General features: G+C 70.1%; 42 protein-coding genes and 2 tRNA genes. 23 read left to right on the forward strand and 21 right to left on the reverse strand.

The window, feature by feature from the left end:
• The first annotated feature begins 438 nt into the window (after positions 1–438).
• The 4 genes from gyrB (at position 439) to ACH34T_RS42070 (ending at position 7,271) form a co-directional block, all read left to right on the forward strand.
• Positions 439–2,376 carry a DNA topoisomerase (ATP-hydrolyzing) subunit B gene (gyrB, locus tag ACH34T_RS42055; RefSeq protein WP_396026615.1) on the forward strand — a complete coding sequence of 646 codons (1,938 nt, stop codon included), beginning with the start codon at positions 439–441 and terminating at the stop codon, positions 2,374–2,376.
• A gap of 326 nt (positions 2,377–2,702) precedes the next feature.
• Positions 2,703–5,210 carry a DNA gyrase subunit A gene (gyrA, locus tag ACH34T_RS42060; RefSeq protein WP_396026616.1) on the forward strand — a complete coding sequence of 836 codons (2,508 nt, stop codon included), beginning with the start codon at positions 2,703–2,705 and terminating at the stop codon, positions 5,208–5,210.
• A gap of 1,593 nt (positions 5,211–6,803) precedes the next feature.
• Positions 6,804–7,130 carry a DUF3566 domain-containing protein gene (locus tag ACH34T_RS42065; protein WP_396026617.1) on the forward strand — a complete coding sequence of 109 codons (327 nt, stop codon included), beginning with the start codon at positions 6,804–6,806 and terminating at the stop codon, positions 7,128–7,130.
• A 67-nt stretch (positions 7,131–7,197) separates the two neighbouring features.
• Positions 7,198–7,271: transfer RNA gene (locus ACH34T_RS42070), tRNA-Ile, on the forward strand.
• Positions 7,272–8,277: 1,006 nt separating this feature from the next.
• Here ACH34T_RS42070 and ACH34T_RS42075 read toward each other — a convergent pair.
• Positions 8,278–8,619 carry a hypothetical protein gene (locus tag ACH34T_RS42075; RefSeq protein ID WP_396026618.1) on the reverse strand — a complete coding sequence of 114 codons (342 nt, stop codon included), beginning with the start codon at positions 8,617–8,619 and terminating at the stop codon, positions 8,278–8,280.
• 1,084 nt (positions 8,620–9,703) lie between these two features.
• Positions 9,704–10,054: a VOC family protein gene (locus ACH34T_RS42080; protein ID WP_396026619.1), complete on the reverse strand. Its 351-nt coding sequence runs from the start codon at positions 10,052–10,054 to the stop codon at positions 9,704–9,706.
• Positions 10,055–10,329: 275 nt separating this feature from the next.
• Here ACH34T_RS42080 and ACH34T_RS42085 point away from each other — a divergent pair, with 275 nt between their 5' ends.
• Complete coding sequence (locus tag ACH34T_RS42085; protein ID WP_396026620.1) at positions 10,330–10,563, forward strand: hypothetical protein; 234 nt, start codon at positions 10,330–10,332, stop codon at positions 10,561–10,563.
• A gap of 387 nt (positions 10,564–10,950) precedes the next feature.
• Here the strand turns inward: ACH34T_RS42085 and ACH34T_RS42090 are convergent, their stop codons facing one another.
• The gene (locus ACH34T_RS42090) at positions 10,951–11,409 is read right to left on the reverse strand and encodes a hypothetical protein (RefSeq protein WP_396026621.1); all 459 of its coding nucleotides are present in this window, start codon (positions 11,407–11,409) and stop codon (positions 10,951–10,953) included.
• A 413-nt stretch (positions 11,410–11,822) separates the two neighbouring features.
• On the opposite strand from ACH34T_RS42090, the gene ACH34T_RS42095 reads away from it, so the two are divergent.
• Complete coding sequence (locus ACH34T_RS42095; RefSeq protein WP_396026622.1) at positions 11,823–12,632, forward strand: AraC family transcriptional regulator; 810 nt, start codon at positions 11,823–11,825, stop codon at positions 12,630–12,632.
• Positions 12,633–12,687: 55 nt separating this feature from the next.
• On the forward strand, positions 12,688–13,608 hold the full coding sequence (locus ACH34T_RS42100) for a DMT family transporter (protein ID WP_396026623.1): 921 nt from the start codon (positions 12,688–12,690) through the stop codon (positions 13,606–13,608).
• Between the two features lie 698 nt (positions 13,609–14,306).
• Here ACH34T_RS42100 and ACH34T_RS42105 read toward each other — a convergent pair.
• The 3 genes from ACH34T_RS42105 to ACH34T_RS42115 all read right to left on the reverse strand — a co-directional run bounded on the left by ACH34T_RS42105 (position 14,307) and on the right by ACH34T_RS42115 (position 17,396).
• The gene (locus ACH34T_RS42105) at positions 14,307–16,160 is read right to left on the reverse strand and encodes a M64 family metallopeptidase (protein WP_396026624.1); all 1,854 of its coding nucleotides are present in this window, start codon (positions 16,158–16,160) and stop codon (positions 14,307–14,309) included.
• A gap of 125 nt (positions 16,161–16,285) precedes the next feature.
• Positions 16,286–17,083, reverse strand: coding sequence for an SDR family NAD(P)-dependent oxidoreductase (locus tag ACH34T_RS42110; protein WP_396026625.1), 798 nt, complete (start codon positions 17,081–17,083; stop codon positions 16,286–16,288).
• Positions 17,084–17,186: 103 nt separating this feature from the next.
• Positions 17,187–17,396, reverse strand: coding sequence for a hypothetical protein (locus ACH34T_RS42115; RefSeq protein ID WP_396026626.1), 210 nt, complete (start codon positions 17,394–17,396; stop codon positions 17,187–17,189).
• Positions 17,397–17,627: 231 nt separating this feature from the next.
• On the opposite strand from ACH34T_RS42115, the gene ACH34T_RS42120 reads away from it, so the two are divergent.
• From ACH34T_RS42120 to ACH34T_RS42130, 3 genes are all read left to right on the forward strand, one after another.
• Positions 17,628–17,747 carry a DLW-39 family protein gene (locus tag ACH34T_RS42120; protein ID WP_211342807.1) on the forward strand — a complete coding sequence of 40 codons (120 nt, stop codon included), beginning with the start codon at positions 17,628–17,630 and terminating at the stop codon, positions 17,745–17,747.
• 89 nt (positions 17,748–17,836) lie between these two features.
• On the forward strand, positions 17,837–18,553 hold the full coding sequence (locus tag ACH34T_RS42125) for an HAD-IA family hydrolase (protein ID WP_396026627.1): 717 nt from the start codon (positions 17,837–17,839) through the stop codon (positions 18,551–18,553).
• A 55-nt stretch (positions 18,554–18,608) separates the two neighbouring features.
• A tRNA-Ala gene (locus ACH34T_RS42130) sits at positions 18,609–18,681 on the forward strand.
• A 47-nt stretch (positions 18,682–18,728) separates the two neighbouring features.
• Here ACH34T_RS42130 and ACH34T_RS42135 read toward each other — a convergent pair.
• The 3 genes from ACH34T_RS42135 to ACH34T_RS42145 form a co-directional block, all read right to left on the reverse strand.
• On the reverse strand, positions 18,729–18,992 hold the full coding sequence (locus tag ACH34T_RS42135) for a hypothetical protein (protein ID WP_396026628.1): 264 nt from the start codon (positions 18,990–18,992) through the stop codon (positions 18,729–18,731).
• A gap of 39 nt (positions 18,993–19,031) precedes the next feature.
• A complete protein-coding gene (locus tag ACH34T_RS42140) occupies positions 19,032–19,289 on the reverse strand; it encodes a hypothetical protein (RefSeq protein ID WP_396026629.1) in 258 nt (85 codons plus the stop codon).
• A 415-nt stretch (positions 19,290–19,704) separates the two neighbouring features.
• Positions 19,705–20,484, reverse strand: coding sequence for an SDR family oxidoreductase (locus tag ACH34T_RS42145; RefSeq protein WP_396026630.1), 780 nt, complete (start codon positions 20,482–20,484; stop codon positions 19,705–19,707).
• An 87-nt stretch (positions 20,485–20,571) separates the two neighbouring features.
• Between ACH34T_RS42145 and ACH34T_RS42150 the strand changes: the two genes are divergently transcribed.
• On the forward strand, positions 20,572–21,141 hold the full coding sequence (locus ACH34T_RS42150) for a MerR family transcriptional regulator (RefSeq protein ID WP_396026631.1): 570 nt from the start codon (positions 20,572–20,574) through the stop codon (positions 21,139–21,141).
• Positions 21,142–21,237: 96 nt separating this feature from the next.
• On the opposite strand, the gene ACH34T_RS42155 is transcribed toward ACH34T_RS42150, so the two are convergent.
• Positions 21,238–21,834, reverse strand: coding sequence for a peptidoglycan-binding protein (locus tag ACH34T_RS42155; protein ID WP_396026632.1), 597 nt, complete (start codon positions 21,832–21,834; stop codon positions 21,238–21,240).
• Positions 21,835–22,185: 351 nt separating this feature from the next.
• Between ACH34T_RS42155 and ACH34T_RS42160 the strand changes: the two genes are divergently transcribed.
• The gene (locus ACH34T_RS42160; protein ID WP_396026633.1) at positions 22,186–22,896 is read left to right on the forward strand and encodes a BTAD domain-containing putative transcriptional regulator; all 711 of its coding nucleotides are present in this window, start codon (positions 22,186–22,188) and stop codon (positions 22,894–22,896) included.
• An 84-nt stretch (positions 22,897–22,980) separates the two neighbouring features.
• Here the strand turns inward: ACH34T_RS42160 and ACH34T_RS42165 are convergent, their stop codons facing one another.
• Positions 22,981–23,661: a response regulator gene (locus tag ACH34T_RS42165; protein ID WP_396026634.1), complete on the reverse strand. Its 681-nt coding sequence runs from the start codon at positions 23,659–23,661 to the stop codon at positions 22,981–22,983.
• Positions 23,658–25,607: a sensor histidine kinase gene (locus tag ACH34T_RS42170; protein WP_396026635.1), complete on the reverse strand. Its 1,950-nt coding sequence runs from the start codon at positions 25,605–25,607 to the stop codon at positions 23,658–23,660. Before ACH34T_RS42170 ends, ACH34T_RS42165 begins: the two co-directional genes overlap by 4 nt.
• A gap of 397 nt (positions 25,608–26,004) precedes the next feature.
• Between ACH34T_RS42170 and ACH34T_RS42175 the strand changes: the two genes are divergently transcribed.
• On the forward strand, positions 26,005–26,274 hold the full coding sequence (locus ACH34T_RS42175; RefSeq protein WP_396026636.1) for a hypothetical protein: 270 nt from the start codon (positions 26,005–26,007) through the stop codon (positions 26,272–26,274).
• Between the two features lie 387 nt (positions 26,275–26,661).
• A complete protein-coding gene (locus tag ACH34T_RS42180) occupies positions 26,662–29,565 on the forward strand; it encodes an ATP-binding protein (protein WP_396026637.1) in 2,904 nt (967 codons plus the stop codon).
• Positions 29,566–29,706: 141 nt separating this feature from the next.
• On the opposite strand, the gene cydC is transcribed toward ACH34T_RS42180, so the two are convergent.
• The 4 genes from cydC to ACH34T_RS42200 are packed head-to-tail and all read right to left on the reverse strand — an operon-like array spanning position 29,707 to position 35,553.
• The gene (cydC, locus tag ACH34T_RS42185; protein WP_396026638.1) at positions 29,707–31,464 is read right to left on the reverse strand and encodes a thiol reductant ABC exporter subunit CydC; all 1,758 of its coding nucleotides are present in this window, start codon (positions 31,462–31,464) and stop codon (positions 29,707–29,709) included.
• Complete coding sequence (gene cydD / locus ACH34T_RS42190; protein WP_396026639.1) at positions 31,461–33,122, reverse strand: thiol reductant ABC exporter subunit CydD; 1,662 nt, start codon at positions 33,120–33,122, stop codon at positions 31,461–31,463. The genes cydC and cydD overlap by 4 nt, the downstream gene beginning before the upstream one ends.
• The gene (cydB, locus tag ACH34T_RS42195; protein ID WP_396026640.1) at positions 33,119–34,129 is read right to left on the reverse strand and encodes a cytochrome d ubiquinol oxidase subunit II; all 1,011 of its coding nucleotides are present in this window, start codon (positions 34,127–34,129) and stop codon (positions 33,119–33,121) included. Before cydB ends, cydD begins: the two co-directional genes overlap by 4 nt.
• Before the next feature lie 14 nt (positions 34,130–34,143).
• Entirely contained in the window at positions 34,144–35,553 is a 1,410-nt protein-coding gene (locus tag ACH34T_RS42200) for a cytochrome ubiquinol oxidase subunit I (RefSeq protein ID WP_396026641.1), read from the reverse strand.
• Positions 35,554–35,724: 171 nt separating this feature from the next.
• Here ACH34T_RS42200 and ACH34T_RS42205 point away from each other — a divergent pair, with 171 nt between their 5' ends.
• On the forward strand, positions 35,725–36,309 hold the full coding sequence (locus tag ACH34T_RS42205; RefSeq protein WP_396026642.1) for a Uma2 family endonuclease: 585 nt from the start codon (positions 35,725–35,727) through the stop codon (positions 36,307–36,309).
• A 109-nt stretch (positions 36,310–36,418) separates the two neighbouring features.
• Here ACH34T_RS42205 and ACH34T_RS42210 read toward each other — a convergent pair whose 3' ends face one another.
• Both ACH34T_RS42210 and ACH34T_RS42215 read right to left on the reverse strand, forming a co-directional pair.
• The gene (locus ACH34T_RS42210) at positions 36,419–37,276 is read right to left on the reverse strand and encodes a serine protease (RefSeq protein ID WP_396026643.1); all 858 of its coding nucleotides are present in this window, start codon (positions 37,274–37,276) and stop codon (positions 36,419–36,421) included.
• Between the two features lie 364 nt (positions 37,277–37,640).
• The gene (locus ACH34T_RS42215; protein WP_396026644.1) at positions 37,641–38,522 is read right to left on the reverse strand and encodes a helix-turn-helix domain-containing protein; all 882 of its coding nucleotides are present in this window, start codon (positions 38,520–38,522) and stop codon (positions 37,641–37,643) included.
• Between the two features lie 102 nt (positions 38,523–38,624).
• Here ACH34T_RS42215 and ACH34T_RS42220 point away from each other — a divergent pair, with 102 nt between their 5' ends.
• A complete protein-coding gene (locus ACH34T_RS42220) occupies positions 38,625–39,086 on the forward strand; it encodes a rhodanese-like domain-containing protein (protein ID WP_396026645.1) in 462 nt (153 codons plus the stop codon).
• Positions 39,087–39,263: 177 nt separating this feature from the next.
• Complete coding sequence (locus ACH34T_RS42225; RefSeq protein WP_396026646.1) at positions 39,264–40,772, forward strand: DEAD/DEAH box helicase; 1,509 nt, start codon at positions 39,264–39,266, stop codon at positions 40,770–40,772.
• Positions 40,773–40,877: 105 nt separating this feature from the next.
• On the opposite strand, the gene ACH34T_RS42230 is transcribed toward ACH34T_RS42225, so the two are convergent.
• A complete protein-coding gene (locus ACH34T_RS42230) occupies positions 40,878–41,684 on the reverse strand; it encodes an acyltransferase (RefSeq protein WP_396026647.1) in 807 nt (268 codons plus the stop codon).
• A gap of 180 nt (positions 41,685–41,864) precedes the next feature.
• The gene (locus ACH34T_RS42235) at positions 41,865–42,338 is read right to left on the reverse strand and encodes a hypothetical protein (RefSeq protein ID WP_396026648.1); all 474 of its coding nucleotides are present in this window, start codon (positions 42,336–42,338) and stop codon (positions 41,865–41,867) included.
• A 171-nt stretch (positions 42,339–42,509) separates the two neighbouring features.
• Between ACH34T_RS42235 and ACH34T_RS42240 the strand changes: the two genes are divergently transcribed.
• Positions 42,510–43,034, forward strand: a complete 525-nt coding sequence (locus tag ACH34T_RS42240) for a peptidylprolyl isomerase (RefSeq protein WP_396026649.1) — start codon at positions 42,510–42,512, stop codon at positions 43,032–43,034.
• A gap of 79 nt (positions 43,035–43,113) precedes the next feature.
• Positions 43,114–44,010, forward strand: coding sequence for a rhomboid family intramembrane serine protease (locus ACH34T_RS42245; RefSeq protein ID WP_396026650.1), 897 nt, complete (start codon positions 43,114–43,116; stop codon positions 44,008–44,010).
• Between the two features lie 131 nt (positions 44,011–44,141).
• Here the strand turns inward: ACH34T_RS42245 and ACH34T_RS42250 are convergent, their stop codons facing one another.
• The gene (locus ACH34T_RS42250; protein ID WP_396026651.1) at positions 44,142–44,399 is read right to left on the reverse strand and encodes a cell division protein CrgA; all 258 of its coding nucleotides are present in this window, start codon (positions 44,397–44,399) and stop codon (positions 44,142–44,144) included.
• An 81-nt stretch (positions 44,400–44,480) separates the two neighbouring features.
• Here ACH34T_RS42250 and ACH34T_RS42255 point away from each other — a divergent pair, with 81 nt between their 5' ends.
• The 4 genes from ACH34T_RS42255 to ACH34T_RS42270 form a co-directional block, all read left to right on the forward strand.
• Positions 44,481–45,215: a DUF881 domain-containing protein gene (locus ACH34T_RS42255; RefSeq protein ID WP_396026652.1), complete on the forward strand. Its 735-nt coding sequence runs from the start codon at positions 44,481–44,483 to the stop codon at positions 45,213–45,215.
• A 16-nt stretch (positions 45,216–45,231) separates the two neighbouring features.
• Positions 45,232–45,861, forward strand: coding sequence for a class E sortase (locus tag ACH34T_RS42260; protein ID WP_396026653.1), 630 nt, complete (start codon positions 45,232–45,234; stop codon positions 45,859–45,861).
• A gap of 8 nt (positions 45,862–45,869) precedes the next feature.
• On the forward strand, positions 45,870–46,058 hold the full coding sequence (locus ACH34T_RS42265) for a hypothetical protein (protein WP_396026654.1): 189 nt from the start codon (positions 45,870–45,872) through the stop codon (positions 46,056–46,058).
• Positions 46,059–46,064: 6 nt separating this feature from the next.
• The coding region (locus tag ACH34T_RS42270; RefSeq protein ID WP_396026655.1) for an anthranilate synthase component II at positions 46,065–46,630 on the forward strand (566 nt) is incomplete at its 3' end.

Raw genomic sequence — 46,630 nt, forward strand, 5'->3', positions numbered from 1 at the left:
AGGTGGGGGTTTTTGCGGCATTTTTGGGGGCGGGATTGGTGGGGTTTCGGGTGTGGGGTTGGGGGTGGGGGAGGTTAGGTGGGTGGGGTCGAGTGTGGGCGGGGTGTCGGGGGCGGGTGGGAACATGTGTTCGGGGTGTGTTGTGACGAGTTCAGCAGCGAGCGCCACGTAGGCCAGAGAACACCCCCGGTCCTGTGGGGGGATGCATCTCTAGGCCCGATCGGCCGCCACACGCGCATACAGCGCTCGACAGTGCCACTTTCCGTCCTGTGACCCGGTAGAATGAAATCGGTTCAGGATGCTGCGCCGCCAAGGGGTGCCCAGGGCTCTGACCGAACGTTGAACAGAGCACAAGGGCGCCCTGTCATGTGTGTTACGGGGCACACCGTGCCTCCCTCGGGCGCGGAGCGGCAGACATCCCCGGCAGGAGGATCTCCTTTGGCGTACGACGCTAGTTCGATCACTGTCCTTGAAGGGCTTGAGGCGGTTCGCAAACGCCCGGGCATGTACATCGGCTCGACCGGTGAGCGTGGCCTGCACCATCTCGTCTACGAGATCGTGGACAACGCGGTCGACGAGGCCCTCGCCGGCTACGCCGACGACATCGTGGTGACGCTGATGGCCGACGGAGGGGTGAGCGTCCTCGACAACGGGCGCGGCATCCCCGTGGGCGAGCATCCCGTGGAGAAACGGCCGGCCATCGAGCTGGTGCTGACCACGTTGCACGCGGGCGGCAAGTTCGACGGCAAGTCCTATGCGGTTTCGGGCGGCCTGCACGGGGTGGGCTCGGCGGTTGTGAACGCGCTGTCCACCCGGATGGAGGCCGAGGTCCGCACCAGCGGCCACGTGTGGCGCCAGTCGTACACGTGGCAGGGGCCTGAGACGGAGCTCCGCAAGGGGGAGGAGACCGACGAGACCGGCACCCTCATCAGGTTCTGGCCGGACGACTCGATCTTCGAGACCACCGAGTGGAACTTCGAGACCCTCTCCCGTCGCATGCAGGAGATGGCGTTCTTGAACCGCGGCCTCTCCATCACGTTGCGGGACGAGCGTCCCGATCATGTGAACGGGGAGCCGCACGTCGTCCGCTACCACTATGAGGGCGGCATCGAGGACTTCGTCCGCTACATCAACGCGCGGAAGGACGCCGCCCACGAGTCGGTGGTGTACTTCAGCGACGAAACCACGGGCATGTCGATCGAGATCGCCATGCAGTGGAACTCGTCCTACGCCGAGTCCGTCCACACGTTTGCGAACACGATCAACACGGCGGAGGGCGGCACCCACGAGGAGGGGTTCCGCGCGGCGCTGACGACGATCGTCAACCGGTACGCGCGCGACAAGGGCCTGCTCCGCGACAAGGACGACAACCTCACCGGCGAGGACGTCCGCGAAGGCCTCACCGCGATCATCTCGATCAAGCTGGCCGACCCGCAGTTCGAGGGCCAGACCAAGACCAAGCTCGGCAACACCGAGGCCAAGTCGTTCGTGCAGCGGGCCTGCAACGTGTTCCTGCGCGACTGGTTCGAGGAGAACCCGGGCGAGGCCAAGGAGATCATCAACAAGGCGTCGCAGGCGGCGCGGGCGCGCGTGGCGGCGCGGCAGGCGCGCGACCTGACCCGGCGCAAGAGCCTGCTTGAGTCGACGTCGCTGCCCGGCAAGCTGTCGGACTGCCAGTCCACCGACCCCGGCAAGTCCGAGCTGTACATCGTCGAGGGCGACTCGGCGGGCGGCTCAGCGAAGGGCGGCCGCGACCCGCACTTCCAGGCGATCCTGCCGATCCGCGGCAAGATCCTCAACGTGGAGAAGGCCAGGATCGACAAGATCCTGAAGAACAACGAGGTGCAGGCGATCATCACGGCGCTCGGCACCGGCGTGCACGACGAGTTCGACATCGCCAAGCTCCGCTACCACAAGATCATCCTGATGTCGGACGCGGACGTCGATGGACACCACATCAACACGCTGCTGCTGACGCTGCTGTTCCGGTTCATGAAGCCGCTGATCGAGGCCGGGCACGTCTACCTGTCCCAGCCCCCGCTCTACAAGATCAAGTGGGACGCGCGGGGCTCGGAGGCCGACTACGCCTACTCCGACTCCGAACGGGACGCGATCATCGAGGCCGGGGTCGCCGCCGGGAAGCGCGACCCCCGTCCCCGCGACCTGGTGCAGCGCTTCAAGGGTCTCGGTGAGATGAACGCCAACGAGCTGTGGGACACCACGATGGACCCCGACAACCGAGTGCTGCTGCAGGTGCAGCTCGACGACGCCGCCCAGGCGGACGAGCTGTTCAGCGTGCTCATGGGCGAGGAGGTCGAGCCCCGCCGGGAGTTCATCCAGCGCAACGCCAAGGACGTGCGCTTCCTTGACATCTGAGTACGGCCCGCGCCGAGCTCCCAGCGGTCCGACGGCCCAGCTCCCATCGGCCGGCGGCCAGACTCACCGCTGCGGCCAGGCGGACCGCCGGGGCCAGGTTCAGCGCTGCGGTCAGGTTCAGCGGCGGCGCCAGGCTTACCGCGGCCCGGAGCCGGGTCCCGATGGGCGGCCGGGCTATCAGCGGGGCAGGGCCTGCCACGCGATCGACGGCCAGGCCCGCAGGTCGGCTGGACGGCCGAGATCCCGCGCGGACGGCTGAGGCTACGGCGGCCTGACTCTCGCAGGCGACCGTACTTGCATCCCAACGAGCAGAAGAGGTCTTCAGAGTGACGGACGTGACCACCGAGGGCGGATACCCGGGCGAGCGGATCGAACCGGTCGACATCCAGGTCGAGATGCAGAAGAGCTACCTCGACTACGCGATGTCGGTCATCGTCGCGCGCGCGCTTCCCGAGGTACGCGACGGCCTGAAACCCGTGCACCGCCGCGTCCTGTACGCGATGTACGACGGCGGCTACCGGCCCGACCGCGGTTATTTCAAGTGCGCGCGCGTCGTCGGCGACGTCATGGGGAACTACCACCCGCACGGCGACTCCGCCATCTACGACGCGCTGGTCAGGCTCGCGCAGCCGTGGTCGATGCGGTACCCGCTGGTCGACGGGAACGGCAACTTCGGCTCGCGCGGCAACGACCCCGCCGCGGCGATGCGGTACACCGAGTGCCGCATGGCGCCCCTCGCGATGGAGCTGCTGCGCGACATCGACAAGGAGACCGTCGACTTCTCCCCCAACTACGACGGCCGTTCGCAGGAGCCGGACGTCCTGCCGTCGCGGTACCCGAACCTGCTGGTCAACGGGTCCGCGGGCATCGCGGTGGGGATGGCGACCAACATCCCGCCGCACAACCTGCGGGAGGTCGCCGACGGTGTCCGCTGGTACCTGGACAACTACGGCACGTCCGACGAGGAGCTGCTCGAAGCGCTGATCGAGCGGGTCAAGGGCCCCGACTTCCCGACCGCCGGGCTGATCGTCGGCCGCAAGGGCATCGAGGACGCGTACCGCACCGGCCGCGGGTCCATCACCATGCGCGCCGTCGTGGAGGTCGAGGAGATCCAGGGCCGTACCTGCCTCGTCGTCACCGAACTGCCGTACCAGGTCAACCCGGACAACCTCGCCCTCAAGATTGCCGACGGGGTGAAGGAGGGCAAGCTCGACGGGATCGCCGACGTCCGCGACGAGACGTCCGGCCGGACGGGACAGCGGCTCGTGATCGTCCTCAAGCGGGACGCCGTCGCCAAGGTCGTCCTGAACAACCTGTACAAGCACACGCAGCTGCAGGAGACGTTCGGCGCGAACATGCTCGCGCTGGTCGACGGTGTGCCGCGCACCCTGCGCATCGACCAGTTCGTGCGGTACTGGGTCGCGCACCAGATCGACGTGATCGTCCGCCGCACCCGGTTCTTGCTCCGCAAGGCCGAGGAGCGCGCCCACATCCTGCGCGCCCTGCTGAAGGCCCTCGACCGGATCGACGAGGTCATCGCGCTGATCCGGCGGTCGCCGTCGGCGTCGGAGGCCCAGCAGGGCCTGATGCGGCTGCTGGAGATCGACGAGATCCAGGCGCAGGCCATCCTCGACATGCAGCTGCGCAAGCTCGCCGCCCTGGAGCGCCAGCAGATCACCGACGAGTACGACAAGCTCATGGCGGAGATCGCCGACTACAACGACATCCTGGCCTCGCCGGAGCGGCAGCGTCAGATCGTCGGCGACGAGCTCGCCCCGATCGTCGAGAAGTTCGGCGACGAGCGGCGCACCGAGATCATCCCGTTCGACGGGGACGTGTCGTACGAGGACCTCATCGCCGAAGAGGACGTCGTCGTCACGATCACCCGCGGCGGCTACGCCAAGCGCACTCGCACCGACCTGTACCGGGCGCAGCGGCGCGGCGGCAAGGGCGTCCGCGGCGCGCAGCTCAAGCAGGACGACATCGTCGACCAGTTCTTCGTCACCACGACGCACCACTGGATCCTGTTCTTCACGAACAAGGGCCGGGTGTACCGGGCGAAGGCGTACGAACTGCCCGACTCCGGACGCGACTCGCGCGGCCAGCACGTCGCGAACCTGCTGGCGTTCCAGCCGGACGAGCACATCGCCCAGGTCATGGACCTGCGCGACTACGAGGTCGCGCCGTACCTCGTCCTCGGGACGAAGAAGGGCCGCGTCAAGAAGACCGCCCTCCTCGACTTCGACTCGCCCCGCACCGGCGGCATCATCGCGATCAACCTGGTCGATGACGACGAGGTCATCGCCGCGCGGCTCGTGTCGGCCGACGACGACCTGCTGATGGTGTCCACCGGCGCCCAGGCGATCCGCTTCCGCGCCGACGACGACTCCCTGCGCCCGATGGGACGCGCGACGTCCGGCGTCATCGGCATGCGTTTCGACGAAGACCAGGAAGTTCTGAACATGCTGGTCGTGAAGGACACGTCCCAGGACGTCCTGGTCGCGACCGAGGGCGGCTACGCCAAGCGGACGCCCGTCGACCAGTACCCGCTGCAGGGTCGTGGGGGTAAGGGCGTCCTCACCGCTAAGATCGTGCAATCCCGCGGGATGTTGGTAGGGGCCCTGATGGTGGGCCCGGAAGACGGTGTGTTCGCGATGACGTCCAACGGCGGAGTCATCAGGACCACCGCCGCGGAGATCAAGCAGTCCGGCAGGCAGACCATGGGCGTCCGCCTGATGAACCTCGCGGACGGGGACAGCGTGGTGGCCATCGCGAGGAACGTAGAGTCCATGGAGGACTCAGAGGACGCCGAGGGAGGCGACGAGGGTGAGTGACGTACGGGACATCGTCACGTCCTGCACGTTCATCTTCACCTCCGTCACCGAACCGCTAGGCCAGGAGGACACGTGAGCACCGAGCCCGGCAAGAGCAAGGACGGCCCCGGCGCGGCTGCGCCGGGCGACTCCGGCTCCGGCTCCGGTTCCGGCGAGCCCGCCGGGGCTGAGCCGGGCAGGACCGAGCCCGCCGGGGCTGAAACCGCCGGGGCCGAGCTGGACGGGGCCGAGACCGGTGGGGCCGAGACCGCCACGGTTGGGCCGGGCGGGGTCGAGACCGGTGGGGCTGAGACCGGTGCGGAACCTGCCGGGAAGTCCGATGCCAAGCCGGGCGGGCCCAGCGAATCGGAAAAGGCCAACCAGCCGAACGAGCCGAGCGCGACGAACGAGCCGGGCGTGACGGACGAAGCGGACCGGCCAGGCTCACCAGGCGAAGCGAACCGGCCGGCTCGGTCGGGTCGGACAGGTCGGTCGGCCAGGTCGGCTCGGCCGAGCAGACCGGGTACGTCGGGCAAACCCGATGCCAAGTCGGGAAAGTCGGGTACGCCGGGAAAGGTGGTGTCCGCGGCGGCCGCCAAGCCCGGCCGGGACGAGACGACCGTCGAGATCGACTCTCCCGCGGACGAGACCAGGACCGACCTGTCCCAGGTCGACGACCCGGCGAACAAAGCCGACTCGCCGGAGATCGCCCCCGTCCAGGACACCACCGAACCGCCCAAGGACGACAAGCCCGCCGATCCCTCGCCACAGGGGAACACGCGAAGCGAGCCCGCGCGGAGGCCCACCGGCCCGGCGTCAGACCAGCCCTCCGCAGCGTCCTCAGGTTCAACGTCTGCCGCGCCCGCCGCCTCTGCGTCCGCTGGCCCGACGTCCGCTCGCTCCACGTCCGGCGGCTCCGCGTCCGGCGGCGGCTCCGCGTCTGCGGGCTTCACGTCCGCCTCGCCTTCGGGCCGGGACTCCGGGCCGTCGTCCAGCGCTTCCGGCACTTCCGCCTCTGGACCGGCGTCGCGCCCGTCACCTGGCCGGTCCTCGGCCTCGTCCGCCGGATCTCCCGCCGGCCCGCGACAGGGCTCGGTACCCAGCCCGACCTCGGGATCTTCCCCCGTCCCGCAACCGGGTTCCCCGTCCGGTCCGGCTTCTGGCCCGTCAGCCAGCCCGCAGGGCCCGGCTTCCGGCCGGTCGCCCGCACCCGCGACGGGCTCGGCAACCGGCTCGGCCTCTGGCCGGGCCGCCGGCGGCGCGGCATCGGGTTCGGCCGCCGGCTCGACGGGCTGGGCCAGGCCCACCGAGCCGTCCGGTTCGGTCTCCGCAGGACGTACGGAGAAGCCGAACCCGTCGTTCAACCCGCCGTCGCCTCCGCCACCGCCTCCGCCGTCGTCGGGTAACTCGTCCACTCCGAACTCAGGCCCGTCCGGTACGTCCGGTGCGGCCGCCTCCGGCGGCTCGAAGCGCCCGGGGTTCGCGAGCACCGTCCTCAAGGACCGTCCGTCCACGTCGCCCGCGCCCGGGAAGCGCACGTCCAAGCCCGCCACCGGCGGCAAGCCGGCGCGCAAGGCCCAGCTGCAACTCGCCCGGCTCGAACCGTGGTCGGTGATGAAGTTCAGCTTCGTCATGTCGCTGGTCTGCTTCGTCATCCTCCTCGTCGCCGTGGTCGTTCTCTACGCGATCCTGTCCGGCCTCGGTGTGTTCGACGCCATCAGCGACACGATCAACAGCCTCACGAAGGAGCAGGGCGAGACCACCGGCAGCGTCGACGCCGGCAGCTGGTTCTCCTTCTTCCGCGTCTTCGGCTACACGGTCCTTGTGGGCGCCCTGAACGTCCTGCTCATCACCGCTCTGTCCACGGTCGGCTCCGTGATCTACAACCTCGCCGCAGACCTTGTCGGCGGCGTCGAAGTGACCCTCAAGGAGGCCGAGTAATCGATTTCCGGTTGCCCCGCCAGATGGGGTAACCTCACGGTGCGCCGCCAGCACAGCGGCACAACCCGGGCCTATAGCTCAGTCGGTTAGAGCGCATCCCTGATAAGGATGAGGCCGGAGGTTCAAGTCCTCCTAGGCCCACCCGGGTCAGGCCCCCATCCGGTGCCGAGACCAAAGAAAAGACACCTCCCCTCTGCGGGGAATGCGTGGGACGACCTTCATGTCGTCCCTCTTTCTTTTGCCGCCGCCGTGCTTGGAGCTAGTCGTCCAGCACCGGCACAGGCGACCCCTCCGCCAGTTCCACCTGGTGCGTCGAGGGTGGCCTCCCAGCACTGCGCGTCAGCGCGTCGCGCAGTTCCTCACGCATTGCCGAAGCGACGCGAGAGTAGACGCCCCTGATGCCGCCCAAGCCGTGGGCCGAGGTTCTCGTGCGACAGAACCGCCAGCGTCCGTACCTCCTCCATTCAGGCTCTGGTGGGAATGCCGCTGCGGGTGCGGCGCCAGATCGGCCTGGACGGACAGCCAGTTCACCTCCATTCGCATGGCGGAGCCATGCCCACGCACCCGGACCGGGACTCCAGGCCACGTCTCGGCGAGCAGCGGCACCGGCCGCGACGAGTACGGCCGCTTCGGAACCAACCGGACGCCGCGGGCTTGAAGATCCACGCCTCAAACCCGCTGCACCGCCCGTGCGGCACTGGTGCCAGCGCCGACGTCAGCGCCTCAGGCCCGGTTCCCAAGCGCGCGCATCGCCTCCTCGACGCACCCTCAATACCGAGACGCGCTTCGACGTCGCATCACGGTGACACTGTTCTCGCCGACAGCCCTGCCCACCTTCGGCACGTTGCCGAGACCCGCCGACCTGGGCTCCCGAGCCCCGCGCCCGCGGAATATCGGCAGCGCGAAGCAGGGTGGGGCGGGAGCGGTTCACACCGCGCGAGTTGCATGCACGGCCCCAGCCTCCTCCGCCGTCCACAAGCTTGGACGTCCAGGACGGAACTGGAGAATGCGTCGTCAGGCGGAGCGATGTTGACCGACCCCAAGGTTTCCCGCGCCGCCCCGCCAGCGTTCCTCCAGGAACTATGCCGCTAGCATCCGGACACAACAGGTGCCAGGTCGTCGACCAACTCCAAGCCGTCGACCGGGGTCAGGCGGGCGGCGGGTTCAGGACGGCGGCGGTTCCTGGCGATGCCGTTGGTCGCCATACGGTTTCCAGCATCAAGTGTGAGGACTGATCGACCGAGCTCGTTGTTGCATGCTCAAACGAGAGGCCTTTCTCCACAGGTTGTGGATAACTGGGTTTGCGGTTTGGTGACGTGTCAGGCGGCTCGGCGTGGAATTCGTGGATCAGTTCGATGCGGCCGATGATGTGAGCGTTGAACTGGTCCCGTTCCTCGGCCGCTACTCGTAGTTCGATGATCGTCTGGCCGTTTACCTGGCGGACTGGGCAGCGTTGGCACCTTTCCAGACGCGCCACATGGCGCGACATAGCCCGCGACGTTGGTCGTCCCGGACGCGTTGGTCCTGGTCACGCCCGCCCTAGCAGGGGTCTCCGGGAATTCAGGTCGCCTGTTACCTACATGTTCAGGGCTCGGCTCCTCAGATGCCAGTTGCCGGATGGGGCTGGTGCTGGACGTGGGTGCGCGCTGACCGTCCCCAGTGCGCAACCACGAATGCAGGACGTCGCCGTGCCCATTAGCGAGCGTGACTGTCGGACGGGAGCACAAGCGTTCGTCCGACGCGTGGTTGCCCAATCGACCTCGCGGCCAACGTATGCGCACTACAGATGGCTACAGCACCGGCTTGCAAAGCCGGGCGTCAACGTTCTCATGGGAGAGCGAGGGTCGGGCCGGGCCCGAGCGTTCGGCCGATGTGTGGCTGTCCGGACGGCGGCGGTGGCCGGATGAATGGTATTGAAGCCCGCTACAGCACTCACTCTGACTGGGCTCTCGCCCCGGCCCCCTGGCCTCGACCTCGTCCCTGGGCTGCTTGATCAGCTGGTCGACCGGCGAGTCGACCGGTTGTGAGTCGATTTGCGCTGCATGGTCGTCGCAAGACGCGCTCGCGTCGCGCCGAGATCGGGCGCGGGCGGCGAGGGCGGGCGTGGGTTGTCCTGGTGTGGGGGCCGCCACCTGGGGTGGGGACGCAACTGGGGATTGTCGGTGGGCTCCGTCGTCCACCGGGCGGACTGGGTTGTGGAGGCCGACCGTCCACAGCGTGTGAAAGGGGTGTGGAGGATGACACGATGGCGGTGGCTTATCTGCTGGTCAGCGGGTTGTCCACGACGTGGATAAGTGGTCCCGCGAGTTGGGGACGAGCTGGGGAAGAATGGTGGACGTGATCCCTGCCGGTCGTACCCAGGTTGTGCACGGCAGTTATCCACAGGTTGTGGATTCTGTGCATGGCGCCCTCGCTGCGTGGATGCTGGAGGAACGGCGCTTGGTGCGCCGCACAAACCGTGGAAAGCCTGGCTGTTCTGGGGATCCGCCTGTGGATGTGACCTCCCAGAGCGCCTGCCCGCACGACAAGGGAGGTGTGTGCAAATGCTGTCCCCAGCCTGTGGATAACAGCTTCTAGAGGTCCTTTGCCAGCGGATGCCGGGGCTCGTAGATCGGCAACTCCGCGCCGCTCGGCAGTCTGATCGCGGCGAGCAGCCCCCAGCTCTCCTCGGTAACGGGCACGTCGACCTGGACGCCGCGGGCTCCCAGCCCTTCGAGCGTGGTCCGGATGTCGTCGCACATGAGGTAGAACTCGTGGCGCGGCTCGCTCTGGGTGGGGTGCGCGGCGAGCTCGGCCGGCGGCAGCTTGAAGATCAACCAGCCGTGGCCCGCGTCGACGTCCGGAAACCCCAGGACGTCCCGGATGAACGCGCGGTCCGCCTCGGCGTCGCGGCTGTAGATGATGACGTGTGCCCCGTTGATCATGGCTCCCCCTCGCTCCCTGTCTGGTCCTTTCCCCCGGGTACGGGCCGAATCGGAGGAAAGCCCCGCTGACCGCGGGATGAGAGAGGCGGTGCTCTTCGTTGATCTGTGCATGGTCCGCACGTTCCGGCTGAACGTCCGCATGAAGTCAGGCGCCGCGCCACGCCCGGCGGAGCGGGCGCGCACGTGCGCGCGATGGCCCGAAGCCGGTGCTACGAGGTACGGAAGGAGCGGCCCGACCTGCGAACATTCGTTCGAACGCGTGCTACGCTCGCCCCATGGGGCAGTTGCTGAACGAGCCGGTCCGCGCAGAACACGATCTTGCGGGAAAGCTCACCGCGTACGAATGGCGGGGGACGCGCTACGCCGTGGACGAGGTCCTGAAGACGTACGGAACGGCCCGGGAGGGCCGGGTCTACCGGGTCCGCGTGACGGGCGCCGAAGGTGTGGCGGTCGTGGAGCTCGGCCGTGACGAGGACAGGTGGCGACTCCGCCACGTCTTCTCCGCCTGAGGGTCCCGCCACCACCCCTCGACCCGATCAGCAAACCACCCCCAGTCTGAACCGCCACCCCGTCGCGCAGCCGGAGCAACCCACCGCTTCGCGCGCTGAGCAACCCACCGCTTCGCGCGCAGAGCAACCCGGCGTTTTGCGTGCACAGCAATCCGCTTCGCGCGTGGAGCGATGTACCGCTTCGGGGGCAGGGCAGTCCGGTGTTTTGTGCGCAGAGCAATCCGCTTCGCGCGTGGAGCGATGTACCGCTTCGGGGGCAGGGCAGTCCGGTGTTTTGTGCGCAGAGCGATCCGCTTCGCGCGTGGAGCGGTCTGCTGCTTTGCGCGTGGAGTGGTCTGGCGAGGTGGTTGGTTCGGAGTGGTCTGGCGAGGTGCGTCCTGTATGTCGTCAGCTCGGGCCTCGGTCTGGTCGACGGGCTGCCCATGGGGCCGATGAGGCTGTTGAGGGTGGGGCGGAGTCGTCCGCCGGGGCACGGTCCGCGCGGCGTGCCGTCCCTTGGGGCGGTGAGGCAGGGGTTGAAGTGTCGGAGGCGGCGCGGTTCGGACGGAGTGCTTCTTCTCGGTCTGGTGAGACTGCAGGGCTTGGGGTGGAGGCGTTGGCTGAGGCGCAGTTTGCGATGCCGTGCAGCTCGCCGTGGGCCGGGCGGATGGACGGGTCGGCGGCTTCGAGGAGGTCGATGTCGAGGAGCGAGTCGCCGGCGGCGAGGGTCGTGGACGCGCCCGTCCGGCGGGCGATCTCCGCCGCGGCGGCTGCCTTCGTCAAGCCTGCGGGCAGGCAGTACACCTTGCGGCCCTGCAGGGACGTCCGCCAGCCGCGCTCGGTGCACCAGGCCGTGAGGTCGTCCACCCATCCTGGTGGGAGCGCGGCGCGGTCGACGACAGTGCGCAGTGTGCTGCCTCTGGGGCTGGGTGGCAGGCTGTTGAGGGTGGGGCGGAGCTGGCCGCTGAGGTGTGGTGTGGGTGGAGTGCTGGTCTCTGGTCTTGGGCGTCTGTTGGATGTGGGCAGGGGAGATGGCTGAGGTGAGAGCTGGGGGGTGGTCTGGTTTGCGGTCGCGTGGGTCCGTTAGGGCTGGGGCTGGTGGTCCGTCTGGGCGGGGTGCCGGTCTTCGGGCTGGTGAGGCTGAGGGTGAGGTGTTGGAGGAGGGGTGGGCTGGGGAGGGTGGGGGTGGCGAGCCGCCGGTTGCTTCTCGGGGTGGTGATGGCGGGGGCGCGGGGGGTGGGGATCGGACGGTTTGGACGCGTGTTGACGGGGTTCAGGGGGTGCCGCTTGACCTGTTGACGGCCCGGATCGGGCGTCGGCACTACGCGCCGCATATCCATGACGAGTACGCCATCGGGGTGACCGTCGACGGTCTGGAGACGATGCGTTACCGCGGCGAGAAGGTCTACTCGGGTGCGGGGAGCCTCGTCGTGGTCGAGCCGGGAGAGGCGCACACGGGTGGGCCGGCCCGTCCGGAAGGGTTCGCCTACCTGTGCCTGTATCCGGGGGCCGAGTTGCTGGGCGCCGCGGTGAACTCGGACGAGGAGCCGGCGTGGCCGCACTTCCGGGAGCCGATCATCGACGATCGGCAGCTCGGCGAGGCGTTGCGGCTCGCGCACCGCGCTCTGCGTCGAGGCGAGGACCCGCTGGAGGGCGAGTCCCGGCTGCTCGGGGTGCTGGGCGCGCTCGTCCGGCGGCATGCGGGGCCGGGGCCGGAGGAGGTTCCGGGGCGGCGAGGCGCCGATGCCGGGCGGATCGCCCGCGTCGTCTCGGCGCGTCTGTCGGACGAGATGCTCGCGCCGCCGACGCTCGCCGAGATCGCGGGCGACCTGGAGCTCTCGCGGTACCAGCTGTTGCGCGCGTTCCGTGACGCCATGGGCATGCCGCCGTACGCGTGGCTTGCCCAGCACCGGGTCACCCGGGCCCGTGCGCTGCTGGACGCGGGGCACCGGCCGGCGGAGGCCGCGACGCTCGTCGGGTTCGCCGACCAAGCGCATCTCACGCGGTGGTTCCGGCGCGTGGTGGGCGTCACTCCGGGCGCGTACCGCAACAGCGTTCAAGACAGCGCGATGCGCCGTCCCGCATTCTGAACCTGTCCGTTCGGCCGCTTTGCCTGCACTGGACGGGCGGGAATCGGAGGTCGTGTTGAGTCGTCGTGGCTGGGTGCTGTTCGCGCTGATGGGCGTGCTGTGGGGCATCCCCTATCTGATGATCAAGGTGGCGGTCGAGGACGTCTCGGTGCCGATGGTGGTGTTCACCCGGACCGCGCTCGGCGCCGCCGTCCTGCTGCCGCTGGCGCTCCGGGCGGGCCGGCTCGGTGTGGTGCGTCGGCATTGGCGGCCCCTCCTGGTGTTCACCGCGGTGGAGATCCTCGGCCCGTGGGCGCTGCTGTCGGACGCGGAGAACCGGCTGACCAGCTCCATGACCGGGCTGCTGATCGCCGCCGTCCCGATCGTCGGGGTGGTGCTGGCCAGGCTCACCGGAGACGGGGAGCGGCTCGGCCCGGTGCGGTGGGCGGGGCTGCTGGTCGGGCTGGTGGGCGTCGGCGTGCTGGCCGGACCGCATCTCGGCGGAGGCAGCGCGTGGGCGATCGGCGAGGTCATGCTGGTCGCGGTCGGCTACTCCATCGCCCCGATGATCGCGATGCGGCGAATGCAGGACCTGCCGAGCCTGCAGTTGGCCGCGTTCTCGCTGGCCGTGGCCGCGCTCGTCTACACCGGTCCGGCGGCCGCGACCTGGCCGGAATCGATGCCGAGCGGCCGCGTCCTCGCCGCGCTCGTCGGGCTCGGACTGGTGTGCACGGCGTTGGCCTTCATCGTGTTCTTCGAGCTGATCCGGGAGGTCGGCACGTCCAGGGGGATGGTGTTCACGTATGTGAACCCGGCGGTCGCCGTCGTCGCCGGGGTGGTGTTGCTCGGCGAGCCCCTCACCGGGACGATCATCGCCTCGTTCGCGTTGATTCTCGGCGGCTCCGTCCTTGCGACCGCCCAGCGCAGCCCGTCTCGGAAATCGGCCGAGCCGGTCCGGGATACGGCTGCCGAGCCCGAGGAAGCGTCAGCGTCCTGACGAGTGGGGGCGGCGGCCGCCGGTGCGGGCTGGAGGGGACGCGGCGATCGTCTCCGTGTGAATCCCCGACTCTTCTGACCGCTCCGGCCGTCCTGGGCATCCCGACCGCCCAGTCGTCCTGAGCATCCAGCCGTCCTGACTGTCTCGGCCGTGTTCCTAGATGTCCCGGCCGTGCTGACCGTCCTGGATGTCCCTGGCGTGCTGGCCGTCCTGGACGTCTCGGCCGTCCTGAATGTTCTGGCCGTCTTGATTCTGAACGTCCCGGCCGTGCTGAGCGTTCTGGCCGTCTCGGCTGTTTGGTTGTTCTGGGTGTCCCGGCTGTTCTGGCTGTGCAGGGCTCGGTGGTGCTGGGTTGCGTGTGCGGGGGCGGGACGTTGGCCGGGTCGAGGCCGGGACGCTGGTCGAGCAGGTCGGCGAGGCGGCGGGCCCGGCCACTCGCTTGCCACCACCCGCGCCGTGCTGGACCACCGGGTGGTCATGGACGATTACATGGCGCCGGGTTTGGCGGGGGTGGGTGAGGCGTTGATGACGGTGATGCGAGCGCGATCCAGTACCGGTCCTCGCCGCGGTAAGCGGTTGGTCTGCTTGACCGAATGGGGTGTCAGGGATTCGGTTAGCTGCTCGGGCTGATGTTAGTGAGGTCTCAGCGTCCCCGGTTCACGCGTTTCCACGTAGTGACGGGCTTGGTTGGTGTGGGGTCAGCGGAGCGTGACTATGAATTTGTCGGCCTTGCCGATGTTGCCCGCGGGGTCGATGGCGCGGTATTCGACGGTGTGCCGGCCTTTGCCGAGCTTGCCGTAGGTGAGGCTGTCGATGACGGTGCCGTTCTCGGTGAACAGCCAAGGGGCGGACGAGTCCGTCGGCCAGCCGAAGTAGTTGAACCAGCCGTCGCCGTCCACGCGGAACTCGGAGACGACGACGCCTGGGCGGTCGTCCGCGCCGGTCAGCCGCATGGTGAACGGGCCGTCGAAGACGTATTCGGGCGTGCGGCCTGGACGGGTCCGGCTGTGCGTCGCCTTCGACAGTTCGTACTTCACCGCCGGGCCCTGCGCGTCGATCGTCCACGTCCGGCTCTTGGAGCCGACGCGTGCGACCAGCTGATGCGTGCCCTTGTACATGCGGAACCGTGCGAGATCGATGTCCCGCTCACCGCCGCGTACGCGCCGACCGTCCAATTCCCAGCGGACGGCCGGAACGCTATGCACGGGATGTGTCGTCTCCGCGTACACGACTGATTCGTTGCCCACAGGCTTGTCGGTCGGTGTGGACGAACTGAAGTCGACCGGCACGTTCTCCGGCGGGGTCTTCACGCTGGTGTCGACCGTCCAGGTGCGTACCTGGGTGAGCGCGACCGACGCGCGTAGGGCCGGGTCCCGGACGAACGGAGTGGGGTCGGCGACCGTCGCCTGGACGGTGTGCGTGCCCTTCTTCAGATGCAGCCGGGACAGATCAAGGTTGGCGCCCTTCCGCACAATCTTCCCGTCGACCTTCCAGATGACGGACAACGTGTGACTGGACGGATGCATCGTCTCGACCCACAGAACACGGTCGGCACCCACCGGCGTGGTTGTCGGGGTGTGGGCCTGGACGAGGTTGACCTTGGCTGAGATCCGCTGGGTCATCCGTTCACGGGACACCTGGTCGAAGTAGTAGCCGAGCGTTTTCATCATCGAGTGCTGGCTCGGCCTCCACACGCCCTTGCTGAAATACATCCCGCCTTCGTACCGTCCTATGGTTCCTCCGGACTCGCTTCGTTCGCCGAGCCACCGCCACCACTTCTTCTTCTGCGTCTTCAGCTCTTCCTCGGTCAGCAGCGTGTGGTGGATGGAGTCGGGCTCCGGGCCGGCGTACGTCCCGCCAGGAACACCGCGCTGGTAGTAGTCGTACTCGTCGTCCAGCCCACCCAGTGAGTGGCCGAGCTCGTGCGGCGCGATGAGAGCGGACATCGCGTTGCCGCCGGACGCCGTCGCGTAGGCGCCGCCTGCACCGCCGTAGGTGTCGCTGTTCGCGAGCCCGAGGATCTGACGGTTCGCTGTGGTCGTCCCTGGGACGAGGTCGGCGTACGTCTTGGCGGCCGCGCCGTTCATGACGAGGAGCCGCTGGACGCCGTCCGCCCGGCAGCCGCTCCAGAACGCCATGCTCAGCGGTGTCGTGCGGCGCGGGGACGACAGCGACGGGTCGCAGCTCACCCCCGACTCGCCGGACGGGATCTCGACCGCGTACACGTTGATGTAGCTGCGATACGACTTGAACGGTTCGATCGTCCACAGGTCGTTGAGGTGCTCGGCGTAGTGGGCGCGGAACTTGGGCATGTCCGCCGTCGTGTAGCCGTCGCCGAGGATCACGAGGTTGAAGCGCTTGGCCGGGTCGCCGGTGACCTGCACCGGGACCACCTTCGCGTCCGACGGATCCGCCGCGGGTGCGCGCGCCCCGTACGCGAGAGCCCCGTGCGCGGGAGCCCCGTGCGCGGGAGCCCCGTGCGCGGGAGCCGCCGTCAGGGACAGGACTGTCACGGCCGCCGCCCCGATCGAGGTCGTCATACCCGTCCACATGCGCAGACCTCCTCGCGGCGGCGCACGCGGCAGGCGGGGTGCCGCCCGGGGGGACGCTGCGCCCGGCACATCCCGCTGATCACTCGGGACTGTCCGGATTATCGCCTGAAGATCCGGATTTGTCGCTACCGTTTGCCGCGCTGTCCGTCCGCCAGTCCCCGGGCGACCCGGGCGCCGCCAGCCCGCCGCTGCACGGCCGCCGACAGGACGGGCGCGAACCCGCCGATCATGGCGCCGAGCCGCAGGCCGAGCGGCGCAACGTCGATCTCGGCGACGTTCCGCTCGATGGCCCGGACGGTCGCCCGCGCCACGTCCTCCGGAGACCGGGTTCCGACGCCGCGTGGCAGCGTGACCCCGGCGTCGGCGAACATGCCCGCGTCCCGGATGAACCCCGGGAAGATCGTCGACACGCCGACGCCGTGCGGCCGCAGGTCCTCGCGCAGCGCCAGCGCGAACCCCCGCATCCCGAACTTCGTCGCGTTGTAGAGGGACGCGTTCCCGGACGCCGCCTTCCCCGACAGCGACGAGACGAAAACCAGCTGCCCGCGGCCACGATCGGCCATTCGCGCGCTCGCGAGCTTCGCCATCACGATCGGCGCCCGCAGGTTCACGTCCAGCGCCCGGTCGATCTCGGTGATCGAGTAGTCGGCCAGCGGTCCGGACGCCGGCAGTGCCGCGTTCGCGACCAGCACGTCCACCGGGCCCGCCTCGTCCAGCAGCCGCTCGGCGGCCGCACGGTCCGCCAGGTCGGCGGCGATGGCCCGGGCGCCGCCGCCGAGACGCTCGGCCAGCGGCTCCAGGACGTCCGCCCGGCGGCCCGTCAGGACGAGCCGGGCGCCCCGCCCCGCCAGCGCCGCGGCGAGCGCCCGCCCGATCCCGCCGCTCGCGCCGGTCAGCAGGACATTCGCTCCGCGCAACTCCATGCCGCGATGATGGCGGATCGGTGAGCGCTTCCGCTTCCCGGTCGGCTCACACCGGGCGGGCCGCAGACGGGACGGGGACGGGGACGGGGACGGATGAAGATCGTCACATTCCGATCCGCCACAGCAGCAGGATGATCGACGAGAGCACCAGCCCGGCGGTGCCCAGCGCCACCTCGCCCAGCGCGATCATGGCGGCGCATCCCAGCGCGGTCACCCCGGCGGCCAGCACCAGGCCCCGCGCCCCGGACGGCTCCTCGTCCGGGGCGCCCGAGTCGAACTCGCGTTCCCAGCGCCGGAAGTCGTCCTCTGCCATCGGCACTCCCGAAGGTCGTCCCCCGGATTATGCGGCGGTCCGCGCGTCCGGGCGAGATGGCGCGGGGGTGACGGCATCGACACCAGATTTGGACGCTGGGTCCGATACCGGTGAGCGGGGTGCTGAACGCCTGGGAACGGTTGCTAGGCTGCGGAGAGCCTGGGGGAAGCAAGCGCTGATGTGAAGGTCCCCCGGGATTTGACTGAATAGTCGAGGTGAAGGGGTCCCACCGTGAAGAAGCTGCTCATCCTGGCCGTCGTCGCACTCGGTGGTTTCGCTGTCTGGCGTCGGCTGCAGCAGGACCGCGCCGAGCTGGACCTGTGGACCGAGGCCACGTCGTCCGACAACTGAGCATCCTTCATCCGGCCCGTCCGCTGAGGCGCGGCCTGTGCGGGCCGGGATGAAAGGTGTTCACCGACGCAGGCGATAAGGTCCCCGGCGTGAACGAAGCAGCCCCGATCACCGTCGCCTGCCTCGATCTCGCCGGGACCACTGTCGCGGACGGCGAGACCGTCCACACCGCCTTCGCCGAGGCGATCGCCACCCTGGGGATCGTCTCCGGCACGGCGGCATATGACCGTGCTTTTGCACGGTTCCACGAATCGCGCGGCGGGTCGAAGCTGGCCGTCTTCCGGTCCCTCTTCGCCGAGGACCGCGCCCAGGCGGCGAACCTCGCGTTCGAGCACTCCTACGACGACCTCGTCGACCGCCGCGGCCTGCGCTCCGTGCCCGGCGCCGACGACGCTCTCCTGCACCTCCGCGCCGCCGGGATCCGCGTCTGCCTGATCACCGGCTTCGGCCGCGGCACCCAGGCCCGCATCATCGACACGCTCGGCTGGTGGGACCGCGTCGACCTGACCCTCTGCCCGGCGGACGTCCCCCGCGGCCGCCCGTGGCCCGACCTCGTCCTCAGCGCCGCCCTCCGCCTCGGCGTGGACGACGTCCGCCACATTGCCGTCTGCGGCGACACCGCGAACGACATGCTCACCGGGCGGCGCTCCGGCGCGTCCATCGTGGCGGGCGTCCTCACCGGCGCCCACGACCGCGACCGCCTCCTCACCGCGGGCGCCACCCACATCCTCCCCAGCGTCGCCGCCCTCCCCGGCCTGGTCCTGCCCGCGTCCGTCGATGACGCGCTGGCCGCAGACCACGGGTAGGCTTGTGCCGCCGCGCAGCGGCGCCTGCCGCGAAACGGCGGCCGGGACGCGGCGAGGGGCCTTAGCTCAGTTGGTAGAGCACCGGCTTTGCAAGCCGGGTGTCAGGGGTTCGAATCCCCTAGGCTCCACCCGGAGAACGCCTTCGTCCTGACCACGGACGAGGGCGTTACGTGCTTCACAGGGTGATCGAGTTCGGGAAGTAGATCCGGGCGGAGCCGGAGTGCTCCCGTGAGGTGACGTCCACGCGCCGGTACCGGGACGGATCGACGCCGCGTGCGACCGCCTCGCGGTAGAACCTGTCGCTGAGCGCGACGACCAGGTCGGCTCCCGACAGCTGCTGGGCGGTGCGCAGCTGGGCCGAGTCCAGCAGCCGGTGCACCTCGTACAGGGCGACGCCTGCGTGGCCGTGCTCGTCCGCGATCACCTCGCCCGCGTGCAAGGCGAGGCGTAGCCGCGGCCGGACTTCCCGGCCCAGGTTTTAGTCGTCCAGGCGATCGGCAAGATGCGCCGGGAATCGATCGAGCAGCGTGGTCTTCGATATCGAGCCGGAGACCAGGACGAGGACGCCGTCGCCGCGGTCCTCGATGTGGCGTTCGCCTGGTTCCACCTGCGCGGCGGCGAACGCGTCTTCGAGAGCGCGGTACGTCGCCCGGCGTGCTTCGCGGCCTGCGCGGTGTCCGTCCGCTCGCCGAAGCCCGCGATGTCGAGAGCGAAGATCACCCGGTGGACGGGCCATCGCGACGGTTCCACCCGTCGTGTCTCACCTCTTAACGGTCGGCGCTCTTCGGGAAGCCCAGGTCATCGGGGGCGGCGGCCCTGGTGGCGGCGGGTGTTCTCCGTCCAGGACAGGTCTTCTCCGCTGTGGCCCTGCGAGCCTCTGTCCCATGCGCGCATGTCGCGGCGGTTCTCGCGCGCGTTGGCCGACAGTTCCGCACCGTTTCGGAAGCGGTGGCCTCGGCGGCGGAGACGTCGGTCGTAGGCCGCTCCGAATGCGAGCAGCAGAGCGAAGAATCCGGGGACGAGCCACCACCACATGACGTCATGTTCGGTGGTCAGAGGTGGGGTGGGGTAGGGAAAACTGCACACATCGGGCGTCCGGGAACGGCTCCCTGGGTGGGGGTGTTGGCGGGGCGGACTCTTTTGAGGCGGGGTCAGACTGTTTTGAGCATTCCGCCGTCGATGACGAGATCGGAGCCGCTCATGTTGGCCACGCGGCCGGAGGCGAGGAACACCACGAGGGCCGCGATCTCCTGGGGGTCGGCGAATCTGCCGGTCGGGAGGCCGACGAGCGCCGGGAGCCGATCGGCGATGTGCTCCCGGGGAATGCCCGCGCGCTGGGCGAGTGTGTCGCCGGGGCCGCCCGGGGAGGTCCACAGGTCCGTCCAGACGGGGCCGGGGGAGATCGTGTTCACGCGGAGTCCGCGGCCGCCGAACTCCTCGGCCAGCGCCTTGCCGAGGTTGGACAGTGCGGCCTTGGCCGCCGACTGGGCGACCAGGCGCGGCTGCGGAACCCGGGCGTTGATCGAACCGATGTTGACCACCGCGCCGTGTCGGTCCAGGAGGCTCGGCAGGGCGGCGCGGGTCGCGCGGACGGCCGACATGAACGTCAGGTCGAGGGTGTGGCGCCAGGCGTCGTCGTCGAGTTCGAGGAATCCCCCGGCGGGCGTCGATGTGCCCGCGACGTTGTTGACGAGCAGGTCGACGCCGCCGTGCCGTTCGATCGCGTGCCGCACGAGACGGTCTGGCCCGTCGGGGGTGCCGAGGTCGACCGCGAGCGTGTCGGGGGTCGCGTCCCGCAGGGCGCCGGTAACCGTGCGGCTGCCGGCGACGACTGCGAAACCGCCCTCGGCCAGGGCGCGCACGATCGCCAATCCGATGCCCCGGCCCGCGCCGGTCACCACGGCGATGCGCGTTCTACTCGACGTTGTCATCGCGATGTCCTCCACCCGCCGCCGCGGGGTTGCAGGGTACGAATCCTCACGTCGGTCAGCATCCAGGTTGAACTATGGTTCAAGTCAATGAGTGAGCTGTCGATAGCCCAACTGCGGGCCAGGACCGGGCTGGCGTCGTCCGCCCTGCGGTTCTACGAGCGCAAGGGACTGCTCCACGCCGCCAGGCGCGCGGGCGGCAAACGCGTCTACGACGAGGACGCCGTCGAACAGGTCGCGCTCATCGACCTGCTCAAACGGGCGGGCTTCACGCTGTCGGAGATCGCGGCGCTGGTCGGCCCGAGCGGCCGCAGCGCACCGGACTGGCGGACGATGGCGGCGGCGAAACTGCGCGAGCTCGACGACCGCGTCCAGCAGATCGAGCGGGCGCGTAAGGCGCTGCGGCATGCCATCGACTCCCGGCACGAGCTTCTCGACGATTGTCCTGTGCATCGCCGCATCCTCCGAGCGCACGCCGAAACGCTCGCGGCCGATGCGAAGAGCGCGCCAGCGAAGAGCGCGTCAGCGAAGAGCGCGCCAGCCAACAGCGCGTCTGTGAAGAGCACTTCTGTGAAGAGCGCGCCAGCGAAGAGTGCTTCTGTGAAGAGCGCGTCTGTGGAGGGTGTGTCGGTCAGTGGTCGGGGTGCTGGGTCTGCTTGAGTTGGTATTCAATGCGGGATTTGCGTGGCCATAATGGCGCGCAAAGGTGTGGGGGGCGGCCGCCTGGCGGAGGAACGGCGGCCGCCATTGGGCCTTTTAGCGGCCCGGGGTGCGCTGGGACTCGGCGCCCTGCGCGAACGCGGCGCGGAAGGTGATCTCGCCGAAGATTCCGTCGGCGTCGATCTCCTTGCGCTTCTGGAAGGCCTTGACGGCCGCCGTGGTGGCCGGGCCGTACTGGCCGTCCACGACGAGCGACGAGTTCTGCAGGACCTTCATCGCGTACTGGATGCCCTTGATCTGGGCCTTCCGTCCGTTGCCCGCACCGACCTCGCCGCCGTCGTCACGGAGTGCGCCCCAGGTCTCGACGTCGAGCCTGCCCGTCTGGGGCAGGCCGTGCGACCCCTGGTACTTCTTCAGCGCCGGCCCGAGGTTCGACGGCCAGCCCTCGCCTGCGGACGTCGGGGTGCAGTCGCCGTAGAACTTGAACTGCACCAGGTAGCAGCGCATGGAGGCGATGCGGTAGTCGCTGTCGCCCGGGCCGAGTTCGACCCACGGCTGCGACTCGATGGCCCTGGCCACCGCGGGGTCGGTGTCCTGGCCGTCGGCGTTGGCCGTCCCCATCGCGCCCATGGTGGTGGCGACCGCCAGCGCCGCCATCGCGAGGCCGAGCACTGCGCGTAGCAAGATCTTCATCTGTGGAATCCCCCATTCCGGTTGATTGGATCCTGTACTTCGGTGTGATGCCGACCGCTGGGGAATTGTTCTCGGTAATCTCGTCCAATTTATTTGGACGGTGCCCGACGAATGGGGCCGGGTGCTGGTTTACATGCGTTTGAATAATTTACTTAAATTGGGTTGGGGCGGCGGTGTGCTCGTGGTGCCACAGGGAGTGGTGGGTGCCGGGCAGGGCGTCCGGCCTTGGAATTCTCGTGGCGCGCGCGTGCTTCGAGTGACATTCTCAGGGAGACCGGCGGCAATCGAACAGTGGACGCCGGGGCCCGGTGCCGTGGAGTCCGACCGGCCGCGACGGCAGGAAGGCAGGCCATGCAAGCTCCCGACGAGGACACGATCCAGCTTCTCCCGCACTTCGCCTGCCGCCTGGCCGGGCACGAGATCGGACCCGACGAGACCGCCAGCAGGTTGCTCATCCACCTCGCGCTCGAAGCGGGCAGGCTGTCCCGGTCGGCCATGGCCGCGCGCCTCTGGCCCGACCTGGACCCGATGAGCTCCGCCAAACGCCTGCGCCAGTTACTCTGGCGCATCCGGCCGGAAGCGCGATCCATGGTCGTCATCGGCGCGGACTCGCTCCGGCTCGCCGACGACGTGACCGTCGACTACCACGCGGCCAGGAGCCTCGCCCAGCACATCCTCCACGCCGTCCCGAGCGAACTGCACGAGATCGACCCGCTGATCGTGCGCCTGCTGAGCACCGAACTGCTCCGCGACGGACACGACGAGGAGATCATGAACGAACGGTACCGATGGGACCGGCTCCGCCTGCTCGCCCTCGAAAGGCTGGCCACGACGGCCCTGGAACTCGGCGACACCGAGAGCGCCATCGTCCTGGCCACCCTGGGGAGCCATGTGGACGACCTCGCTGAGATCCCGCCGCGCGTCCTCGTCCAGGCCCACCTGATGCGCGGCGACACGGTCACCGCCTACCGCACCTACCTCGACTACGGCGCAGTGGTGCGGCGGGAGCTGGGCGTGGAGCCGGGCCCCGCCCTCCAGGATCTCGTCGCCCGCCTCCGCTGATCCATCTCCGTTGATCCGTCTCCGGCCTCCGTTGATGCGCGTCCGCCTCCGGTGGCTCGTCGTTGGCCTTCGCTGATGCGTTCGTCAGGGTTGTTCGTCGGGGCGTTCGCGGGGGCCGGTGAGGCCCATGTCGTAGGCGAAGATCGTGGCCTGGACGCGGTCCCGGAGGCCGAGCTTGCCGAAGATCGCGTTGACGTGGGTCTTCACCGTCGCGGTTCCGATGCCCAGCGCGGCGGCGATCTCGGCGTTGTTGAGGCCTTGGGCCACGGTGCGCAGGACGTCGATCTCCCGGTTGGTGAGCAGCCCGAGGCGCTCGTCCGGGCGCGGCCGCGCGCCGATCGAGCCCGCGGCGAACGCGTCGATCAGCTGGCGGGTCACCGCCGGGGCCAGCATCGCCTCGCCGCCCGCCACGGTGCGGATCGCGTCCAGGAGGTCCTGCGGGTCGCAGTCCTTGAGCAGAAAGCCCGAGGCGCCGGCGCGCAGGGCGCCGAACACGTACTCGTCGCGCCGGAACGTCGTGAGCACCAGGACGCGGGTCGAGGGCGCCACCGTGGACAGTTCGCGGGTGGCCTCCAGGCCGTCCATGCCGGGCATCCGGATGTCCATGAGGACGACGTCCGGACGGCAGCCCACGACCGTCCGCAGGACCTCGGCCCCGTCGGCGGCCTGCCCGACGACCGTCAGATCGGGCTCCTCGTCGATGATCGCGGCGAATCCCACCCGGACCACGGGCTGGTCGTCGGCCACGAGCACGCGGATCGTCACGGCCGGGCTCCCGCCGTCGCGTCCGGCGTCGCCTCCAGCGTTTCGAGCAGTTCGCGCATGCCCGCCAGTGCGGCCCGCGCCTCGCCGGCCACGACGGCGAGCGCGGCACTCCGGTCGTGCTCCGGACCGCCGCGCAGCGCCGACTCACCGGCCCGCACCAGCCGGACGGTGTGATCGAGGACCGCCTCCCGCAAACCGGCCGCGACCTGGTACCGCTCGGCCCGGACGACGTGGTCGGTGCGCACCGCCACCGCTTCCGCCATCGATCGCTCCCAATCCCTGCCCCGGCTCCGCCTGGATCGGACGACGGCGCCCCACGCCCAGAATGGCAGCATCGCGAGGGTACCGAGGGTGCCGAAGAACACGAGGCCCGCGACGGCGTCGCCCGCGGTGAGCGGCTCCTCCGCCGGATCGACGGCGAGACCCGTCAGCGCGAGCAGCCCGCCCACCGTCCCGGCCGCGGTCGCGCCCAGCAGGCCCGCGGCCGCCGACGGTCCGTAGACGGCCAGCGAGTACACGGCGATCGCCTCCGCCGTCCACGACAGCGCCAGCGCCTCCAGCCAGCTCGCGGAGATCACCTCGGACAGGGTCAGCCCGGCCCACAGGACGTCGACACCGGCCACGGACGCCAAGGTCACCACCGGGATCGTCCGCCGCCACCACAGCAGGAGCGCATGCGCCGACAGCAGCCCGAGCAGGCTGGCCAGGCCGAGCGGAGAGGCACGCAGGATCGGGTCCGGCGGGGTGACCGCGACCAGTGGCAGGACGACGCACATGCCCATCGCCACCATGTCCACCAGTTCGGGCCAGCCGAATTCGCGGCGTGCACGGCTCGGCGTGGGGAATTCTGCGTGGACCGACCAGCCGCCTTCGTCGATGGGTCCAGCCTGTAGCGTGCCGCCGACCTCGTCCGTCCGGCGCCGCATGCCGTCGACGCCGCGTCCTCCGCCTAGCTCCGCGCCGTCGTTCCAGGCCCCGCCCTTCTCGTTGCGGACGACCACGGTGAGCGTGCCGGCGCCGTACGCGATCCGGACGGTGATGGGCGCTCCCGTTGCGTGACGCATCGCGTTCGTGAGGGACTCCTGGACGACGCCGTAAGCGGCGGCGACCGTCTCGCCAGGTAACACGTGCGGCTCGCCGGACACGGTGACCGACACCGGGATGCCGAGCCGGGCCAGCCCCGTGCACAGCGGCGAGATGACCGCTTGCAGGTCGGCGTCCGGGTCGTTTCCGGACGGCCGGACCACCACGTCCACCAGCCGGTTGAGCGCCGCCAGGACCTCCCGTCCGGTGTCGACGGCGATGGCGAGGGCCTCGGCGACCATCTCGGGCCGCCGGTCCTCCAGGCGGAGCGCGGCGGTCGCGTGCACGGTGACGGCGCTGAGATGGTGACCGGCGACATCGTGCAGATCACGGGCCAGCCTCTCCCGTTCGGCGGCGGCCAGGACTTGCCGTTCCCGCTCTGCCGCGTCCAGCCGGACGGCGAGCCGCCGCCGCAGGTCCACCCGCTGCCGGCGCAGCTGGCCGAAGGCGATGACGGCGGCGAAGCAGGCGGCCGTCATCAGGGCGGTGGCCAGCGCCTCCGTCGGCGAGCTCGACGTCACCGCGCCGACCAGGCATCCGGCCGCGGCGGCCGCCGCGCCGCCGGTCACGGCGGTCCGGGCCGGACGGTGCACAGCCAGCGAGTACAGCGCGATCAGATCGGCCGCCCAGAGCACGGGGGCGCCCGCGGAAGCGGGGAGCGTCAACTCGGCCGCGCCCCCGATCACCACCGTGACGCCGAGCACCGCCGCCGGACGCTCCCTGCGCAGGCAGAGCGCCACCGCCACGACCGCCCCGGCGAGCAGCCCGAGCGTCCGTTCCCGCACACCGAAGGACTCATCGAGTACCGCCGCCAGACCCGGGCCCGCGACGAGCTGGACCCCCAGCAGAACCAGAGGCAGCACCACGTCTTTCACACGCGGCCGATGGTGTGTCAACTCGCCGAACGAGAGCACTTTGCGACTCTAATCCCGATCGGTTCGGCAGTGTCAACGGCCGGCCACCGATACCGGCCACAAAAGGCCGAACGTCTCCACCCGTGGGGGGACCATTCAATGCACCCCCGGTCTGGTGCGGGTCCGTTCCGGTGGAGGAGGCGGACGGGCCGCCGCCGCCATTAACTTTCTGGTACGGCCTGATCAGGACGGGAGATTATGCGGAGACGGCGGTCGAGCCGTCCGCAGGACGACGAAGCGAGGCGCGCTCCGCACCCGGATCGGCGTCACTGCGCCGGGGATTCAGTAGCTCAACAGATCTCCGGCTCGCGACGGGCATCGGCACAATTATTGAGCGAGGTCGTCAATGGACGCAGAACCGGACACGAAATCACCTGGACGCGTATCGGAAGCCGCCTGGGCGGCGACGTCGATCATCGCCTTGGCGGCATTCGGGGCGAGAATGCTGTCCCACGACGGCGTCCTCTGGTACGCGAGCATTGCGCTCACGACGATCGCGGCGCCGCTCTCGGTCGTCCTTCTGGTGCGCTCATTGCTGAAGGGGACCGAATCGTGGTCCTGGGCCTTCGCCGCGCTGTCACAGGTGACCGTGGCACTGATCCGCCTACTGCTCTAGGCGGACCTTCCGCGCCCGCCAAAGGATGCGCCTCTGCCGAGGTCACGCACACCTGAGGCCGTCCCCGGCGGGCACACCCGGCGGCCACACCTGGCGGGCGCATCCGGCGGAGGCCGTGCCCGCTGGAGGCCACTCGGACACCCACTCCTCGTGATCAGTCGACCATTCGCACGGTGTAATCGCTTCCTCGGCGGAACGGACGCGGGCTCATCCTCGGTAACCGTACGGGTGCTCTGGCCGTCCTTGTGCGCGTGATTATTGACGAACGTCCGTGGGCGAGTGATGTGGCGAGTAAAATACTTCTGTGTGGGTCAGGCCGAGGCGAGCCGACAGCGAGGTTCACAAATGTGGGAACCGGGCCGGGAATCGGCGTATTCGCGACGTCCCATGGTGGGGCGCCAGGGCGCCCTCCGAACGATCCGCGAGGTGCTGGACGGCTCCGCCGCCGGCGCGTTCCACGTCGTCACCCTGGCCGGGGACCCGGGGATGGGCAAGACCCGGCTGCTGAGCGAACTCGCCGCGGCGGCCGACGATCGCGGGCTGCCGGTGATGTCCGGACGGGCCTCCGAGTTCGAGCAGGAAATGCCGTTCGGGGTGTTCGTCAACGCCCTGGACGACGCGGTCGAGAAGAATCTCCCCAGGCTGGTCTCAGAACTCGGTCCCACCGTCGTGCGACAGCTGGCGATGGCGTTCCCGGCGATGTCAGCGGCGTCCGCAGCGGCGTCGGCGGGGTCGGCGGGGTCCGTAGCGGGGTCTGCGGGGGCTGCGGGGGCTGTGGGGGTTTCCGGGGGCGGATCCGTGGTGGAGCAGGCGGGTGGGCCGGCGGGGCTCGTGCGCTATCGGCTCTACAGCGCCGTTCGCGATCTCATCGAGCGGCTGGCCGTTACCGACTGCCTTGTGCTCGCCCTCGACGACATGCACTGGGCCGACGCCTCCTCCGTGGAGCTCCTGAACCATCTCGTCCGTCATCCGCCGAACACCGGGCTGCTCATCGCCGTCGCCTACCGTCCAGCGCAGGCCGGGTCGGCGCTGGCGGGTCCGCTCCGTGCCGCGGCCGAGCACGGGCCGAGCATCACCGTCGCGCCGCTCACGCTCGACGAGGTGGCCGAGATCCTCGGGCCGGACGTCGGCCGCACGCGCTGCGAGGCCCTGTACAAGGCCAGCGGCGGCAACCCCTTCTACCTCGACGCGCTCGTCCGGATGGCGTCGGCCGGCGACCACGACGAGCTTCCCTATGACGTCCAGACCACGATCCAGGCGGAGCTGAACGGGTTATCGGACTCGTCGTTGCTGGTCGCGCAGGCGGCCGCGCTCGTCGCCGACGAGTTCGATCACGCCCTCGTCGCCGTGGCCGCGGGCACCACCGAGGAGGAGACGCTGACCGCGCTCGACCGGCTCGTCGCCCGCGACATCGTCCGCCCGGACGCCGGAGACGTGCGGTTCCATTTCCGCCATCCGCTGATCCGCAACGTCATCTACGGTTCCACGCCGCCCGGCCGGCGGCGGGCGGCGCACGGACGCGTCGCCGCCCATCTCGCCGATCTCGGCGCGCCCGCCGCGCAGCTCGCCCACCATGTCGAACGCTCGGCGAGCCACGGCGACCGCGCTGCCGTCGACGTCCTCATCAACGCCGCCCGGACCGTCGCGCTCCAGGCCCCGCACACGGCCGCCGAGTGGTTCGCGTCCGCGCTGCGGCTCATGCCGCATGACGCGCCCGAGCGGCTGACGCTCATGCTCGAACTCGGCGAGCTCCAGTCGGTCAGCGGACGCCTGGAGGAGGGCCGGGAGATCGCCATCGAGGTTCTCCGGCTGCTCCCCGCCGACGACTACGCCCGCCGTTCGGTCGCCGCCCGGTTCTGTGCCATGACCCATCGGCTGCTGGGCAGCTTCGACCAGGGCCAGGCCGTGATCGTCAACGAGCTGGCGGCCATCCCCGATCAGCGGTCCGAGGCGGCGGTCCGGCTACGGGTGCGGCTGATCAGCTACATCCTGCTCAAGCTCGATCACCGGGCGGCCCTGGACGAGATCGACCGCATCCCCGAGCCCCGGAGCGGCTGGGCCCCGAGCGTGGCCCTGTCCCTGAAGGCGATCCGTCCGATGGCCGCCTACGTGAGCGGCTCCGTCGACGAGGCCCTCGCGGACGTGCGGGTCGCGGTCGACGCCCTGGCCGCCACTCCGGACGAGCATCTCGTCGACTGCCTGGACTCCCTGGCCTGGCTCGGCTGGACCGAATGCCTGATGGGCCTGCACGCCGACGCGGTGCGCCGGTTCGACCGGCTGATGGCCGTCGCGCGGGGCACGGGCCGGCAGTACATCATCCCGGTGGCGCTCGCGGGCAGGGCGCGGTCCTATGTGGGGCTGGGCCGGCTGGCCGAGGCGGCCCGGACCGTGCGGGAGGCCGCCGAGTCCGCCTGCCTGCTGGGCTCGTCCCAGCAGTCGGTGTTCGTCGCCACCGAGCAGTGCCTCGTCGATCACTGGACGGGCGATGTCAGGGCCGCGCTCGCCAACGGCGGCGAGGCGGTCCGGACGTCGGGCGGGATCCGTGAATGGTGGGGCAGGCAGGCCGAGTACGCCTACGGTCTGGCGCTGGTCGACGCGGGCCGGCCGGACGAGGGGCGTGAGCGGCTCCTCGCCGCGTGCAGTTCGCCGGGCCCCCTCGTCTTCGACCCGAACACGCTCCTGCGCTGCGCCGAGCGGCTGGCCGCGCTGGACGCGGCGAGCGGTCGCCAGGACGAGGCGGCACGGTGGGCCGCCAAGGCCGAGGAGTACGCCCACCCGGGCCTGCCGGGCACGGTCGGGCTCGCCGCCCTGGCGCGGGCGCACGCCGTGGAGGACGCCGATCCCCGCTCGGCCGCGGCGATGGCGCGCGAGGCGGCCGGGTCGCTGGCCGGGGCGGAGCTGCGGCTCGACGCCGGGCGGGCGCTGCTCGCGGCAGGGGTCGCCGCCGCGCGGGCGGAGGATCCCGGGTCCGCGCGGGAGTCGCTTGAGGGGGCCGCGGAGAAGTTCGGTGTGTGCGGCGCCCACCGCCTCTACCGGCGGGCCGTGACGGAGTTGCGGCGCCTCGGCGTCCCCGTCCCCGCGCCCAGTGACCGCGACACCGCCCCGTACGGGCTGTCCCGGCGCGAGCTGGAGGTGGCCGCCCTGGTCGCGGAGGGCAGGACGAACCTGCAGATCGCCGAGTCGCTCGTGATGAGCGTCCGGGCGGTGGAGAGCCACCTCAGCCACATCTTCGCCAAGCTCGGCGTCACCTCGCGGAACGGCGTCACCGCGTCCCTCTCCCGGACGGGCTGACGACCGGCACGCGCCTCGCCCTCACCCTCGCTTTCGCTTTCGCCTTCGCCCTCGGTCGCGGGTGGCGTGTGCTGGACCGCAGAGCGCCAGGGGCGGACGAGTCGCCGATGGCCGCCGCGGGATGTGCCCGTCCGGTCGGCTTCAAACAGGGCGCGCCGCCGGTGCCGGGTCGGGCTTCGGGACGGCGTGCTCGTGGCGCCACAGGGAGCGGTAGGGGCCGGGGCGTGAGAGCAGGTCGGCGTGGGTGCCGCGGTCGGCGACGCGGCCGCCGTCGAGGACGATGATCTCGTCGACGGCGTCCAGGCCGGTGAGGCGGTGGGTGACGAGCAGGGTCGTCCGGCCCTCGGTGGCGGTCAGCAGGTCGGCGGTGAGGGCGTCGGCGGTCGGGAGGTCAAGGTGCTCGGCGGGCTCGTCCAGGAGCAGGATCGGGAAGTCGGCGAGGAGGGCGCGGGCCAGGGCGATGCGCTGGCGCTGGCCGCCGGAGACCTGCGCGCCGTGCTCGCCGACGCGGGTGTCCAGCCCCTGCGGCAGCGCGTCGATCCAGTCGAGGAGGCGGGCGCGGCGGAGGGCGTCGCGGAGCTCGTCGTCGGTGGCGGCGGGGCGGGCCAGGCGGACGTTCTCGCCGATCGTCGAGTCGAACAGATGGGCGTCCTGGGCGCAGAGACCGATGACGCGGCGAACGTCGTCGCCCGCCAGGGCGCTGAGGTCGGTGCCGTTGAGGGTCGCCCGGCCACCCGCGGGTTCCAGGAAGCGGAGTAGGACGGCGGTGAGCGTGGTCTTGCCTGAGCCGCTGGGGCCGACGATCGCGCAACGGCGGCCTGGGGTCAGGTCTAGGGAGATGCCGTCCAGGACGTAGGGGCCGGTGGACGTCCATTGGGCGCGAAGGTCTTGGACGGTGAGGGTGTACGGCGATGCAGGGAGGGCCGCAGGATCGGCTGGGTCGGATACGGGCTCGGGGGTGTCGAGGACGGCGAAGATGCGCGCGGCCGAACGGCGGACACGTTCCAGGTACTGCGCGGCCAGCGGCAGCCCGGCCACGACCTCGAACGCCGCCAGAGGCAGGAGGACGACCACCGCCAGGAGCACCCCGTCCAGCGTCCCTGAGCGGACGGCCGGTACACCGACCGCAAGACTGCCCCACACGGCGAGACCACCCGCGAGAGCGGAAATCGCTGCACCGGCACCGGCGGTGGTAGCGGAACGGGCCGACGCGCGGGTGAAGTCACGGTCGAGCTGGGTCGCCTTGGCGAGTTGGGCGGGGGCGGCGCCGTAGGCGATGAGCTCGGGCGCGCCCTGGAGGGTGTCCACGACATGCGAGGTCAGGTCGGCGCGCAGGTCGGTGGTCCGGTGCTCGGCGCGGCGCGCCATGGTCGCCGAGAGCCAGGGGGCGACGACGCCCGCGAGCAGGAGGGCGCAGAGGAGGACGGCTCCCGCCGACGGAAGCAGCGCCCAGGCGATACCGACGGACGCACCGCCGACGACGGCGGCGACCGTGCAGGGCAGCAGCACACGGAGGAACAGGTCCTGGACGGCGTCGACGTCCGCGACGAGCCGGTTCAGCAGGTCACCGCTGCGGAAGGCGGGCAGGCCCCCGGGCGCGAGGCGTTCGAGCCGTCCATACACGCGGGCGCGCAGGTCCGCGAGGATCCGGAACGTCGCGTCGTGCCCGACGAGGCGTTCGACATAGCGGAACACGCCGCGTCCCAGCCCGAAGGCGCGGACGGCCACGATCGCGACCATGAGCGTCAGCACCGGCGGATGCTGCGCGGCCCGCGAGATCAGCCACGCCGACGTGGCCATCAGGCCGACGCCGCTGCCGAGCGCCAGGACGCCGAACAGCACGGCGAGCCCGAGCCGCCACCGGGCCGGACGCGCGAAGGTCAGCAGCCGAACGATCATGCCGTCACCGTCACCGCCGCGGGATGGATCTCGATCGTCCGGTCGGCGAGGGCGGCCAGGGCGGGGCGGTGGGCGACGAGGATCACGGTGCGGGACGCGGCCAGCCGGCGGACGGCGTCGAGCACGGACGCCTCGCTCTCCGCGTCGAGGTTCGAGGTCGGCTCGTCCAGGAGGAGGAGCGGGGCGTCGCGCAGGAAGGCGCGGGCCAGGGCGATGCGCTGCCGCTGTCCGGCGGACAGGCCGAGCCCCCGTTCGCCGAGCGGCGTGTCGAAACCGTCTGTCAAAGCGTCGATGAATTCCAGGGCGTTCGCGGCTCGCGCGGCGGCACGGACGTCGGCGTCGGACGCGTCCGGACGGCCCAGGCGGATGTTGGCGGCGATCGTCCCGGTGAACAGGTGCGGCCGCTGCGGAACCCACGCGATGTGGGCGCGCCAGACATCGGGGTCGAGGTCGGCGAGATCGGCCCAGTCGACCTGTACGCGCCCTGAGTCGGGCCGGACGAACCCCAGCAGCACGGCGAGCGCAGTGGATTTCCCGGCCCCGCTCGGCCCGGTGAGCGCGACCGTCTCACCCGGGTGGACGGTGAGGGAGAGCCCGGCTAGCGCGGGAACGTCGCGGCCGTCGTAGGCAACGGTCACATCGTCCAAGCGGATCGTGGCACGGGCCAGGTCGGGGACATCGACGCAGGCACCTGGAGTCGGGGCGGGCGTCTCGATCACCTCGAAGATCCGTCCGGCGGCGGTGAGGCCCTCGACGCTCGCGTGGTACTGCGCGCCGACCTGCCGCAGCGGCAGGTACGCCTCCGGCGCCAGGATCAGCACGAGCAGCGCCGTCTCCAAATCCAGATGGCCCTCGACCAGCCGCAGCCCGATCGAGACGGCGACGAGCGCGACGGAGATCGTCGACAGCAGCTCCAAGACGAGCGCCGACAGGAAGGCGATCCGCAGCGTCGACATCGTGGCCCGCCGATGCCGGTCGGTGACGTCGCGGATCTTGCCTGCCTGGGCCCGCGCCCGTCCGAAGATCTTCAGCGTGGGCAGCCCGGCGACGACGTCCAGGAAGTGCGCGGACAGGACGGACAGCGTGCGCCACTGCCGATCCATCTTCCGCTGGGTGGTGAGCCCGACCAGGATCGCGAAGACGGGGATGAGCGGCAGCGTCACGGCGATCGTCACGGCGGACAGCCAGTCGCCGAGCAGGATCCGCGCCCCCACCGCCACCGGGACGATCACCGCGAGGACGAGCTGCGGCAGGTAGCGGGAGAAGTAGTCGTCGAGCGCGTCGATCCCGCGCGTGATAAGGGTGGCGAGCTCGCCGCTGCGCTCGCCGGACAGCCAGCGCGGCCCGAGCCGCAGCGCGTGCGCGAGCAGCCGGGCCCGCAGCTGCGACTTCACGGCGGCGGACGACCGGTGCGCGGCGACCTCCTGCAGCCACGCGACAAGGGCACGGCCGACGACGACGGCGAACAGCAGCAGCAGCGGGACGCGCAGCTCACCGAGCGAGGCGCCATCGAGGAACGCGCGCGTGAGCATGCCGGCGAGCAGCGTGGCCTGCGCGATGATCAGCCCGGCGGTGGCGGCGCCGAGCGCGACGGACGCGACCAGGAAGATCCGTGTCGTCCGCGCGTGCTTCAGCAGCCGCGGATCGAGGGGCTTCACGACACCGTCTTCCGCGCGGGAATGTGGGACGTGCCGATGCGCTTGCGGAACACCCAGTACGTCCAGCCCTGGGAGATCATCACGATCGGGGTGAACACGGCCGCCGTCCACGTCATGATCTTGAGCGTGTACGGCGACGAGGCGGCGTTCCCGGTGGTCAGCGTGCCGGCCGCGTCGAGGGTGGACGGCATGACGTCCGGAAACAGCGACACGAAGAGCGTCGCGACGGCGAGCACGATGGCGGCGCCGGTGCCGGCGAACGCCCAGCCTTCGCGTCCCCTCCGGTTGGCGACGGCGGCGGCGACCAGCCCGATCGCGGCGCCCCCGGCGGTCAGCCAGGTCACGGGCTTGCCGTACTCCACCTGGGTGATCAGCAGGAAGCTCCCTCCGGCGGCGACGGCCGCGACCGCGGCGACGCTCGCGACGAAACGGGCCCGCACCCGAATATCGCCGGACGTCTTGAGCGCCAGGAACACCGCCCCATGCAGGACGAACAAGGTCATCGTCGTGAGCCCGCCGAGCAGCGCGTACGGGTTGAGCAGGTCGCCGAGCGTCCCGACATACTCGTGGTCGGCGTCCAGCGGCACCCCGCGGACGATGTTCGCGAACGCCACGCCCCACACGAACGCGGGCACGAGGCTGCCCCAGAAGATCGCCTTGTCCCAGCGGGACCGCCACCGCGCGTCGTCCCGCTTGCCGCGGTACTCGAACGCGACGCCGCGCACGATCAGCGCCAGCAGCACGGCGAGAAGCGGCAGGTAGAAGCCGCTGAACAGGGTGGCGTACCACTCGGGGAACGCGGCGAACATGGCGGCCCCGGCGACGATGAACCACACCTCGTTGGCGTCCCAGACGGGCCCGATGGTGTTGATGACGACGCGCCGCTCGACGTCGTTCCGGCCGAGGACGGGCAGCAGCATCCCGACGCCGAAGTCGAATCCCTCCAGGAAGAAATAGCTCGTCCACAGGAACGCGATGATGATGAACCAGACGGTGGTGAGTTCCATGACCGCCGTCCCTCCTAGTAGGCGAACGCGAGCGAGCGCTCGGAATCGTCGTCTTCGTCCGCGGGCGGCGGGAGCACTTCGTCCTCGGACGGCGGCCCGGCCTTGGCGTACTTGAGCATCAGCCCCGCCTCGATCACTGCGAGAACGGCGTACAGCGCGGTCAGCGAGGCGACGGAGATGAGCATCGACGACGCCGACACGCCAGGCGACACGCTCGCCGACGTCTTCATCACGCCGAACACCGACCAGGGCTGGCGCCCCATCTCCGTGAAGACCCAGCCGGCGGAGTTGCCGATGAACGGCAGCGTCAGCGACAGCATCCCGACCCGGTACACCCACCGGTTGGACGGCAGCCGTCCGCGCCGCAGCAGCCACAGCCCGGCGACCGACACGAGCGCGGTGACCATTCCCACCCCGACCATGAGCCGGAAATTCCAGTAAATCGCCGGGACGAACGGCCGGTAGTCACCCGGCCCGTACCGCGCCTCCTCGGCCGCCTGGACGTCGTTGATCCCCTTGACCTCGCCGTCGAAGGTGCCGGTGGCGAGGAACGACAGGACACGCGGCACCTTGATCCCAAAGACCTCCGCGCCACCGTCCGGCGTCCCGACCGTGAGAACCGAGAAGGACGCGGGCTTCTCCGTCTCGTAAAGCGCCTCAGCCGCGGCCATCTTCATCGGCTGCTGCTCGGTCATGACCTTGCCCTGCTGGTCACCGGTGATCGCGACGCCGATCGACGCGACCGCCGTGACGGCCAGCGCCAGCCGCAGCGACGGCCGGAACACCTCCACGTTCTTGCGCCGCGCCAGATGCCAGGCGCTGACGCCCGCCATGAACATCCCGCCCGTGACGAACGCCGCCGTGACAGTGTGCGGGAACGCGACAAGGTGCGTCGGGTTGGTCAGGACGGCCCAGAAATCAGTGAGAACAGCCCGTCCCGTCTCCTCATCGACCCGGTAGCCGACGGGATGCTGCATCCACGAATTCGCGGACAAGATAAAGAACGCCGACAACTGCGTCCCAACAGCAACCAGCCAGATGCAGCCCAGATGGACCTTCTTCGGCAGCCTGTCCCACCCGAAGATCCACAGCCCGAGGAACGTCGACTCGACGAAGAACGCGAGCAGCCCCTCGATCGCGAGCGGCGCCCCGAACACGTCCCCGACGAACCGCGAGTAGTCGCTCCAGTTCATGCCGAACTGGAACTCCTGCACGATCCCGGTGACGATCCCCATCGCGAAGTTGATCAGGAAGAGCTTGCCCCAGAACTTGGTGGCCCGCAGGTAGTGGGTCTTGCCCGTCCGCACCCACGCCGTCTCCAGCCCCGCCACCAGCGCCGACAGCCCGATCGTCAGCGGAACGAACAGGAAGTGGTACACGGTGGTGATCCCGAACTGCCACCGAGCAATATCCACCGTGTCCATGGCGCGCCCCTCCACCATCTACTACAAGCCGTAGTACTACGACTCGTGGAATATACTACGTCTTGTAGTACTACCGCACGTCGTTAACCTCCTCACACCCCGCCAAAGGACACAACCGCGCCTACGCTGACCCGACTACCTGCACCAACACGACCGAGGGGCCGACAAGCCATGCACGCGCTGACTCTCCCGTTGCCTGCCGGCGACACCTGGACTCGGGCGGAATTCGAAGCCCTACCCGAAGACCTCCCAGCACGCGTCAGCCTCATCCACGGACACCTCGTCGTAGGCCTGCGACCCCGTCCGATCCACCAACGCATCGTGCGACGCCTAGCAACCCGCGTGGAGGAAGCCGCTCCAGCCGCTTGGCATGTCGACACCGGCGTGGACGTTCTCCTAGACGACGACGAGACCGAGCCGGTCGAGATGGCCCCCGACATCGTCGTGTACTCCACCGACCACGACCCCTACGAACGCCCCATCCCTGCCGGCCTGGTGACCCTCGTCATCGAAGTGGTGTCACCGTCCACCAAGCGCAAGGACCGGCGGGCACACCCCGAGCTTTACGCAGAGGCGGGAATCCGTCATTTCTGGCGGGTTGAGACCAACCAGACCGCACCGGCGTTCGCGATCTACACCTACGAGATCGACGACGCCACCGGACGATACGTAGCGACCGGCCTCCACCACGATCGGCTCTCCGCTACCTCGCCATTCGACCTCGACATCGAACTCAAGCCCGTCCGCGACCACTGACCCTGGCCTGGCGCGTCCGCTGGAAGGCAGGCCGTTGTGGTACCTGAGAGCTCGGAAGACAGACGCCTCGCATCTCTCGACGAGAGATGCGAGGCGCGTTTTGGTGGGGTTAGCCGCGGGGGGCGGTGCAGCCTTGGCGGTTGAAGTCGAGGACGGTTCCGGGGGCTATGCAGTTGGCCAGGATGTAGGTCTGCTGCGCGTACCCGATCTGGCGGCGCACCGTGACGGTGCCCTGCTCGTCGACCTCGCAGGGGTTGTTCAGGGTGCAGCGGCCGCCGCTCTCGTTGATGGTGTTGTTGACGCCGATGACCTTGCCGGACGCGCCGTCGATGGCCGGGGAGCCTGATGTGCCGCCGATGACGTTGCACTGGGACGTGTAACGCAGCGAGTCCTTCCACGTCCACTCGGACTCACGGAGGCGGTAGGCGAAACCGTTCAGCTGGCACGTGTAGATGCGCTTCCAGTAGCCGGAGACGACGTGCAGGGTGCCGCCGGACGTCGGACGCTGGAGCACCATCTCCAGCGCGCGCGTGTTGTACTGCTGCTGGATCTGGGCGTAGGTGCTGCTGAGCTTGTACAGGGCCGCGTCGGTGTCGGTCATGGTCCCGTACAGCAGCGTCGTCGCGCGCAGGGTGCCCGCGTCTCCGCCGCCGGAGTTCAGGAGGGTGAACGTCCGGCTGGAGGCGCGGTTCGTGATGACCTGGCCGGCGGACGGCATGCCGGTCTCCAGGCAGTGGCCGTTGGTGAGCACCATCGCGGGGTCGCTGTCGGCGGAGTTGGGGGTGCGCACGACAGAGCCGGAGCAGTTGCTCAGGGCGACGATCGAAGTGAAGTCGGCGGCCTTGGCCGGCGCGGCCTGCGTCTGCGCGGGGGCCGTGGGAGCGGCGAACGCGGTGCCGGTGCCCGCGGCCGCCGTGGCGGTGCCAAGGAACGCTGCGACGAGCACGCCGAGAATGCGTCTGTGCATGGCGGGGGGTCCTCTCGGTGATCTTCGGTTGTGACTGTCGCCGATCGGCAATGGCGGTGATCGTCCCGGCCCCCCGGTACCGGCATCGCGCGGATCTGGCGCCGAACGTGTCGGCAGCGAGATCGTAACCGCGGTCCCGGCAGCCAGGAAGAAACAGGTTCGACTGACCTGGGGAAACGCGGTGAATCCGGCAGGCATTGCAAAGTCCGCCCCGGTCTGCCCGCACCCGCTGATCTACACTTCCGGCATGGACCTCAGGGACGTGGAACGAGATCGTTCGTCGACTGCCTGAGCACCGGGCTGGACGTGGCGCGCCTGCTCGCCGGCCTCGACGGCCTCGCCCAGGACGGCGATCACTGAGCGGTCAGCGCGTCGCGGTCGTCGCGGCTGTCGCGGTCGTCGCGGTCGTCGCGCCGAACGTGCGCCGGTACGCGGACGGCGAGGTCTTCATCGCCCGGACGAAATGGTGCCGGAACGTCACCGGGCTCTCGAAGCCGACCGCCGCGCCGATCTCCTCGATCAGGGTGCCGCCGTCCTCCAGCAGGGGCAGCGCCGCCATGATCCGCTGGGTGATGACCCAGCGGAGCGGGCTCGTCCCCGTCTGCCGGCGGAAATGCCTGATGTACGTGCGCGGCGCGAGGCGCGCCTCCCGGGCCAGGCCCGCGACGGTGATCGGCTCGGCGAGATGCGCGAGCGCCCACGCCATGCTGCGCGCGACCGCGTCGTCGTCCGCCGGTGGCGTCACGGCGGCCTCCACGAACTGCGCCTGCCCGCCCTCCCGGTGCGGCGGGACGACCAGCCGCCGCGCGACCATGTTCGCGATGCGGGCGCCGTGGTCCTTGCGGACGAGGTGCAGGCACATGTCGAGCCCCGCGGCGCTGCCCGCCCCGGTGAGGACGTCGTCGCCGTCCACGTAGAGGACGTCCGGGTTCACGCGCACCTTCGGATAGCGGCGCCGTAGCAGGTCGGCGTACCGCCAGTGCGTGGTGGCCTCGCGTCCGTCCAGCAGGCCGGCCGCCGCGAGCGCGAACGCGCCCGAGCAGATCGACACGACGCGGCCTCCCCGCGCGTGCGCCCGCCGGAGTGCCGCGACGACGTCGGGCGGGGGGTCGTCCCGGACGTCGGGGACGGCGACGACGATCACCGTGTCCGCGGCGGCGAACTCCGCCAGGCCGTGCTCGGTGGTCATCGTGAAGCCGCCGACCGCCCGGATCGGGCCGCGGGCCGGCGGAGCGATGACCACCATGGCGAAATCTTAGCGATTATCGGCGATCAGGCCACTTCCGGGACGATGCGACCGCCGCGCAGCATGGGGCCGTACAAAGATTCTCGTCCCAAGGAGCGTCAGATGATCGACTTCTCGTCCGCGGCGTCCAGCGAGGAGGCCGTCCGGCATTTCGCCGCCCGCCTGTCGTTCGAGACGGACGTGTCCGACGTCGCCGACGATCTCGGCGGTGACACGATCGTGGTCGTCGACTCGCGCGGCACGCAGAGCTGGGAGCAAGGACACATCCTGGGCGCGCTTCACCTGCCGACCCCGGAGATCGCCAAACGCGCCGCGTCCCTGATCCCGGACGGCAGGACCGTGGTCGTCTACTGCTGGGGACCCGCCTGCAACGGCGCCACGAGGGCCGCCCTGGAGTTCGCGAAGCTCGGCTACCCGGTCAAGGAGATGATCGGCGGATTCGAGTACTGGGCCCGCGAAGGGTTCCCCGTGGAGACGGGCGAGGGCGGCGGCCAGGGGACCGTCACCCGCCGCTCCCCCGACCCGCTCACCGCGCCTTCGGGAGCCGTCTCCTGCGACTGCTGACGAGCCGAGTTGCGGACGCGCCCGAATGTTCCAGCAGAGGCGGGGCATAATGCCGAGCCCCGGCGACGTTAGACTCTAGGAATCATTCTTCGACGCCCCATGGCGTCTGGCTCGTCCTTGCAGCCCACGCGGACCGTGGTGCCTCCCGAGACGTGCCCCCCTCTCGGAAGGTAATGCGTGACCACAGCTGACGCTGCACAGAACCCGTCCATGCCCGCCACCACGGGCGACGAGCGGGTTCCGTCGTTCGCCGAGCTCGGCCTCCCGCCGGTGCTGGTGAACGCTCTCACCCGCCAGGGCATCGAGGAGCCGTTCCCCATCCAGGCCGCCGCGATCCCCGACGTCATGGCGGGACGCGACGTCCTCGGACGCGGCAAGACCGGCTCCGGCAAGACCCTGGCGTTCGGTCTGCCGCTCCTCGTCCGCCTCTCCGGCCGCAAGGCCGCGCCGAAGCGCCCGCTGGCGCTGATCCTCGTGCCGACCCGCGAGCTGGCCCAGCAGGTCCAGACCAACCTGGAGCCGCTCGGCCGCGGCCTCGGCCTGCGCTTCAAGACCGTCATCGGCCAGACCTCCATGTTCAAGCAGATCGACGCGCTGCGCCGCGGCGTCGAGATCCTCGTCGCCACCCCCGGCCGCCTCAAGGACCTGATGCGCCAGGGCGCCTGCGACCTGTCCGACATCGAGATCGCCGTGCTGGACGAGGCCGACCACATGGCCGACATGGGCTTCCTGCCCGACGTCACCGACATCCTCGACGCCGCCAAGCCGGGCGGCCAGCGCCTGCTCTTCTCCGCCACCCTCGACAAGGACGTGGACGTCCTGGTCAGGCGCTACCTGAGCGCCCCCGTGACGCACGCGATCGGCCCGGTGGACGAGTCCGTCGACACGATGGAGCACCACCTGCTCCTCGTCGCGCCGAAGGAGAAGGCCGCCGTCACCGCCGAGATCGCCAACCGCGAGGGCCGGACGATCCTGTTCGCCCGCACCAAGCACGGCGTCGACCGGCTCGCCAAGCAGCTCGCCCAGGTCGGCGTCCGCGCCGCGGGGCTGCACGGCGGCAAGAGCCAGGGTCTGCGCACCCGCACGCTCGCCGAGTTCCGCGAGGGCTCGATCAGCGTGCTCGTCGCCACCGACGTCGCGGCCCGGGGCATCCACGTGGACGACGTGACCCTCGTCATGCACGTCGACCCGCCCGCCGACCACAAGGACTACATGCACCGCGCGGGACGTACCGCGCGGGCCGGCGAGAGCGGCACCGTCGTCACGCTCGTCCTGCCGCACCAGGTGCGCGCGACGTCCGCGATGACGCGCCGCGCGGGCATCCACGCGCCCCGCGTCCGGGTCACCACCGGCGACTCGGAGCTGGTCAAGCTGACCGGTGCGCGTCCGCCGTCCGGCATCGCGATCGAGGGGCCGATCATCCCCGAGCGCCCGCGCCGCGAGGGCGGCGGAGGCGGACGGGGCCGTTCGGGCGGACGCCGCGGCGGCCGCGGCCCGCGCTCGTTCGACCGCCAGGGCGGACGCCGTGGCGGCGGCACCCACGAGCCCCGCGACGGCGAGCACCGCGGCTCCCACACCGGCGGCCCCCGCACCGGCGGTGGCCCGCGGACCGGAGGCGGCTCCCACGGCAACCGCCGAGGCGGCCCCTACAACGACCGCCGCGACAGGACGGCCCGCTACAACTGATCTCCAGCACTGTTCGGCGCCCCGCCCGGCTCAACGGGCGGGGCGCCGCGCTTTATCCACCGCCCGCGCTGCCCGCGGCGTCCGAGGCGTCCGAGGCGAAGCGGCTCAGCCGGCCTCTTCGCGGAGGACGTCGTCGCGCCCGCCGGTTTCCTCGCGAAGCTTGTCCTGAAGGATCTGGAGGCCCTCAAGGCCGTCCACGGAGAGGGCCGCGAGCTCGTCCAGCGACATGAGCGGGTCGGCGCGCAGCGGCGGCTGCCAGCCGTTCTCCCGGTCGTGGCTGCGCAGGACCTTGGCCGGGACGCCGCCGATGACCGCATGGTCGGGGAACTCGCCGCGCACGACGGCGCCGCCCGCGACCGCGACGTTGCGGCCGAGCCGGGTGCCGGGGAGGATGATCGCGCCGGTCCCGATCCAGCAGCCGTCGCCGATCACGACGGGGTTGTTCTCCGGCCACTGCCGTCCGATGGGCGTGCGCAGGTCGCCGTAGGAGTGGTTCTGGTCGGTGATGTAGACGTTCGGTCCGGTGAAGACGTCGTCGCCGATGTCGATGGACTGGTGGCCGACGATGTGCGTGCCGCGCCCGATCGAGCAGCTCCCGCCGATCTTGACGATGACGTCCGGGCCGAGGTCGAGCCCCGGGACGAAACCCGCCGAGATCGTGACGTGCGTCCCGACGAGCGTGTGGTCGCCGATCGAGATCCACGGCTCGCCGTAGACGGCGCCGACGGGGAACCCGATGCACGCGCCCTCGCCCAGGTACGCGAACTTGCGGCGGCCTGGCGTGTGCGGGGTGATCTCACCGTGCCGCTGGACCCACTCCCAGGCGCGGTGCACGGCGATGTGCACACCCTGCCGGGCACGCTGCCCGGCCCGGGCGGCCAGCACCTGCCGGATCGAGCGTTTCCGCGACATGGCGTTCACCGTACCGGTTGGTAGTAACCACCGGAACGCAAGAGCCGACCACGATCCGGCCCACACCGGGCACGCATGGCGGAGGGCCCGGTCGGGAAATGACCGGGCCCTCCTGCGCGAGTCTTCTTCGCCGTTCTGGAGTTGGCCTCCGCCGGCGCGTACCGGCGAGCGGCGAAGGGCTCAATGCGGAGAATTCACCTGACCGTCGACGTCGGCGCCGCTGACCGTCATGGAGTCGGCCGAGGTGGCGTCCCCCACCTGCTCACCGGAACCCTTGGTCAGGTCGCGGATGACGCCGCGCCGCGTCGCCACCGCACCGGCCACGCCGACGGCGGCGACCACCCCCATCATCGCCATGAGGGCGCCGCGTCCGGGCCTGGCCGGCTTCGGCGGCTCCACCCGGTGGGCGACATCGCTCAGGAACGTGCTCACCCGCGGGGCCAGCCCGGTCTCCACGTACTGGGCGGCCCGCCGGAGCCTCGGTGCGCTCCAGCCGCGGACGACCAAGAGGCGCTCGCCCGCCACGGGCACGATCCGCTCAGCCGCTGAGGACACGCCCTGCCGGCACATGTCGGCGCCTTGGCGGGCCGTCTCCTGGACGCGTCCGAACCGCGTCAGACCATCCTCCTGCGGCTTCCGGCGGATACTGATCATTAGGGACACGCTAACCTCCCTGTTTGCGAGGTCCTGTCATGCAGCCTTCCCAGAGACCGGGGGGTAAACCCTGAACACGCGACCGTTCGATCACGCCGCGTGACATATTCGGGCATGACCGCGACCGCGCCGTCAGACGGCACAGAACCCACTCACGAGGAGGCGGCCAGCGTGGCCAACGAGATCTTCGCGAAGCTCAGCACGTCGCTCGGGACCATCGTCGTCCAGCTCTACCCGGAGCAGGCGCCGGAGACGGTGGCGAACTTCGTCGACCTGGCGGAGGGGAACAAGACCTGGCACGATCCGCGCACCGGGCAGAAGTCGGACGCCCCGCTCTACGACGGCACCGTCTTCCACCGGGTCATCGACAACTTCATGATCCAGGGCGGCGACCCGCTGGGCACCGGCACCGGCGGTCCCGGCTACGAGTTCAAGGACGAGTTCCACCCCGACCTGAAGTTCAACCGGCCGTACCTGCTGGCGATGGCGAACGCCGGGCCCGGAACCAACGGCTCGCAGTTCTTCATCACGCTCAGTGTCGGGCACACCCAGCACCTGACCGGACGGCACACCATCTTCGGCAAGGTCATCGAGGGCACCGACATCGTCGACCAGATCGGCAAGGTCGAGACCGGCCGTCAGGACCGTCCGACCACGGACGTCGTCCTCCAGTCGGTGACGATCGAGCGCCGTTAGTCGTTTCCTACGGTGAGACCCCACAACGGGTGAGCCCCCGAGACGGGTGAGACCTCGCGACGGCCCCACGGAGCCCCAGATGAGCACAGACCAGAGTCCCGCTCCCGAGACCTCGGTGCCGACCTGCTACCGGCATCCGGGACGTGAGACGTACGTGCGCTGCACCCGGTGCGACCGCTACATCTGCCCCGAGTGCATGCGGGACGCGGCCGTCGGGCACCAGTGCGTCGAGTGCGTCGCCGAGGGCAACCGGGGCGTCCGCAGGGCCGTCCCCCGTACGCCCCTCGGCGCGCGGGGCCCCGCGTCCGCCGTGCCGGTCGTCACGTACACGCTCATCGGCGTGTGCGTGGCGGCGTACCTCGCCGAGCTGGCGTCGTGGCGCGTCGTGTGGGAGTTCATGATGCTCGGCCGGGCCGTGCTGCCGAACGGGGAGGTCGGCGGCGTCGCCGAAGGCGAGTGGTACCGGCTGTTCACCGCCATGTTCATGCACGATCGCGGCGGTGACTTCGCCATCACCCACATCCTGTTCAACATGTGGGCGCTGTGGGCGGTCGGGCGTTCGCTGGAGCAGGTCCTCGGACGGTGGCGCTACATCGTCCTGTACGTGCTGTCGGGCCTGGGCGGATCGGTGCTGCTGTACCTGGTCGGCGCCCCGCAGGTCTCGGCCGTGGGCGCGTCGGGCGCCATCTTCGGCCTCTTCGGCGCGTACTTCGTGATCGGCCGCCGCCTCAACGTCCCGGTCGGGCCCATCGTGTTCCTGCTGGTGCTCAACCTGGTGCTCACGTTCTCGGTGGACGGCATCTCCTGGGAGGGCCACATCGGCGGCCTCGCCGTTGGCGCGGCACTCGCGGCCGTGTTCGCCTACACCCCGGAGGCGCGGCGGCGCCTGTTCCACATCGCGGCGCCGCTGCTCACCTTCGCGCTGCTCGCGGCCCTGGTCGTGGTCAGAACGGCGGACCTGAGCCCGGCGACGTAACCTCCGGACGCACGGACGCCGCTGCCGACACCTGCGGGCAGCGGCGTCCTGTCACGCCAGACCCGGAACGGGCTGTGGAAAACCTGGGGAAAGCCGGGGTGGGAGATCCCCGACCTGTGGATAACTTACGGTCAGCGCCACCGGGTCGACAGGATCACGCCGAGGATGATCGCCGTGAAGCCGATGCCGAGGTTCCAGTTGTGCAGGTCGGTCATGAACGGCACGTCGGTGCCGGTGCTGGCCGTCACGTAGAAGACGGCGATCCAGATCAGGCCGATGAGCCACAGGCCGACCATCGTGGGCACCAGCCAGCGTGGGCTGACCTCCGGGGCCTTCGACTTCTGCGGGGGCGTGTAAACGGCCTTCTTGCGCACTTTGGACTTGGCCACGGTGGATTCGATCTCCTCGGGCGACCGGCGGCCGGAGCGCCGGACCGCGCATGGGTGTTTTGTCGGTTAGCGTAGTCGCTGGTGTGCAGAGTACGGCTTCCAGCGTGGGGAAGCATCATCCCAGTTCTCACGCTCCTCGCCGGGACCCTGTTCGCGGCGAGCGCGAGCACGGCCCGCGGCACGAGCCTGCGCGAGCAGGGCCGCACCCGCATCACCGAGCTGATCGCCGCCGAGCAGCACCGCAGCCGTCAGGAGCGTGCCGAGTACCGGCGGCTCCGCCACGAGGTCGACGGTATCTCGCGCGAGGCCGGACGTCACGACGCCCGCGTGAAACGCGCCCAATCCGAGGCCGACGCCCTGGCCGCCCGCGCCGGACTCACCCCGCTCGAAGGCCCCGCCGTTCGAGTCTCCCTGGACGACGCCCCCCTGCCCGAGTCCGGCGAGCTGCCCCGCGACGTCCGTCCCGACGACCTGGTCGTCCACCAGGCCGACGTGCAGGCCGTCGTCAACGCGCTGTGGGCCGGCGGCGCCACCGGGATGCAGATCATGGACCAGCGGGTGATCTCGACGAGCGCGGTGCGCTGCGTGGGCAATACGCTGATCCTCCAGGGCGTCGTGTACTCCCCGCCGTTCCGGATCACCGCCGTAGGCGACCCGGGACGGCTCCGCGCGGCGCTCGGCGCGTCCCGCGAGATCGCGATCTACCGCAAGTACGTCCGCGCCTACGGGCTCGGCTATGCGGTGCGGACCGTGGAACGCGCCACGTTGCCGCCCTACACCGGCAACGTCACGATGAAGCACGCCACGGGCGGCTAGACGAGGAGGACACGCGGTGCGGACGGTCATCCGTGGCATGGGCGAACTGTGCATCACCGCCGGACTGATCGTCATGCTCTTCGTCACCTACGAGCTGTGGGGCACCGGCCGGTACACCCAGGACCAGCAGGACCGCCTCGGCGACGAACTGCTGAAGAACTGGGGCCAGGTCACCACCGAGCGGGTGCAGCTCGGCAAGGGCCTCGCGATGATCCGCATCCCCCGCTTCGGGAAGGACTTCCACTTCGTGATCATCGAGGGCGTCGAACGCAAGGACCTGCGCAAAGGCCCCGGCCACTATCCTGGAACCGCGCTCCCGGGCCAGGTCGGCAACTTCGTGGTCTCCGGCCACCGGACGACCTACTCCGCACCGTTCAACCGGCTCGGCGAACTCGACCGCGGCGACAAGATCCTCATCGACACCCGCGACAAGCAGTACGTCTACCAGGTCACCGGCCGCGAGATCGTGAAACCGTCGGCGACGGAGGTGACCGCGCCCGTCCCCCTCCACCCGAAGCGCAGGCCCACCAAACCACTGATCACGCTCACCACCTGCCACCCCAAGTACTCCGCCGCTGAACGAATGATCATCTTCGGCGAGCTGGCGTCCGCGCTGCCCCGCGTGAAGCCGACCGCCGGAACCTAGGAGGCACCGTGTACGCCTGGATCTGGCGCCACCTGCCGGGCGAATGGCAGACCAAGACCGCCACGGCGCTCGGCCTCGCCCTCGCGATCGCGGCCGTCCTCTGGTACCTGGTCTTCCCCTGGGTGGAACCCAAGGTGCAGTTCGACCACGGCGTCGTCGACCGTCCGACCCCCTCCGACTCCAAGACCCCGGGCTGACGGGCCATGCGCATCCTCGTCGTCGACAACCACGACAGCTTCGTCTACAACATCGTCCAGTACCTTCTGGAACTCGGCGCCGACTGCGACGTCAAGGACCGCTCGGACGTCACCCTCCAGGACGCCGCGTCCGCCGACGGCGTTCTGCTGAGCCCGGGCCCCGGCCACCCCGCCGACTCCGGGATCTGCCTCGACCTCGTCCACGACGCCGACCGCCGCGGCACCCCCCTCCTAGGCGTCTGCCTGGGCCACCAGGCCATAGCCCACGCCTACGGCGCCACGATCTCCCGCGCCTCGGAGATCGTCCACGGCTTCACCAGCAAGATCGTCCACGACGGCCAGAGCGTCTTCCGCGACCTCCCGAGCCCCTTCCCCGCAACCCGCTACCACTCCCTGGCCGTAACCCCCGAAACCGTCCCGCCCCCCTTGGCCATAACAGCCCAAACCCCAGACGGCGTCATCATGGCCCTACGCCACCGCACCCGCCCGATAGAGGGCGTCCAGTTCCACCCCGAATCAATCCTCTCCACCAACGGCCACCACCTACTCAACAACTGGCTAACCACCTGCAC

Source organism: Actinomadura sp. 9N215, from assembly GCF_044326345.1.
GTDB lineage: Bacteria > Actinomycetota > Actinomycetes > Streptosporangiales > Streptosporangiaceae > Spirillospora.

Coding starts and splice junctions, on each gene's coding strand:
- ACH34T_RS42065 (WP_396026617.1), top strand. CDS start 6,804: ATGAAGTTCAGCTTCGTCATGTCGCTGGTCTGCTTCGTCATCCTCCTC.
- ACH34T_RS42075 (WP_396026618.1), bottom strand. CDS start 8,619: ATGTCGCGCCATGTGGCGCGTCTGGAAAGGTGCCAACGCTGCCCAGTC.
- ACH34T_RS42080 (WP_396026619.1), bottom strand. CDS start 10,054: ATGATCAACGGGGCACACGTCATCATCTACAGCCGCGACGCCGAGGCG.
- ACH34T_RS42085 (WP_396026620.1), top strand. CDS start 10,330: ATGGGGCAGTTGCTGAACGAGCCGGTCCGCGCAGAACACGATCTTGCG.
- ACH34T_RS42105 (WP_396026624.1), bottom strand. CDS start 16,160: ATGTGGACGGGTATGACGACCTCGATCGGGGCGGCGGCCGTGACAGTC.
- ACH34T_RS42110 (WP_396026625.1), bottom strand. CDS start 17,083: ATGGAGTTGCGCGGAGCGAATGTCCTGCTGACCGGCGCGAGCGGCGGG.
- ACH34T_RS42115 (WP_396026626.1), bottom strand. CDS start 17,396: ATGGCAGAGGACGACTTCCGGCGCTGGGAACGCGAGTTCGACTCGGGC.
- ACH34T_RS42140 (WP_396026629.1), bottom strand. CDS start 19,289: ATGGCCCGTCCACCGGGTGATCTTCGCTCTCGACATCGCGGGCTTCGG.
- ACH34T_RS42145 (WP_396026630.1), bottom strand. CDS start 20,484: ATGACAACGTCGAGTAGAACGCGCATCGCCGTGGTGACCGGCGCGGGC.
- ACH34T_RS42150 (WP_396026631.1), top strand. CDS start 20,572: ATGAGTGAGCTGTCGATAGCCCAACTGCGGGCCAGGACCGGGCTGGCG.
- ACH34T_RS42155 (WP_396026632.1), bottom strand. CDS start 21,834: ATGAAGATCTTGCTACGCGCAGTGCTCGGCCTCGCGATGGCGGCGCTG.
- ACH34T_RS42160 (WP_396026633.1), top strand. CDS start 22,186: ATGCAAGCTCCCGACGAGGACACGATCCAGCTTCTCCCGCACTTCGCC.
- ACH34T_RS42175 (WP_396026636.1), top strand. CDS start 26,005: ATGGACGCAGAACCGGACACGAAATCACCTGGACGCGTATCGGAAGCC.
- ACH34T_RS42180 (WP_396026637.1), top strand. CDS start 26,662: ATGGTGGGGCGCCAGGGCGCCCTCCGAACGATCCGCGAGGTGCTGGAC.
- cydC (WP_396026638.1), bottom strand. CDS start 31,464: ATGATCGTTCGGCTGCTGACCTTCGCGCGTCCGGCCCGGTGGCGGCTC.
- cydB (WP_396026640.1), bottom strand. CDS start 34,129: ATGGAACTCACCACCGTCTGGTTCATCATCATCGCGTTCCTGTGGACG.
- ACH34T_RS42200 (WP_396026641.1), bottom strand. CDS start 35,553: ATGGACACGGTGGATATTGCTCGGTGGCAGTTCGGGATCACCACCGTG.
- ACH34T_RS42205 (WP_396026642.1), top strand. CDS start 35,725: ATGCACGCGCTGACTCTCCCGTTGCCTGCCGGCGACACCTGGACTCGG.
- ACH34T_RS42210 (WP_396026643.1), bottom strand. CDS start 37,276: ATGCACAGACGCATTCTCGGCGTGCTCGTCGCAGCGTTCCTTGGCACC.
- ACH34T_RS42215 (WP_396026644.1), bottom strand. CDS start 38,522: ATGGTGGTCATCGCTCCGCCGGCCCGCGGCCCGATCCGGGCGGTCGGC.
- ACH34T_RS42220 (WP_396026645.1), top strand. CDS start 38,625: ATGATCGACTTCTCGTCCGCGGCGTCCAGCGAGGAGGCCGTCCGGCAT.
- ACH34T_RS42230 (WP_396026647.1), bottom strand. CDS start 41,684: ATGTCGCGGAAACGCTCGATCCGGCAGGTGCTGGCCGCCCGGGCCGGG.
- ACH34T_RS42235 (WP_396026648.1), bottom strand. CDS start 42,338: ATGATCAGTATCCGCCGGAAGCCGCAGGAGGATGGTCTGACGCGGTTC.
- ACH34T_RS42245 (WP_396026650.1), top strand. CDS start 43,114: ATGAGCACAGACCAGAGTCCCGCTCCCGAGACCTCGGTGCCGACCTGC.